At 57.2% G+C, this 57671-nt stretch carries 53 protein-coding genes and 1 other annotated feature (1 of these 54 running past the window's edge); of the genes, 12 read left to right on the top strand and 41 right to left on the bottom strand.

The annotated features are described in order from the left end of the window. Together AC6ROY_RS05115 and AC6ROY_RS05110 are read right to left on the bottom strand one after the other, a co-directional pair. Positions 1-331 carry the start of a DAK2 domain-containing protein gene (locus tag AC6ROY_RS05115; RefSeq protein ID WP_500098978.1) on the bottom strand. The gene continues 1625 nt to the left of window position 1, outside the view, so only the first 331 of its 1956 coding nucleotides appear in the window; it begins with the start codon at positions 329-331; its stop codon lies beyond the left edge, outside the window. A gap of 61 nt (positions 332-392) precedes the next feature. Beyond that, positions 393-755, bottom strand: coding sequence for an Asp23/Gls24 family envelope stress response protein (locus AC6ROY_RS05110; RefSeq protein ID WP_500098976.1), 363 nt, complete (start codon positions 753-755; stop codon positions 393-395). 210 nt (positions 756-965) lie between these two features. Here AC6ROY_RS05110 and rpmB point away from each other — a divergent pair, with 210 nt between their 5' ends. Beyond that, a complete protein-coding gene (gene rpmB, locus AC6ROY_RS05105) occupies positions 966-1154 on the top strand; it encodes a 50S ribosomal protein L28 (protein WP_054798201.1) in 189 nt (62 codons plus the stop codon). Positions 1155-1358: 204 nt separating this feature from the next. Here rpmB and spoVM read toward each other — a convergent pair whose 3' ends face one another. The 19 genes from spoVM to AC6ROY_RS05010 all read right to left on the bottom strand — a co-directional run bounded on the left by spoVM (position 1359) and on the right by AC6ROY_RS05010 (position 22934). Beyond that, positions 1359-1439, bottom strand: coding sequence for a stage V sporulation protein SpoVM (gene spoVM, locus AC6ROY_RS05100; protein WP_014652194.1), 81 nt, complete (start codon positions 1437-1439; stop codon positions 1359-1361). Between the two features lie 390 nt (positions 1440-1829). Continuing rightward, positions 1830-2090, bottom strand: a complete 261-nt coding sequence (locus tag AC6ROY_RS05095; protein WP_500098975.1) for a hypothetical protein — start codon at positions 2088-2090, stop codon at positions 1830-1832. A 6-nt stretch (positions 2091-2096) separates the two neighbouring features. After that, positions 2097-2756 carry a ribulose-phosphate 3-epimerase gene (rpe, locus tag AC6ROY_RS05090; RefSeq protein WP_500098973.1) on the bottom strand — a complete coding sequence of 220 codons (660 nt, stop codon included), beginning with the start codon at positions 2754-2756 and terminating at the stop codon, positions 2097-2099. Positions 2757-2758: 2 nt separating this feature from the next. Next, on the bottom strand, positions 2759-3730 hold the full coding sequence (gene rsgA, locus AC6ROY_RS05085; RefSeq protein WP_500099270.1) for a ribosome small subunit-dependent GTPase A: 972 nt from the start codon (positions 3728-3730) through the stop codon (positions 2759-2761). Positions 3731-3732: 2 nt separating this feature from the next. Further along, on the bottom strand, positions 3733-5958 hold the full coding sequence (gene pknB / locus AC6ROY_RS05080; RefSeq protein WP_500098972.1) for a Stk1 family PASTA domain-containing Ser/Thr kinase: 2226 nt from the start codon (positions 5956-5958) through the stop codon (positions 3733-3735). Positions 5959-5965: 7 nt separating this feature from the next. Next, positions 5966-6739 (bottom strand): Stp1/IreP family PP2C-type Ser/Thr phosphatase, encoded by a 774-nt coding sequence (locus AC6ROY_RS05075; protein WP_500098970.1) that lies wholly within the window; start codon positions 6737-6739, stop codon positions 5966-5968. A gap of 7 nt (positions 6740-6746) precedes the next feature. Then, positions 6747-7832, bottom strand: coding sequence for a dual-specificity RNA methyltransferase RlmN (gene rlmN / locus AC6ROY_RS05070; protein WP_500098969.1), 1086 nt, complete (start codon positions 7830-7832; stop codon positions 6747-6749). Between the two features lie 125 nt (positions 7833-7957). Continuing rightward, complete coding sequence (gene rsmB, locus AC6ROY_RS05065; RefSeq protein ID WP_500099268.1) at positions 7958-9544, bottom strand: 16S rRNA (cytosine(967)-C(5))-methyltransferase RsmB; 1587 nt, start codon at positions 9542-9544, stop codon at positions 7958-7960. A 56-nt stretch (positions 9545-9600) separates the two neighbouring features. Then, positions 9601-10566, bottom strand: coding sequence for a methionyl-tRNA formyltransferase (gene fmt, locus AC6ROY_RS05060; protein WP_500099267.1), 966 nt, complete (start codon positions 10564-10566; stop codon positions 9601-9603). Positions 10567-10589: 23 nt separating this feature from the next. Beyond that, entirely contained in the window at positions 10590-11078 is a 489-nt protein-coding gene (gene def, locus AC6ROY_RS05055) for a peptide deformylase (protein WP_500098968.1), read from the bottom strand. Between the two features lie 117 nt (positions 11079-11195). Continuing rightward, positions 11196-13757, bottom strand: coding sequence for a primosomal protein N' (gene priA / locus AC6ROY_RS05050; RefSeq protein ID WP_500098966.1), 2562 nt, complete (start codon positions 13755-13757; stop codon positions 11196-11198). Further along, the gene (gene coaBC, locus AC6ROY_RS05045) at positions 13754-14974 is read right to left on the bottom strand and encodes a bifunctional phosphopantothenoylcysteine decarboxylase/phosphopantothenate--cysteine ligase CoaBC (RefSeq protein ID WP_500098965.1); all 1221 of its coding nucleotides are present in this window, start codon (positions 14972-14974) and stop codon (positions 13754-13756) included. Before coaBC ends, priA begins: the two co-directional genes overlap by 4 nt. A 51-nt stretch (positions 14975-15025) precedes the next feature. After that, positions 15026-15259, bottom strand: a complete 234-nt coding sequence (gene rpoZ / locus AC6ROY_RS05040; protein ID WP_500098964.1) for a DNA-directed RNA polymerase subunit omega — start codon at positions 15257-15259, stop codon at positions 15026-15028. 1 nt (position 15260) lies between these two features. Then, the gene (gmk, locus tag AC6ROY_RS05035) at positions 15261-15899 is read right to left on the bottom strand and encodes a guanylate kinase (RefSeq protein WP_500098963.1); all 639 of its coding nucleotides are present in this window, start codon (positions 15897-15899) and stop codon (positions 15261-15263) included. Further along, complete coding sequence (gene remA, locus AC6ROY_RS05030; RefSeq protein ID WP_009672664.1) at positions 15889-16149, bottom strand: extracellular matrix/biofilm regulator RemA; 261 nt, start codon at positions 16147-16149, stop codon at positions 15889-15891. The genes gmk and remA overlap by 11 nt, the downstream gene beginning before the upstream one ends. Positions 16150-16194: 45 nt before the next feature. After that, the gene (locus AC6ROY_RS05025; protein WP_500098962.1) at positions 16195-17076 is read right to left on the bottom strand and encodes a YicC/YloC family endoribonuclease; all 882 of its coding nucleotides are present in this window, start codon (positions 17074-17076) and stop codon (positions 16195-16197) included. Between the two features lie 29 nt (positions 17077-17105). Continuing rightward, complete coding sequence (locus tag AC6ROY_RS05020) at positions 17106-19013, bottom strand: bifunctional homocysteine S-methyltransferase/methylenetetrahydrofolate reductase (RefSeq protein WP_500098960.1); 1908 nt, start codon at positions 19011-19013, stop codon at positions 17106-17108. A gap of 75 nt (positions 19014-19088) precedes the next feature. Next, positions 19089-19937 (bottom strand): diaminopimelate epimerase, encoded by an 849-nt coding sequence (gene dapF / locus AC6ROY_RS05015; protein ID WP_500098959.1) that lies wholly within the window; start codon positions 19935-19937, stop codon positions 19089-19091. A 207-nt stretch (positions 19938-20144) separates the two neighbouring features. Then, positions 20145-22934, bottom strand: coding sequence for a calcium-translocating P-type ATPase, SERCA-type (locus AC6ROY_RS05010; protein ID WP_500098957.1), 2790 nt, complete (start codon positions 22932-22934; stop codon positions 20145-20147). 159 nt (positions 22935-23093) lie between these two features. On the opposite strand from AC6ROY_RS05010, the gene AC6ROY_RS05005 reads away from it, so the two are divergent. Beyond that, a complete protein-coding gene (locus AC6ROY_RS05005; RefSeq protein WP_500098955.1) occupies positions 23094-24923 on the top strand; it encodes an Rqc2 family fibronectin-binding protein in 1830 nt (609 codons plus the stop codon). 161 nt (positions 24924-25084) lie between these two features. Here AC6ROY_RS05005 and galU read toward each other — a convergent pair whose 3' ends face one another. The 5 genes from galU to AC6ROY_RS04980 form a co-directional block, all read right to left on the bottom strand. Further along, positions 25085-25951 (bottom strand): UTP--glucose-1-phosphate uridylyltransferase GalU, encoded by an 867-nt coding sequence (gene galU / locus AC6ROY_RS05000; RefSeq protein ID WP_500098954.1) that lies wholly within the window; start codon positions 25949-25951, stop codon positions 25085-25087. After that, complete coding sequence (locus tag AC6ROY_RS04995; protein WP_500098952.1) at positions 25948-26796, bottom strand: PHP domain-containing protein; 849 nt, start codon at positions 26794-26796, stop codon at positions 25948-25950. The genes galU and AC6ROY_RS04995 overlap by 4 nt, the downstream gene beginning before the upstream one ends. Positions 26797-26835: 39 nt before the next feature. Then, positions 26836-27747, bottom strand: coding sequence for a selenium metabolism-associated LysR family transcriptional regulator (locus AC6ROY_RS04990; RefSeq protein WP_500098951.1), 912 nt, complete (start codon positions 27745-27747; stop codon positions 26836-26838). A 160-nt stretch (positions 27748-27907) separates the two neighbouring features. After that, positions 27908-28351, bottom strand: coding sequence for a hypothetical protein (locus AC6ROY_RS04985; protein ID WP_500098950.1), 444 nt, complete (start codon positions 28349-28351; stop codon positions 27908-27910). 208 nt (positions 28352-28559) lie between these two features. Continuing rightward, positions 28560-28826, bottom strand: a complete 267-nt coding sequence (locus AC6ROY_RS04980) for a YlbG family protein (protein ID WP_500098949.1) — start codon at positions 28824-28826, stop codon at positions 28560-28562. 49 nt (positions 28827-28875) lie between these two features. Between AC6ROY_RS04980 and AC6ROY_RS04975 the strand changes: the two genes are divergently transcribed. Then, positions 28876-29898 (top strand): asparaginase, encoded by a 1023-nt coding sequence (locus tag AC6ROY_RS04975; RefSeq protein WP_500098948.1) that lies wholly within the window; start codon positions 28876-28878, stop codon positions 29896-29898. A gap of 81 nt (positions 29899-29979) precedes the next feature. Here the strand turns inward: AC6ROY_RS04975 and AC6ROY_RS04970 are convergent, their stop codons facing one another. The 3 genes from AC6ROY_RS04970 to AC6ROY_RS04960 all read right to left on the bottom strand — a co-directional run bounded on the left by AC6ROY_RS04970 (position 29980) and on the right by AC6ROY_RS04960 (position 34517). Next, entirely contained in the window at positions 29980-30423 is a 444-nt protein-coding gene (locus AC6ROY_RS04970; RefSeq protein ID WP_500098947.1) for a YlbF/YmcA family competence regulator, read from the bottom strand. Positions 30424-30501: 78 nt separating this feature from the next. Then, positions 30502-32697 carry a helicase-associated domain-containing protein gene (locus tag AC6ROY_RS04965; protein WP_500098946.1) on the bottom strand — a complete coding sequence of 732 codons (2196 nt, stop codon included), beginning with the start codon at positions 32695-32697 and terminating at the stop codon, positions 30502-30504. Continuing rightward, positions 32694-34517, bottom strand: a complete 1824-nt coding sequence (locus tag AC6ROY_RS04960) for a DNA repair helicase XPB (RefSeq protein WP_500098945.1) — start codon at positions 34515-34517, stop codon at positions 32694-32696. Before AC6ROY_RS04960 ends, AC6ROY_RS04965 begins: the two co-directional genes overlap by 4 nt. 168 nt (positions 34518-34685) lie before the next feature. Here AC6ROY_RS04960 and AC6ROY_RS04955 point away from each other — a divergent pair, with 168 nt between their 5' ends. After that, positions 34686-35525: a thermonuclease family protein gene (locus AC6ROY_RS04955; protein WP_500098944.1), complete on the top strand. Its 840-nt coding sequence runs from the start codon at positions 34686-34688 to the stop codon at positions 35523-35525. A gap of 223 nt (positions 35526-35748) precedes the next feature. Here AC6ROY_RS04955 and AC6ROY_RS04950 read toward each other — a convergent pair whose 3' ends face one another. After that, positions 35749-36183: a CBS domain-containing protein gene (locus tag AC6ROY_RS04950; RefSeq protein WP_500098943.1), complete on the bottom strand. Its 435-nt coding sequence runs from the start codon at positions 36181-36183 to the stop codon at positions 35749-35751. 153 nt (positions 36184-36336) lie between these two features. Then, positions 36337-37536, bottom strand: coding sequence for a M20 metallopeptidase family protein (locus AC6ROY_RS04945; RefSeq protein ID WP_500098941.1), 1200 nt, complete (start codon positions 37534-37536; stop codon positions 36337-36339). Positions 37537-37735: 199 nt separating this feature from the next. On the opposite strand from AC6ROY_RS04945, the gene AC6ROY_RS04940 reads away from it, so the two are divergent. Together AC6ROY_RS04940 and ftsW are read left to right on the top strand one after the other, a co-directional pair. Then, complete coding sequence (locus AC6ROY_RS04940) at positions 37736-38077, top strand: YugN family protein (protein WP_500098939.1); 342 nt, start codon at positions 37736-37738, stop codon at positions 38075-38077. A 14-nt stretch (positions 38078-38091) separates the two neighbouring features. Next, the gene (gene ftsW, locus AC6ROY_RS04935) at positions 38092-39249 is read left to right on the top strand and encodes a putative lipid II flippase FtsW (protein WP_500098938.1); all 1158 of its coding nucleotides are present in this window, start codon (positions 38092-38094) and stop codon (positions 39247-39249) included. A 62-nt stretch (positions 39250-39311) separates the two neighbouring features. On the opposite strand, the gene AC6ROY_RS04930 is transcribed toward ftsW, so the two are convergent. After that, entirely contained in the window at positions 39312-39704 is a 393-nt protein-coding gene (locus AC6ROY_RS04930; RefSeq protein WP_500098937.1) for an Asp23/Gls24 family envelope stress response protein, read from the bottom strand. 155 nt (positions 39705-39859) lie between these two features. Further along, the gene (locus AC6ROY_RS04925) at positions 39860-41182 is read right to left on the bottom strand and encodes a hemolysin family protein (RefSeq protein ID WP_500098936.1); all 1323 of its coding nucleotides are present in this window, start codon (positions 41180-41182) and stop codon (positions 39860-39862) included. Positions 41183-41426: 244 nt separating this feature from the next. On the opposite strand from AC6ROY_RS04925, the gene AC6ROY_RS04920 reads away from it, so the two are divergent. Both AC6ROY_RS04920 and cax read left to right on the top strand, forming a co-directional pair. Further along, positions 41427-42206 (top strand): DUF1836 domain-containing protein, encoded by a 780-nt coding sequence (locus tag AC6ROY_RS04920; protein WP_500098935.1) that lies wholly within the window; start codon positions 41427-41429, stop codon positions 42204-42206. A gap of 91 nt (positions 42207-42297) precedes the next feature. Continuing rightward, positions 42298-43350 carry a calcium/proton exchanger gene (cax, locus tag AC6ROY_RS04915; protein WP_500098934.1) on the top strand — a complete coding sequence of 351 codons (1053 nt, stop codon included), beginning with the start codon at positions 42298-42300 and terminating at the stop codon, positions 43348-43350. 55 nt (positions 43351-43405) lie between these two features. Here cax and AC6ROY_RS04910 read toward each other — a convergent pair whose 3' ends face one another. The 4 genes from AC6ROY_RS04910 to AC6ROY_RS04895 form a co-directional block, all read right to left on the bottom strand. After that, a complete protein-coding gene (locus tag AC6ROY_RS04910) occupies positions 43406-43696 on the bottom strand; it encodes an Fpa/YlaN family protein (RefSeq protein ID WP_500098932.1) in 291 nt (96 codons plus the stop codon). A gap of 207 nt (positions 43697-43903) precedes the next feature. Continuing rightward, complete coding sequence (locus AC6ROY_RS04905; protein ID WP_500098931.1) at positions 43904-44152, bottom strand: HPr family phosphocarrier protein; 249 nt, start codon at positions 44150-44152, stop codon at positions 43904-43906. A gap of 103 nt (positions 44153-44255) precedes the next feature. Continuing rightward, positions 44256-45377 (bottom strand): aminopeptidase, encoded by a 1122-nt coding sequence (locus AC6ROY_RS04900; protein WP_500098930.1) that lies wholly within the window; start codon positions 45375-45377, stop codon positions 44256-44258. A gap of 23 nt (positions 45378-45400) precedes the next feature. Continuing rightward, complete coding sequence (locus AC6ROY_RS04895; protein WP_500098928.1) at positions 45401-46021, bottom strand: TVP38/TMEM64 family protein; 621 nt, start codon at positions 46019-46021, stop codon at positions 45401-45403. A gap of 343 nt (positions 46022-46364) precedes the next feature. Between AC6ROY_RS04895 and rpsD the strand changes: the two genes are divergently transcribed. Further along, on the top strand, positions 46365-46964 hold the full coding sequence (gene rpsD, locus AC6ROY_RS04890; protein ID WP_500099265.1) for a 30S ribosomal protein S4: 600 nt from the start codon (positions 46365-46367) through the stop codon (positions 46962-46964). 201 nt (positions 46965-47165) lie between these two features. Here rpsD and tyrS read toward each other — a convergent pair whose 3' ends face one another. Beyond that, a complete protein-coding gene (gene tyrS, locus AC6ROY_RS04885) occupies positions 47166-48422 on the bottom strand; it encodes a tyrosine--tRNA ligase (protein WP_500098927.1) in 1257 nt (418 codons plus the stop codon). 55 nt (positions 48423-48477) lie between these two features. Then, positions 48478-48752, bottom strand: a binding site (T-box leader). Positions 48753-48932: 180 nt separating this feature from the next. On the opposite strand from tyrS, the gene AC6ROY_RS04880 reads away from it, so the two are divergent. Continuing rightward, a complete protein-coding gene (locus AC6ROY_RS04880; protein WP_500098925.1) occupies positions 48933-52118 on the top strand; it encodes a transglycosylase domain-containing protein in 3186 nt (1061 codons plus the stop codon). A 108-nt stretch (positions 52119-52226) separates the two neighbouring features. Here the strand turns inward: AC6ROY_RS04880 and acsA are convergent, their stop codons facing one another. Continuing rightward, a complete protein-coding gene (acsA, locus tag AC6ROY_RS04875; RefSeq protein ID WP_500098923.1) occupies positions 52227-53951 on the bottom strand; it encodes an acetate--CoA ligase in 1725 nt (574 codons plus the stop codon). A 150-nt stretch (positions 53952-54101) separates the two neighbouring features. On the opposite strand from acsA, the gene AC6ROY_RS04870 reads away from it, so the two are divergent. Together AC6ROY_RS04870 and AC6ROY_RS04865 are read left to right on the top strand one after the other, a co-directional pair. Further along, positions 54102-54734: a GNAT family N-acetyltransferase gene (locus tag AC6ROY_RS04870; RefSeq protein WP_500098921.1), complete on the top strand. Its 633-nt coding sequence runs from the start codon at positions 54102-54104 to the stop codon at positions 54732-54734. Positions 54735-54747: 13 nt separating this feature from the next. Then, positions 54748-55947: an acetoin utilization protein AcuC gene (locus AC6ROY_RS04865; RefSeq protein ID WP_500098920.1), complete on the top strand. Its 1200-nt coding sequence runs from the start codon at positions 54748-54750 to the stop codon at positions 55945-55947. Positions 55948-56038: 91 nt separating this feature from the next. Here the strand turns inward: AC6ROY_RS04865 and AC6ROY_RS04860 are convergent, their stop codons facing one another. Further along, the gene (locus AC6ROY_RS04860; protein ID WP_500098919.1) at positions 56039-56806 is read right to left on the bottom strand and encodes an exonuclease domain-containing protein; all 768 of its coding nucleotides are present in this window, start codon (positions 56804-56806) and stop codon (positions 56039-56041) included. Between the two features lie 162 nt (positions 56807-56968). Then, the gene (locus AC6ROY_RS04855) at positions 56969-57370 is read right to left on the bottom strand and encodes an IDEAL domain-containing protein (protein ID WP_500098917.1); all 402 of its coding nucleotides are present in this window, start codon (positions 57368-57370) and stop codon (positions 56969-56971) included. Positions 57371-57671 lie beyond the last annotated feature (301 nt).

The raw sequence follows: 57671 nt of genomic DNA, 5'->3' as shown, positions 1-57671 counted from the left end.
GCGCCTTCTCCAGCTCGGAGACCGCCTTCGCGAAGCCGCGGAACAATTGGGACAAAATAACGCCCGAATTGCCCCTTGCGCCCATCAGCAGCCCTTTCGCCAACGTCTCGGCCGCTTTCCCCAGATGAGCGGACGGCTTGCGCCGCAGCTCCTCGACGCCCGAGGTGAGCGTCAAATTCATATTGGTGCCTGTATCTCCATCCGGAACCGGAAAAACGTTAAGCGCATTGACCCGGTCCACATTCGTCCTGAGCCGGAGTGCTCCTTCCTCCACCATGCGGATAAAATCCGTTCCGTCAATTTCAATGAAGCGCTTACTCAAAAAGACCATTCCCCCTCCTGCTGATCCCTAACGCGCCGGGCAAGCCGGTCGCCGTGCTGCCGTTGTAGTCTTATTGGGCAATTCGTACGCCCTGCACGAAAATGTTGACCGCCTCGACCTGAAGCCCGGCCACTTCGCGCAGCATATATTTTATTTTGGTCTGCACGTTATGTGCGACAACGGAAATTTTGGTCCCGTAGCTGACGACAATATACAAATCAATGGTCAGCGTTCCCTGATCATCGCGATGCAGCTCGACCCCGCGGGTCAAATTGTCGCGGCCCAGCAGCTCGGCAATCCCGTCCTTGAGCTGGTTGCGCGAAGCCATGCCTACCAAGCCGTAACAATCCAGCGCAGCCGATCCCGCCAGAATGGAGACAACCTCATCCGTCACATAAATTTTGCCGTACGGCGAATCCAATTCGATAGCCATCCCCAGAACTCTCCTTTACCCATAAAATGCTGGTCTGCGATCTGAAACGCCAGCCGTTGCAAGGCGCTGTGACCAGCAGCTTTGCATACATTGTACTATAAGTACTCACAGAAATAAACAAACACCAGTGTTACATTGACGGCCCATTCGCTCTATGCTATGATATTTAAGTATGTTTATGAGTGCGCATGTTGTAAGGAGGTGTAATAGATGTCCCGCAAATGTTTTATTACTGGCAAGAGCCCTAGCACCGGTAACCATGTTTCCCATGCCAACAACAAAGCAAAACGCACATGGGGAGTCAACGTCCAGAAGGTTCGTATTCTGGTGGACGGCAAGCCTAAGCGTGTTTGGGTAAGCACGAAGGCTTTGAAATCCGGTAAAGTTACCCGTGTGTAACTTTTCGCATGCAGACAAAAAGCACCTGATCCAGGTGCTTTTTTTGTTGGCCGCCGATTCCGGCAGCCGCTGGACAACCTGGGCGTACGGCCGGGCTTCATCCCGGAAGGCATTCGCATCCGGCGAACCTCCGCCGCCGCGGCCAGGCCGACCGCTGTCAGGCTTCTCGCTGCGCCCGGCGTTTCGCCGACAGCGGCCGGCTGATCAGTTTTTACTGAACGTATTTAAGACCGCCTTCACGAATCCACCCAAAAACTTCGGAAGCTTGATTGTGTAAAATTTCATTTTGCACCCTCCTCCCAAGCTTTGCTTGCAGCGTCACTCCCGCAAACGGAGCCTGCCCGGCTTTGCCGAACCAAACCGTGCCGCCGGATTACGGCTTTCGCTTGCTCTGTCTCTAGCAAGGCCGGCTGAGAAGCACGGCTCCCCCCGCAGCCGCCTTGCCGCTTATGCAGGCGCCGCCCGCACATCGTCTCCTCTGCATTATATTCCGACGCCGCCCAAAACGTGACTTGAATTGCAACTATCAACCATACAAAAAAGGCTACAAAAGCCTTTCAACTTTTGTAACCATGTTATGCCGCCTGGCGGTTGATTATGCTTTTTTGTCCCACTCCGCATCTGCTGCGCCGGCGCTCAGCAAATGCGGAGCAGCTCCGAGCAGATCGGAAGCCGCTAGCCCGTTACGCCGGGCGGCGGAGCCGTCTGCAAAAACTGAAAAATCGCATAAAAAATAGCGTACAAGAAATAAAACGCGATCGTCGTCAGCACAAAACCGATGCGCATGCCGCGCGAATCGTTGCGGATGAAAAACTGGTAGCCGATATAAACCGCCCCCAGGGAAAACGCATATTTCAGCAAATCATCCCAAATGGAAAAAATGAACAGCATACCGCCGCACAAGATGGCAAACAGCAGCACCTTCAGCACACGCATCGCGGATCAGCTTCCTTCCCCGCGAATGGCGCGAATAGCCGCGGCCCGATCCGGTTGCCCGAAAACCGCATTGCCTGCGACCAGAATCGTGGCCCCCGCTTCGATAACTTGTCTGGCTGTCTGGGCGTTTACCCCGCCGTCAACCTCGATCTCGACCCGGGATAACCCGCGCTGATCAAGCATCCGGCGCAATCCCCGAATTTTGTCCAGCATGGCCGGGATAAAGCTTTGTCCGCCGAAGCCGGGGTTCACCGTCATGACCAGCACAAGATCGACCAGCTCCAGCGGCGCATATTCAATAGCAGTCAGCGGCGTAGACGGGTTCAGCACGACGCCGGCCTTCACTCCCGCTTCGCGGATGCCGTGCAAGGTGCGGTCCAGATGCACGCAGGCTTCCGCATGCACCGAGATCAAATCGGCGCCCGCGCTGGCAAACGCCGGTATATAACGATCCGGCTGCTCGATCATCAGATGGACGTCAAGCGGCAGCTTTGTACGCGGACGAAGCGCCTCGACGATCAGCGGGCCGATAGTCATATTCGGTACAAAGTGACCGTCCATCACATCGACGTGCAGCCAGTCCGCGCCTCCCCGCTCCACGTCCGCAACCTCTTCGCCCAGCTTGGCAAAGTCTGCGGATAAAATAGATGGCGCAATGCGCAGCATAGCTAAAACCTCCTTTTTTGCTCCCGAATTTCTTCGAGAAATTGATGATAGCTGGAAAACCGCGAATCCGCGATGTCCCCTTGCACGTGCGCCTCCCGCACCTTGCAGTCAGGCTCGTGCAAATGGAGACAGCCACGGAAGCGGCATTCCGGCGAATACGCGGCAAACTCGCGGAAGCATCCGCCCAGCCCATCGGCGTCGACCTGCAGGAAATCGAGCTGGCTGAAGCCCGGCGTATCCGCTACGATGCCGCCGCCCGGCAGGCGAAGCAGCTCGACGTGGCGAGTCGTATGCTTGCCGCGTCCGAGCTTCATGCTGATTTCATTCGTTTCCAGCCGCAGTCCCGGAATCATCGCGTTCAGCAGCGACGACTTGCCCACGCCCGACTGCCCGGCGAACACGCTGATCCGTCCGGACAACCGCTCCAGCACCCGCTCCACACCGACGCCTTCCTTCGCGCTGGTCAAAATGACCGTGTAGCCGATGGATTCATACAGGCGGACGACCTCATCCAGACGCTCGGACGAGGCGGAGCCGTCCGGCTGCCCGGCCCCGGCATCCAGCCCTGTCGCCGCAGCCGGTTCAGGAACATCCGGACGATCGTCCGCCGACCACAAATCCCGCTTCGTCAAGCAAATCACAGTGTCCAGTCCCGCACTTTCCGTATGTACCAAAAATTTATCGAGCAGCGGCAAATTCAATGCGGGCTCCGTCACGGAAAAAACAAGCACCACCTGATCCACATTCGCGATGGGAGGACGAATCAGTTCGGAGGCGCGGGGCAATATTTCGGTGACCGTTCCTTCTCCGTTATCGGTCAGCTCGTAATGAACCCGGTCCCCGACAAGCGGGGAGACGCCGCGTTTTTTAAACACGCCTCTCGCCCGGCACTGAATGGACTCCAGCTCGCTCGCATGGTCAGGCAGCACGTAATAATAGCCGCTTAACGCCTTGACGATCAGTCCGCTCGTCATGATCAACTCCGGCCTCCCGTTGTCGTATTCGTTGCGCCGGCGCCGGCAGGCGCTGTCGGCGTCTTCGTGCCCGAAGACGCCGGCGTTCCGCCGTTCGCAGGCGCGTTTGCGCCGCCAGCTCCATTCGTCCCGCCGTTCGCAGGCGGGAGTGTGCCTTCGCTGGACGGCTTGACGCCTTCACCCGTAGACGCTCCGGCGCCGGTATTCGGCGTTCCGGTGCCCGGCGTCACAGGCTTCCCGCTTTTTTGCGCCAGATAGTCCTGGTACGTCACGGTAATCAGATCGGCGGTGTTATTGTCCACCTTGACCTGAATGACCGCATTTTTATCCGGCGACACAATCAGCTTCACCTGAAGCATCTCCGTATTTGTCACATTCGACAACGTCTGGTATTCATACGGCGCGTCGTAGACGGCATCCGTCAGCAAAATTTTAATCGTCGACGGCGTGCCTTCCTTGGCTGGCTTGAGCGACACGCTGACCGTCATCTGTCCTGCCTCCGGCGGCAGGCCTGTGCTGACCGTCAACGAAACTTCAGAGCCGGGAGCCACATCGTCGTTCGGCTCGAACGGAAACTGCTTGAGCACCTTGCCCTTCGACTGCTTGTAGCTGGCTTCCTGCGTCACGCCGTCCTTGGCCAATTTCAGCCCGCTGACTAAAATCATATTTTTAGCTTCGGCTTCCGTCTTGCCGATCAGGTTCGGCATTTTCACCTTTTCCCGGCCTTGCGAGACGGTCAGCTTCACCATCACCGCCGCCGGATCAACAAATTCGGTCAATGCCGCCGGCTGCTGGCTGACTACCGTATCCGGCTCCGCATCCATAAACTTCGGATCGACCACAATGTTTTTCTCCGGAATGCCAAGCTCCTTTAGCTGCGCCATCGCTTCGCTCAGCTTGAGCTTGCTCAGCTCCGGCACCTTGAGCTTGTCCGGTCCCTGGCTGACCAGCAGCTTGACCTTCGAGCCCAGGTTCACCTTCATCATCGCCGGGTTTTGGCTGATGACGGTATCCTTGGGGGAGTTTTTCTCGTCCTTCACATACTGGAATTCCGACTCCAGCCCGGCCGCCTGCAGCTCCTGCTGCGCCTGAACGAGCATTTTACTGACCACATTCGGCACGTCAACCGTCTTTACCGTAAACCGGTTTTTGACCTCGCCGACAGCAAACCACATTCCGCCAAGCAGCGCCAGCATAACCAGCACGATGATAAAGGGCTTCACCCAACGCCGCTTCCGCCGCGGCTCCACCGGCTCCGCGTCATCAGCCGCAGCGCTCTCCGCGACTCTGCTCCCGGACGACGGCCGCTCCGGCTCATATTGTCCGGGCCGCAGCGCAGGCATCACCCGCGTCCGCTCCTCATCCAGCTCGTCGTCGTCCAGGAAGCTGACCTTCGCTTCGCTCCGCCGATGAGGCAGTAGACATGTTTCGAGATCGGCCAGCATATCAACCGCAGACTTGTACCGCTCGGTCGTGCTTTTGCGCATCGCGCGCAAAATGACGTTTTCCACGCTTTGCGGAATCAGCGGGTTGACCTTGCGCGGCTCCTCCACATCCTCCTGCAAATGCTTGAGCGCGACGCTGATCGGACTTTCGCCGAGAAACGGCAGCCGGCCGGTCAGCATCTGGTACATCACGATCCCGAGGGAATACAGATCGGACTGCTCGCCCGTCGGCGTCCCCTTGGCATGCTCCGGGGAAAAATAATGCACGGAGCCGACGACCGAGCCGGTCTGTGTAATCGTGGAAGAGGTCACAGCGCGCGCTATCCCGAAATCCGTCACTTTAACCCGGCCGTTTTTTCCGATCAAAATATTATGAGGCTTAATATCACGATGGATGATCTGGTTATGATGGGCGTGGTCAAGCGCGTCGCAAATCTGGCTGGCGATATGAACCGATTCCTCGACCTGCAGCGGAGCTCTGGCCTTGATCAGATCGTTAAGGGTCGTGCCTTCGACGAATTCCATCACGATGTAGTGCACGTCTTCTTCCTGACCGACATCATAAATGCTGACGATATTCGGGTGGGACAAGGAGGCCGCAGCTTGCGCTTCACGGCGGAAGCGCTGGATGAACTCTTCATCATGCACATATTGCTGGCGAAGCACCTTGACGGCTACATGGCGATGCAGCAGCATATCCAAGCCTTTGTATACAATCGCCATGCCGCCGCCGCCGACGCGTTCGAGAACTTCGTATCTCCCTCCTAGCTGTCTGCCGATCATCCCATGCTCACCCCGCTCCCCCATCCGTTTGCGCAAGCCCCGGCTCGGCCGCGTTTTCGATTAAAACAACCGTCACATTGTCGTCTCCGCCTGCTGTGAGCGCTTCCTGCACAAGCAGACGCGCCTTGTCCTCCAGACCGCGCTCGGCCAGCAGCAGGCTCAGCATAAGCTGGCGGTCGACCAGACCGCTCAAGCCGTCGCTGCACAGCAGCAGCAGATCGCCCGGCTGCCATGAAACTTCGCGCACATCGACCTCGATGGAAGATTCGGTGCCGAGCGCCCGCGTCAGCACGTTGCGCCGCGGATGATGCTCGGCTTCCTCCCTCGTAATCTGGCCGCCCTTTACCAGCTCATTCACCAGCGAATGATCCTCCGTCAGTTGATCGAACTGTCCGCCGTGAACCAGATAAATGCGGCTGTCGCCGATGTGGCCGATGACAGCGCGCTCGCCGCTCGCCAGCACCGCTACAACCGTCGTCCCCATCCCGTGATAGCTTTCCCGCTCCGCAGCAAACTGGAAAATGCTCGCGTTCGCCGCTTCGATCGCGGCCCGCAGCCGCTCGCCGCGCTGCTCATCCGTCAATTCGGCCGGCAGCCCCTGCAGCGACTGCGGAATGGATTCCACCGTCATCCGGCTGGCCACATCGCCTGCCTGATGACCTCCCATCCCGTCAGCCACAATCGCCAGCACCCAGCCGTTTCCCTGATCCTGAACGAAGGCACTGTCCTCATTTACGCTCCGCACCAGTCCAACATCAGATACACAGGCCACATTCAGCATCTATTGGTCACCTCGCACCGGATTCCATATGTTGCGCCCGAAGCTGACCGCAGGCGGCAGCGATATCGCTGCCCTGCTCGCGGCGGATCGTGGCGTTCACTTTATTTTTCTCAAGAATGCGCTGGAACGTAAAGATGTCATTGCGCGGAGTGCGCACATAGTCGCGCTCCGAGACGAAGTTAACCGGAATCAGATTCACATGCGCCATCGGGAACGTCTTCAGCACCTGGGCCAGCTCCTCCGCATGCTCCGGACGGTCATTCACATTGCCCATCAGCGCATATTCAAACGTAATGCGGCGCCCCGTCTTGGCGACATAATAGCGGCATGCTTCAAGCAAGTCCTGGAACGGAAATCTGCGGTTGACCGGCATCAGCCTGGAGCGCAGCTCATCGTTCGGCGCATGGATCGAAATCGCCAGATTAATCTGGGTATCCTCATCGGCGAACCGGTAAATATTCGGCACAATGCCGCTTGTCGACACGGTAATATGGCGCTGGCCGATATTCAATCCCTTCGGATGAATCATCACCTTCAGAAACTTCATGACGGCGTCATAGTTTTCAAACGGCTCGCCAATCCCCATAATGACGATGCTGCTGACCCGCTCCTGCGTCGCATCCAGCAGCTGCTGCGCCTTGACCACCTGCGCGATAATTTCGCCGGAGGTCAGGTTGCGCTTCAAGCCGCCGAGCGTGGACGCGCAAAACGTACAGCCGACGCGGCAGCCGACCTGTGTCGTCACACAGATGCTATTGCCGTAGCTGTGCTTCATGATGACGGTTTCGATCGCATTTTTATCCGTCAGCTCGAACAAAAATTTGACGGTGCCGTCCTTGGACCGGTAATGCGCCACCTCGTGCAGCGTCACAAAATCGAGCTGCTCGCGCAGCTTGTCCCGCAGCGGCTTCGGCAAATTCGTCATTTCATCGAAGCTTGAAACTCTTTTCACATATAACCAATCGAAAATTTGTCCGGCGCGAAAGCCCGACTCTCCCTGTTCTTTGACCCAGGCCTGCCAATCCTCAAGCGTAAAATCATACACGTAAGGCTTGAGATTGTTAGGCATCTTGCTTGCTGGCACGTCCATCATTGATCACAACCTGTTTTATCTAAAGTTTTAATGATACGTAAAGCAGGAATGAAACGGAAGGCCTTTCGAAAGTGAGCTGCTTGACGGCTTGCTTTCGGGAAGGCCACGTTTCATTTTACCACAAGTTAAGCGATTATGCTCGTCCGGCGCAGTCTCGCGATGAAAAATCCGTCCGAGCCGTATTCGTAGGGCATGATTTGCCGCATCGCCGACGAATCGGCGGCAGAAGGCGGCGCGTCCGGCACAAATTCCGCATGCCGGACGAGGAAGGCCTGCACCGCTTCTTCATTTTCGCTGCGCTCCACGGTGCACGTGCTGTAGACGAGCACGCCGCCCGGCTTGAGCAGCGGCGCTACCGCATCCAGCAGCTCCTGCTGCAGCTTGCCGATGGCGACGATCTCGGCCTCCGTCTTGGTCCACTTCACATCCGGCTTGCGGCGGATGACACCCAGCCCGGAGCAAGGGGCGTCAAGCAAAATCCGGTCAAAGCTCTCGGGCGGATAATGCGCAGCCAACTGGCGGGCATCAGCCGTCACCGCGCGAATCGAGGTCAAGCCAAGCCGCTCCGCCTGTTCCTCGATCAGCTGACGCTTATGCTCATGAATATCACACGCGACAACTTCGCCGCGATCTCCCATCTTCTCGGCGAGATGCGCCGTCTTGCCGCCCGGCGCGGCGCAGCAATCCAGCACCCGCTCGCCCGGCTGCGGATCGACCCATTCGGCGACCAGCATGGAGCTCTCGTCCTGCACCGAATATAATCCCCGCGCAAATTCCGGCGTCAGCGCCATATTGCCCCCGCCGCGCACAATGACGCCGGACGGGGCGACTGCGGACGCTTCCGCTTCCAGACCTTGCCCGCGCAGCCGCTCCAGCAGCTGCGCGGGTCCAAGCCGCAGCCGGTTGGCGCGCAGACTCACACGCGGCGCTTCATTGTTGCTGCGGCAAATGGCCCGGGCGGCCTCCTCGCCGTACTGGGCGATCCAGCGGCGCACAAGCCATTCCGGGTGCGACTCCTCCAGCGCAATCCGGGCGGCCGGAGCCAGGTCGGCAGGCAGCGTCAGCTGAGCCGGTTGGCGGAGCACATTGCGCAGCACGCCGTTGACCATGCCGGAGATGCCGGCGTGGCCGCGTTTTTTCGCTATATTGACAGCCTCATTCACCACGGCGTGATCCGGCACGCGATCCAGATAGCTGATCTGGTACAAGCTGAGCCGCAGCAGGCTGCGCACCCACGGCTCCAGCTTGGCCAGTCCCTTGGGCACGAAGCTGCCCAGCTTGTAATCCAGCGTATTCAGCCGCTGCATCGTGCCGTACACAAGCTCGGTCGCCAGCCCGGCGTCCGGCTTGTCCAGCTTATACAGCTGCAGCGTCTGGTTCAGCAGCAAATTGCTGTAAGCGCGGTCGGTCTCGACCCGCGTCAGCACGTCCAGCGCGGCCTCGCGGGCTGTGCCGCGGACCGGCTTGCGCGCGGAAGCTCCGCTCCGACCGCTGCGCGCCGCGCTGTTGACTTTGGCTGTACGGGACGGGCCTGCGGCTGGGCCAGCCCCGCCTGCGGACGCCTGCGGGCCTTCTGCCGCAGCACGCACGGCCGCGTTATCGCCCTTGCCCGCACCTGATTTGCGATGCGACTGACCCTGCTGCTCCGACCGGCTCGCTGCGCGCGGCTCATTTGCCGCAGGCCGCCGGTTGGCTTGGCTGGCCTTGTTCATTACACTACGCCGGTTCTCCTCCGGCGACTGGCCCGGCCGATTCGAAGACTGCTCGCTCACGACGCGTCATCAGCTCCATCCCCGGTCGGCGCGCCCAGCACGTCGCCGACCGCTAGTTGGCCGCCGCGCGCAAACGTAGCGGCATCCATCGCCTTTTTCCCGGCAGGCTGCAGCTCCGTAATCCGCAGCACGCCGCTGCCGGTCGCTACCTCCACGCCGCCTGGACCGGCGCTCAGCACGGTGCCAGGCTGATGACCCGCCGCAGCGTCAGCACGGGCAGCCTCAGGCTTGGCGCAGGCCCATATTTTCAGCACGCCGCCCTGCCACAGCGTAAATGCGCCAGGCTGCGGATGCAGCGCGCGTACGAGCCGCCAGATGTGCAGCGCCGGAGCGCTCCAGTCGATCCGCTCCTGCTCGCGCGTAATGTTCGGCGCATAGACAGCCGCCTCATGCTCCTGCGGCACAGCCTGCGCCGTCCCGGCCAGCAGGCCGGGCAGCGTAGCGCGCAGCAGCTCCGCCCCTGCAGCGCTGAGCTTATCAAACATAGAACCGGTCGTATCCTCATCGCCAACCGGCACCTCGACACGACTGATCATATCGCCGGTATCCAGTCCCTCGGCCATATACATGATGGTGACGCCGGTCGCCGCATCCCCGTTCATAACGGCATAATGAATCGGCGCGCCGCCCCGGTAACGGGGCAGCAGCGACGCATGCACATTGATGCAGCCCAGTTTGGGCAGCTCCAGCACCGATTTGGGCAGCAATTGCCCATAAGCCGCCGTGACGATCAGGTCAGGCTGCAGCTCGCGCAGCGCCTCGACAGACTCCGGGCGGCGCAGCCGCTCCGGCTGCAGCACCGACAAGCCGTGCGCCAGCGCTTCGACCTTGACCGGCGTAGGCGTCAATACCCGCTTGCGGCCGACCGGACGATCAGGCTGCGTCACGACGCCGACGACCTGAACCGACTCATCGGCCAGCAGCGTCTGCAGCGCAGGAACCGCAAAGCCGGGCGTGCCCATAAACAAAACTTTTGGCTTCTCGCTCATTGTTCCTCCTGGCCCGGCTCATCCGCCGCGCGGTACATCGTCTCCGCCAGATCCGTGTACAAAATGCCGTCCAGATGATCGACCTCATGCTGGATGCAGCGGGCAAGCAGCTCGGTCCCCTCGATGATGACTTCCTCGCCGTCGCGATTCAAGCCCTTGACCTTCGCTCGGGCCGCCCTCTTCACATCACCGCGCAAGCCCGGTATGCTCAGACAGCCCTCGGCGCCGAATTGCTCGCCGTCCAGCTCGATAATTTCCGGGTTGATCAGCTCGATCAGCCCGCCGTGCTCATCGCCGCAATCCATCACGATGACCCGCTTGAGAATGCCGATTTGCGGCGCGGCCAAACCTACGCCTTCAGCGTCATACATCGTATCGACCATATCATCGAGCAGCTTGCGGATGTTCGGCGTAATTTTCGGCACCGGCTTGCTTTTCTCACGCAATACCGGGTCCGGGTCCTTCACAATCATTTTAATAGCCATCTGCTTAAACACCTCTCCAATCGTTCCGAGCTTCTATCCCATAAACTGATAATTGCCAGCCTCTAGCCTCTATACGCTTCTATATGCTTGTATGCCCATCTGACTGTCCGCATAAAACTACATCAAAATTTGCGGGTCCACGTCAATCGACACCATCAGCTTCTGCTGCTTCACCGTCTCGTCAAGCACAGTCGCCGCCTGCCTGACCAGCTCGGCTCCCCGGTTTTCACCCCGATATTTTATCATGCATTGGAAACGATATCTATCCTTGATCCGCGAGATCGGCGACGCGACGGGACCCAGCACTTCCAGCTCCTCCAGGTCGCGGGGCAGGTCGGCGGCCAATGCCTTCAGCCTCGCCGCCAGCGCCTCGCCGGAGCGGATCAACAGCTGCACCTGCTCATGCGACAGCGTCACCAGCACCAGCTGATGGAACGGCGGGTAATTGTGCAGCTTTCGCATCAGCATTTCCTTACGCATAAAGCTCATATAATCATGGCGGCTTGCATGAATAATGCTGTAATGCTCCGGCGTATACGTCTGGACGAAAACCTCGCCCGGCAGATGATGGCGTCCCGCCCGGCCCGCAACCTGCGTCAGCAGCTGGAAGGAACGCTCCGCTGCCCGGAAATCCGGCAGGTTGAGCACCGAATCGGCCGCCAGCGCACCGACAAGCGTCACGTAAGGAAAATCAAGTCCCTTCGCGACCATCTGGGTGCCGAGCAGCACGTCCGCCTGACGGTTGCGGAACAACGTCAGCCATTTCTCATGCGAGCCCTTCTCTGACGTCGTATCAACGTCCATCCGAATGATGCGGATGCCGGGAAACAGCTTGCCCAGCTCCTCCTCCACCCGCTGCGTACCCGTACCAAATTGGCGGATATGCTCGCTGCCGCAATCGGGGCACAGCTTCAGCTCTCGCTCGGCATACCCGCAATAGTGGCAGCGCAGCGATCTTGAGCTTTGGTGATACGTAAGCGAGATGTCGCAATGCGGGCACTGAGCCACGTAGCCGCATTCCCGGCATTTGACAAAGGTCGCGTAGCCGCGCCGGTTCAACAGCAGCACCATTTGCTCCTGCTTGTTCAGCCGCTCCTCAATCGCCTTGTACAGCTCGCGGCTGAACATGGAACGGTTGCCGCTTTTCAGTTCCTCCCGCATATCGACGATTCGCACCGGCGGCAGCGGACGGCCCTCTACGCGGCTTGGCATCGACAGCAGCTCGAAACGCGGCCGCTCCTCCGTCGCCAGCCGTTCCGCCTCGACGCTTGTCCGGTACATGCTTTCCAGCGACGGCGTCGCCGAGCCCAGCACGACCGAAGCGCCGTGCTCGCGGGCGCGGGCAATCGCAACGTCGCGGGCGTGATACTTCGGACTTTCCTCCTGCTTATACGTGGACTCATGCTCCTCGTCGATGATGACCAGTCCAAGGTTCGTGAAGGGGGCAAAAATCGCCGAACGTGCGCCGATCACCACCCGCACTTCCTTGCGGCTGATTTTGCGCCACTCATCATACCGCTCGCCATGCGACAACCGGCTGTGCAGCACGGCGACCTGAGGACCGAACCGCCCCTTGAAGCGCTCGACCATCTGCGGCGTCAACGAAATTTCCGGCACCAGCACAATGGCTTCGCGACCCTCCTCCAGACAGGACTGGATCGACTGCAAATAAACCTCCGTCTTGCCGCTGCCCGTCACGCCATGCAGCAAAAACACACGCCGTTCGCGCGACAGCACCGCTGACCGCAGACGGTCATACACCGCCTGCTGCTCCTCGGTTAACGGCAGCGGCGAGGTCGGCCGGAACGTACGCGAGGCGTACGGATCACGCTGCACCTCAACCTCCTCCAGCCGCAGCCAGCCGCGCTCGACCAGCCCCTTGACGGCGGAAGCGGTAATATGCAGCTCCGTCAGCAGCTCTGTCAGCTTGATCGGCTCCGGATGCTCGCGCATAAAATGCAGCACCTCGCGCTGCTTGGCTGCCCGCGCCGGCAGCGTCTCCAGCCAGCCGTCCAGCTGCGACGGATCGTCAGGCGGAAACACGGTCAGCGCCTTTTTTACCGCCAGCCGGTCCTTGACCATTTGCTGCTCCAGCAGTACGCCTTCCTCCAAAAGCTGCCTGATCCGCACCCCATCATCAGGAAAGCGGGCCAGCAGCGTCTCCAGCTCGACCGCCTCTTGCCTGCGCACCAGCGCAATAATCGCTTCGTCCTGCGGCAGCAGCAGCGGCATCATCACCGGCGCCGGGGCGTCCGAGCCCGCGCGCGCGCCTTCGGGGCGGCTGTCCGGCGACGCTGCGCCCAGGCCAGACTGCGTCCAGCCGGGAGCAAGCGTCACTTGCCGCTCGTACTTCGCCTTGAGCGCGCCGGGAATCATCGCCTGCAGCGCGATAATGTCGTGGCAGACGTAGGTACGCCCAATCCACTGCGCCAGCTTGACCAGCTCCGGTGTCAGCGGAGGCGACAGGTCAAGCACCTGCTTGATCGCTTTCAGCTTGCCCGGAGCCAGCGCGGAGTCCGCTTGCAGCCCGACGACAAACCCTTGCACTGTTCGCGGGCCAAACGGTACGCCAACCCGGCTGCCGACTGCAATCAAGCCGCGCAAATGGGCCGGAACCGCATAATCAAACGCCCGGTTAGTTGGCTTGGCCGGAACGTCAACGATCACTTGGGCGATCATGTGCGAGCAGCTTCCCCCTTTTTGAGCCGGGCGGCGATCATCGTCAGCAGCCGGGCGGCGACCTCGCGTTTGCCCATCACCGGCAACGCCTCGGCCAGCCCGTTGTGATCGTAGATGCTGACGATATTCGTATCCGTGCCGAAGCCGGCGCCTTCCTGCGAAACATCGTTGGCTACCAGCAAATCACAGCGTTTTCGGCGCAGCTTGTCCATCGCAAATTCCGCCACGTTCCGGGTTTCCGCCGCAAACCCGACGACAAACTGACGGGTTTTCCGCTCCCCGATTTGCTGCAAAATATCCGGATTTTTCACCAGTGTCAGCGTCAGCGCTTCCTCCGACTTCTTGAGCTTGTGCGCATGCTGCTCCACAGGCCGGTAATCGGCCACCGCCGCCGCCTTGATGACGACATCCTGCTCGTCAAGTCGCGACAGCACCGCCTCCAGCATATCCGTCGCCGAAGCGGCGCTTACAAACCGCACGCCGGACGGGGGCGGCACGGACGCCTTGCCGCTGACCAGCGTCACGTCCGCTCCCATCCGGGCGGCGGCCTCGGCAATCGCATATCCCATCTTGCCGGATGAATCATTTGTCAGATACCGGACCGGATCAATCCGCTCCACCGTACCTCCGGCCGTGACCAGCACCCGTTTGCCTGCCAGCAGCCTCCGCTCGGCAAAGTGCCGCTCCACCGCCTGCACAATTTCCTCAGGCTCCGCCAGCCGTCCACGGCCGACGTACCCGCAAGCGAGCTGGCCTGTGCCCGGCTCGACAAATTGGGCGCCACGGTCAGCAAGCGTCTGCATATTACGCTGTACCGCCGCATGTTCATACATATGTACATTCATCGCCGGGGCGATCAGCAGCGGAGCTTTGGCAGCGAGCAGCGTCGTACTGAGCATATCGTCGCCGAGACCGAGCGCAATTTTGCCAATCGTATTGGCCGAGGCCGGCGCAAGCACGATCAGGTCTGCGCTGTCAGCCAAATGAATGTGCTGCACAACGGACGCATCCTTTTCATCGAACGTATCGGTTGCCACCTCATGCCGGGACAAGGTTTGAAACGTAAGCGGCGCTATAAACTTTGTCGCCGAAGCCGTCATGATCACGTGGACCTTGGCGCCGGCTTGCGTCAGCTTGCTGCACACCGCAGCCGCCTTATAAGCGGCGATCCCGCCGCATACGCCGAGCACAATTTTTTTTCCATGCAAGGCTGTCATCAACGATGCCTCCTTCCCTTGTGATAAAAAAATAACAACCCGAAGGTTGTTTTACTTGAAAGCATCTTTTGGTGTTAATTTCTCTTTGTCAGGAAGCTTCTCATACGAGATGAAGTCTTCGTAAATTTCTTCCAGCGCGTGTCCGACCTGCTTGTAGGAGCGCTTGTTGCGCAGGTCGCTTCTCGCTCCGTCGCGCAGCATCCGCGCACGCTTCGAGGCAGCGACAACGAGCGAATACTTGCTGTCCACTTTACCGAGCAGACGATCAATTGAAGGATACAACATGTTAATTCACCTCAGCCATCCAATGTTGAATTTTGCTAACCATACGATCCTTGCGGCAATGCTCGGCGGTCAAAATGCTGCGAATGCGCGAGCAGGCCAGATCAACCTGATCGTTGACAATCGCGTAATCGTATTGCTCCATCATCGCGATTTCTTCTACAGCAACCGACATCCGGCTGCGGATCGTTTCTTCGGATTCTGTGCCGCGTCCGACAATCCGGCTTTCCAGCTCGGGCAGCGACGGCGGCAGCAGGAAAATAAAGACGCCGTTCGGAAATTTTTGCTTCACTTTAAGCGCGCCTTGAACTTCGATTTCCAGGATGATGTCTTTGCCGCTGTTCAGCGTGTCTTCGACAAACTTGCTTGGCGTCCCATAGAAATTTCCTACATATTCCGCCCACTCCAGCATCTGGTCCTGATCAATCAACTGCTGGAATTGTTCCCTGCTCTTGAAAAAATAATTCACACCGTCGATTTCGCCTTCCCGTGGCTTGCGGGTCGTCGCCGACACGGAATACACAATGTCGGGCGCGCATTCGCGCAGCGCCTTGCAGACGGTGCCCTTGCCTACGCCGGAAGGTCCGGATAATACGATCAGTATGCCTTTTTCCGAAGAGGAAACCCCTACTTTACTCGTCATGATCATCGTCCTTATTGGAAAGTCGGTGTGCGACCGTTTCCGGCTGGACCGCAGACAGGATCACGTGATCGCTGTCCGTAATAATCACAGCGCGGGTACGGCGACCATAGGTTGCATCAATCAGCATATGACGGTCGCGCGCTTCCTGGATAATCCGTTTGATCGGCGCCGATTCCGGGCTGACAATGGAAATAATCCGGTTCGCGGAGACGATGTTCCCGAATCCGATATTGATAAGTTTGATCGCCATAGTATACGGTTCCCCCTGGTTCTTCGCATCCGAAGTCATCCACATTTATTCGATATTCTGAATCTGCTCCCGCATCTTCTCAAGCTCGGCCTTCATATCGACCACAAGCAGCGCCATGCCGGCATGACCGGCCTTGGACCCGAGCGTATTCACTTCGCGGTTGATCTCCTGCACGAGAAAATCAAGCTTGCGCCCGACCGGCTCAGGCTGCTCCAGCAGTCGGCCGAGCTGGCCGAAGTGGCTGTTCAGCCGGGTCAGCTCCTCGTCCACGTTAGCCCGGTCGGCCATCAGCGCAACTTCCAGCGCCAGCCGCGCCTCATCCGGCTCAGGCTGCTCCAGCATTTCCTGAATCCGGCCCTTCAGCCGGACCGCGTACTCCTGCACGATCTGCGGCGCCAGCTGCCGCGCCTGCTCTTGCAGCCGCTCCAGCTGCCGCAGACGGCTGCTCACGTCCTCGCACAGCGCGATGCCTTCCCGCTCGCGCATCGCCGTCAGGCTCGCAGCCGCCTCATCGGCGCAAGCGGCCAGTTCGGCCTCCAGCGCCTTGTCGTCGGCGTCAGGCAGCTCCCTGAACGTGACGATACCCGGCAGCGCCAGCAAATCGCGCAGCGTCAGCTCGTCCGGCAGCGCCAGCCTGGCGCGGAGCGCATCCGCCGCCTGCCGGTAGCTGTCGGCCAGCGCCCAATCGACCTCCGGCGCAGCGGCTTCGCCGCGATCCCGTTCCACGGTAACGAACGCGTCCACCCGGCCGCGCTTCACCTGCTGGAGCACAGCCTGCTTCACGGTATGCTCGTATCGAGCGAACTCGCGCGGCAGCCGAACCGCAACCTCGCAGTAGCGGTGATTGACCGATTTCAGCTCAATCTGCAGCCGGAATCCGGCGAACGTACGCTCCGCTTGCCCGAAGCCGGTCATACTCGTTCCCATGACTCTCACATCCGTTAGTCTATTTTAATTCATTTTGCAAGAGGGGACAAGTAGTAATCAGCACGTCCAGATTTCTCCCACACGTAACGGGTCAGCTCCACCGTCATCTCATACGCCATAAACGGCGTCATCAGATAAATGCCGTTGAAATGCTCCAGCGCCACGTCAAGCAGCTCACGGGCAATTTGCACGCCCATCGCGCGCCCTTCCTCGCCCTTCAGCCCGCTCATCCGGCGGCGCACCTCATCCGACAGCAGCACCCCCGGAACCTCATTATGCAGAAACTCCGCGTTGCCGCCGCTGGCGAGCGGCGCGATGCCGATGAAAATCGGAACGTCCAGATGCTTCGTGGACCGTCTGATTTCTTCGATCAGCTTGGCGTCGTACACAGGCTGCGTCATAATGTAGTCGGCTCCGGCTTCAATCTTGCGCTCCAGCCGCTGAACCGCCTTGTCCAAATGCTTGACGTTCGGATTAAACGCCGCCCCGACGACGAAGCTGGCCCGTTTTTTCAGCGGGTTGCCGGAAAAGGCGACGCCTTCATTCAACTGCTTGATCATCCGGATCATCTCGAAGGAGGTCATGTCGTACACCGAGCTGGCCCCCGGCAAATCGCCGAATTTGGCCGGATCGCCCGTCACGGCAAGCACATGATCAATATCCAGCGCATGCAGCCCCATCATATGAGACTGGGTGCCGATCAGGTTGCGGTCGCGGCAGGCGATATGGATGAGCGGACGAATGCCCGCCTGCTCCTGCACAAGCGAGCCAAGCGCTAGATTGCTCATCCGGGTCACGGCCAGCGAGCTGTCGGCCATCGTCAGCGCATCGGCGCCGACCGCCTTGAGCGCAGCCGCTCCGGCCATAAACTTGGTAATATCCAGATCACGCGGCGGATCAAGCTCCACGATCACCGTCACCCGCTCCTTCACCAGCTCCACAAGGCTGGGCGGCCGCGCGCCGCCGCCGTGGGAAGCCCCGGCTACAGACGTCAGCTGAGCCGCTGCGCCGCCGACCGCTGCCGGCTGGGCAGCCGCGCCCGGCGCTGTGTCGCTTACCGGCTGCGGCACGTAGCCATTCAAGGAAGCGGCAATCGCCGCGATATGCTCAGGCGTCGTGCCGCAGCAGCCGCCGACGATCCGCGCTCCGTGATCAATGAAGCGACGAGCCGTTTCGCCGAAATATTCCGGCGTCGCCGCAAACGTGTACCGACCGTCAACGTAGTCGGCAAGACCCGCGTTCGGGAATACGGACAACGCCGTTCCCTCCGGCAATCCGCTTACATATTCCAGCGATCGGCGCAAGCCGTTCGGACCGCTCCGGCAGTTAAAGCCGACAACATCCGCGCCGGCTGCCAGCAGCCGGTCGAAGGCTTCCTTCAACGGCACGCCGTCTGTTGTCGCCGCGCCCCCTTCGGTCGCAAACTGGCAGATGACCGGGAGGTCGGAAATTTTGCGAATCAGCTTCAGCACAAGCAGCATTTCTTCGAAGTCGTAAAACGTCTCCAGCAGCAGCCCGTCAACCTTCGCGTCAATCAGCACGGCGATTTGCTGGCCGAGGTCCTCCTTGACCTTGGAGGTACGCACGTTTTTGCGCTTGCCGGCGCGGATCGAACCGACAGCCCCGACCACATAAGCGTCATCGCCGACCGCCTCGCGCGCCAGCTCCACGCCGGCACGGTTGATCGCCTCCACCTCGCCCTCCAGACCGAACTTCGACAGCCGCTCGCGGTTGGCCGAAAACGTATTCGTCTCAATCAGTCGGGCTCCCGCCTCATAATACCGCCGATGAACGTCCCGAATCACGTCCGGCTTCAGCAGGTTTAATTCCTCATAGGAAATCCCGACGGGAAATCCCATCTGATACAAATATGTGCCCATCGCGCCGTCCCCGACCAGCACCCCACGGCGCAGCGCTTCCCTCAAGTCCGGTTTCACACGAGGCTCCCCTTCCCATACTAGCTTTATTTATAAGGAATATACGGTCAGTCCGACTCCGCGGCAACGCGCCAGCTACACCGGCTGCGGCAAAACGCCTGTAAACACCGTCTGCGCAGGTCCTGTCATATACACGCGGTTTGTCGCCTCATCCCACTCGATCCGCAGCTCTCCGCCCGCCAGGGACACGATGCCTTGACGGTCCATACGGCCGGTCAGCACCCCCGCCACCAGCGTCGCGCAGGCTCCGGTTCCGCAAGCAAGCGTAGGTCCGGCGCCGCGCTCCCAAACGCGCATGTCGGCATAGTCACGGCTGCGCACCGTTGCAAATTCGACATTTGTGCGGCGCGGAAACAACGGATGCGTCTCCAGCGGCGGTCCCCAGGTCGCAAGCTCCCAGGACAACGCGTCCTCCACAAAGATGACGCAATGCGGATTGCCCATGGACACCGCAGTAAAGCTGAACACCCGCCCGTCCGTCTCAATCGGCTGCTCGACAATCGTCGCGGCATCCAGCGTCGTCGGCACGGACAAGCCGTTCAGCACAGGCTCGCCCATATCGACGCGAACGCTGATCACTCGGCCTTGCTCCAGCTCCAGCTGTACCGGCTGAACACCGGCGCCGATCGTTTCGATCGTCAGCTTGCTGTCCGCAGCGGCAACGAGTCCGTTTTCATACAAATAAGCGGCCGCACAGCGAATCGCATTGCCGCATTGCTCAGCCTCCGAACCGTCAGCGTTAATAATTCGCATCCTATAATCAGCTTGGCTGGAGGGCAGCAGAAAAACCATCCCGTCAGCGCCAATCCCGAAATGTCGGTCGCACAGGCGAATCGCCTGCTCCGACGCATCGGACGGCAAGCTGTCAAAGCCAGCCAGCACAATGAAGTCATTGCCCAAACCTTGCATTTTCGTAAAATTCATTGCGAAAACTCCTATTTTTGCGGTTTATCCCCTACTATAGCGCAAAAGCTCAGGAATGCATAGCGATTCCGCAAAATTTTATACCATCTCTGCGGAAAATGCAAACAGCCGGAATCAGCGCCGGACGGCGTCGATTCCGGTTGTCGGGCTGCCGGATTTCATTCAGATGTACGGTCGAGTTCGAGCTTCCTCCAGGCCTGCTGCCTGTCAGCGGATCACAGGCTTCATCGGTTTCATCGGCTTGGGACCGCCTGGACGAGGCGTCTGCTTCCGGCCCGATGTGGACAGAATGCTGCCAAGCCCCATCAGAAACGTCGGAATGCCTGCAAACACAAGCACAAGTCCCCAGTCGGCCAGTCCCAGCGGCACCGTCTTGAACACGGGCTGGAGCGCATCCACGTACAGCACCGGGAACATCAGCAGCAGCGACGAGGCGACGGCCATGACCAGCCATCGATTTTGCAGCGGGTTGCGGTGGAAAATCGAACGCGAGCTGCGGCAGTCAAACACGTGGATTAACTGCGCCATGACAAGGGTGACGAAGGCAACCGTCTGGGCCTTCATCAGCCCCATCGCGTCATCCCCTGCGGACGTCAGCGCGATGTAGAAGGCAGCCAGCGTGCAGACGCCGATCAATAGGCCGCGGCTGACAATTTTCCAGCCGAGCCGGCGGGCAAAAATATTTTCCTGGGCGGAGCGCGGCTTCTGGGTCATCAGTTCCTTCTCCGCCTGATCGACGCCAAGCGCCATTGCTGGCAAGCCATCGGTCACGAGGTTGACCCATAAAATCTGGATCGGCACAAGCGGCAGCGGCAGACCGGCCATCATCGCCAGGAACATCGTCATAATTTCCCCGACATTGGAGGCGAGCAAATAGCGGATAAACTTGCGGATATTTTCATAGATGCCCCGCCCCTCCTCAATCGCCGCTACAATGGTCGCAAAGTTATCATCGGACAAAATAAGCGCCGACGCCTCCTTGGACACGTCTGTGCCGCTGATCCCCATCGCAATTCCGATATCCGCCGCCTTGATCGCCGGGGCGTCGTTTACCCCGTCGCCGGTCATCGCGACCGTATGCCCTTTGCGCTGCAGCGACTTGACGATCCGCAGCTTGTGCTCCGGCGATACCCGCGCATACACGTACACCCCGTCGACCTGGCGGTCCAGCTCCTCGTCGCTCATCGCCGCAAGCTGCTGGCCGTTCAGCGCCTTGCCCTCCTGCGGCAGTATGCCGAGCTGACGGGCGATGGATTCGGCGGTGGTCTGGTGGTCGCCGGTAATCATCACGGTTTTGATTCCGGCGCGGCGGCACTTCGCAATCGCATCGCGCACCTCGCGGCGCGGCGGATCAATCATGCCGGTCAACCCGACAAACACAAGCTGGCACTCGATGCCTGCCTCGTCGAGCTGCCGCTCCGATGTCTTCAGCTCGCGGTAAGCAAGTCCAAGCACCCGCAGCGCCTGATGCGCCATCCCTTCGGCGGCAGCGCTGACCTTTTGCTTCAGCGTGGCCGTGAACGGAATAACCCGGTTATCCCATAACACATAAGCGCACTGCTGGATCAGCAGGTCCGGCGCTCCCTTCGTGCAGACCATCCGTCCGCCTTGATGCTCCACGACGACCGACATCCGCTTGCGATCGGAGTCAAACGGCAGCTCCAGCGTCCGGCGGTACAGGCCCTCCAGCGAGCTTTGCGTCAGGCCCGCCTTGGCTCCTAGCACAATCAGCGCGCCCTCCGTCGGATCCCCCTTGATCGTCCAGACAGCCGGACCCTCCGGCTCCTTGCGCTTGGTCTCCGGCCTCGTTTCATGCAAGGTGGCGTTATTGCACAGCACGGATACTTGCAGCAGTCGGCGCAGCATCTGATTGTTGCGCAAATCCACCGGCTTGCCGTGCTGGATAATCGCCCCTTGGGGCTCGTAGCCGTCCCCGGTCACCTCCAGCTGCTCGCCCCCGACCCACAGATGGGTCACGGCCATCTTATTTTGCGTCAGCGTCCCCGTTTTATCGGAGCAAATGACAGACGCGCAGCCGAGCGTCTCGACCGAGGGCAGCTTGCGGACAATCGCCTTGCGCTGAATCATCCGCTGCACGCCCAGCGCAAGCGCGATCGTGACAATAGCCGGCAAGCCTTCCGGAATCGCGGCCACCGCCAGACTGACCCCGGCCAGAAACATGCCGTACGGCTCCTGCCCGTGCAAAATGCCCGCAGCCACGACGAGCACCGTCAGCGCCAGCGCGACGATGATCAAAATTTTGCCAAGCTGCTCCAGCCTCCGCTGCAGCGGCGTTTCGATCGCATCCGTATGCTGGATGAGATCGGCGATTTTGCCCATCTCCGTCTGCATGCCGGTGCGCACCACGACCCCTTTGCCGGAGCCGCGGGTAATCATCGTACCCATGAAGCCGAGGTTGCGCTGATCGCCGAGCGGAATGTCATCCTGATCGAGCGCCGCAGTGTGCTTGGATACAGGCACCGACTCGCCGGTCAAGGCAGACTCCTCGGCATACAGCCCGGATGCTTCGACGAAACGGATATCGGCCGGGACGCGGTCGCCGCTTTCCAGCATAATCAGATCACCCGGCACGAGCAGCCGCGCCGGAATGGCCTCCAGCTTGCCCTCGCGCAGCACATTGGCGTTCGGAGCCGACAGCTCCTTGAGCGCGCGCAGCGAGCGTTCGGCGCGAAACTCCTGCAGGAAGCCCAAAATCCCGTTCATAATAATAATGGCGATGATCGTGATCGCATCCAGATATTCGCCCAGCAAGCCGGAGACGAGGGTCGCCCCTACGAGCACCAGCACCATGAAGTCTTTGAACTGGTTCAGAAACAGCGTGACCGGCGAGATGCTCTGGCCTTCGGCCAGCTCATTGCGCCCGTGCGCGGACAGCCGCTTGTCCGCCTCCTCCCGGCTCAAGCCTTGCGAGGGCTCAGTTCCCGACGATTGCAGGATCTCTTCCGATGTCCATTGATACCATGGCTTCTGACTCATCTGCTCTTTCCCTCCCATAAGGTTGTCTAGGGTAAATGTATGCAGACAAGCCGAAACTTAGCACGGTTTCCGGCCGGCTTGAACAAAGCGCTTAAAGTTTTCGCAAAAGTATGGCATGATAGGGAATGATGTTTAAACAGATTGGAGTTGACTCACCTTATGTCCTTCGACGGCCTCGTCACCCACGGCCTCGTGCAGGAGCTGCAAGGCTGGCTCCCCGGCCGTATCAATAAAATTCAAATGCCCTCGGGCAACGACATCGTGCTGCAAATCCGCGCCGCCGGCCGGAATCTGCGTCTGCTCCTGTCGGCCAGCCCTACATACCCCCGCGCCCATCTGACGGAAGGAAGCTTCGTTAACCCGCTGGACGCCCCGATGTTCTGCATGCTGCTTCGCAAGCATTGCGAGGGCGGCATCATCGAATCGATCGAGCAGCCGGGCATGGAGCGGGTCATCCGGCTGAATATCAGACAGCGCGACGAGCTTGGCGATCTGAGTCTGAAAACGATCGTCATCGAAATTATGGGCCGCCACAGCAACCTGATCTTGCTCGATCCGGCCTCCAATACGATCATCGACGGCATCCATCATGTAACGCCGTCGATCAGCAGCTATCGGGTTGTCATGCCCGGCGTCCCGTATGTGAATCCGCCGGAGCAGCACAAGACGAATCCGCTTGATGTCACGGATGAGCTCGTATTCGCGGAGCTGCTGCGCGAAACCGTTAACGCGATGGCGGAAACGGAAGCCGCCCAGACTGAGCTGGCGGCCAGCCCGCTCCCTACGGCCAAGCAATGGGAGCAGGCGCTCGTGCAGCGCTTCAGCGGCGTCAGCCCCTTGGTGGCGCGCGAGCTGGTGTACCGCGCGCTCGGCGGCGGCGCAGCCGATACGGCCGCCGAACCCAAAGGTACGGGGGCGGTAATCCACCGGCTATGGCCTGTATTCCAGGAGCTGACCGGAAAGCTGCGCGCCAATAGCCCGGACCCGGTTATTACGACAGCCCCGTCCTCCGGCAAAAGCTACTTTTCCATCACCGAGCTGACCCATCTTCAAGGCGACAGCCGCCGGTTCGACTCGATCAGCAGCTGCCTGGAGGCGTACTACAGCGACAAGGCCGAACGCGATACGGTAAAACAGCGGGTTAGCGACCTGATCCGGCTGCTGACGAACGAACGCAGCAAAAATGTCAAGAAGCTGGAAAAGCTGGCCGATACGCTTGAGGAAGCGCAGCTGGCTGACCGCTTCCGCATGCTCGGCGAGCTGCTGACCGCGTCCTTGCATCAAATCCGCAAGGGCGAAAGCCGGATCGAAGTGATCAATTATTATGATGAAGAGCAGCGGCTGCTCGAAATCGAGCTTGATCCGCTGCTGTCGCCGTCCGACAATGCCCAGCGGTATTTCCGGAAATATAACAAAGCCAAAAACAGCCTCGCCGTCGTTCATGAACAGATGCGCCAGGCGGAAGCCGAAATCGTCTATGTGGACGGCTTGCTGCAGCAGCTCGCCATGGCGGGGATGCAGGATATCGAGGAAATTCGCGAGGAGCTGGTCGGACAAGGATACCTGCGCGACCGGGGCAAAAAGCTCAAGCGCAAAAAAGCCAATGCAAAGCCAATGCTCGCCTGCTACACCTCCAGTGAAGGCATCCCGATTTATGTCGGCAAAAACAACACGCAAAACGAATACGTCACCAACCGGCTCGCCCACTCCGGCGACACCTGGCTCCATACCAAGGATATTCCGGGTTCACACGTCGTCATCCGCAGCGCGCAATTCGGCGATGCGACGCTGCTGGAGGCCGCACAGCTTGCCGCCTACTACAGCCAGGCGAAGGAATCAAGCCAGGTGCCGGTTGATTACACACTCATCCGGCATGTTCGCAAGCCGAGCGGCGCAAAGCCAGGCTTTGTCATCTACGATCACCAGAAAACGTTGTTTGTTACGCCGGAGGCCGAGCAGCTGAAGCAGCTGCCGATGGTTGTCAAGTAGGGCGGTAGGACGGCCAGCAAGCACAGCCGCTACGGCAAATAACCTTCAGCCTCCACCGCAATCCGGTCGAAGCCGAAGGTTATTTGTATGCAGGCGAGCCCGCGTTGCCATGTCAGCCAAGCATCGTGACTGCCAAGGCTGCGCGGCACGCAGCAGCGCTACTACAGCCCAAGCCTGCGGCGCAAATAAGCCTCCAGCGGACCTTTCAGCTCTTCACGCTCCAGCGCCATTTCGATGGTCGCTTCAATATACCCCAGCTTGTCCCCCACATCGTAGCGGCGGCCGGTAATCGGATGCATGACCATCCGCTGTCTGGCATTCAGCACCCGCAGAGCATCGGTCAGCTGAATTTCGCCTCCGCGCCCCGGCTCGCTATGCTCCAAAATATCGAAGATGTCCGGCGTCAGCACGTACCGACCGATGATGGCCTGGTTGGACGGCGCGGCTTCGCGGTCCGGCTTCTCCACCAAATCGTCGATCCAGGCGAACGCAGACGGCTCCTTGACCGGGGATAAAATCCCGTACTTGCTGACATCCTCCCACGGTACCTCCTGCGTGCCGATGACCGAAGTAGCGGTCTGGTTAAACAGGTCAATCATTTGCCCCAGGCAAGGCGGCTCAGACTGAATGATGTCGTCGCCCAGCAGCACGGCAAACGGCTCATCTCCGATGAATTTGCGTGCGCACAGCACCGCATGGCCGAGTCCAAGCGGCTGCTTCTGACGAATATAGTGGACGTCCGTCAAATTGGAGATCGTCTGCACCAGCTCCAGCAGCTCGTGATTGCCCTTCTCCTCCAGTGCCGCCTCCAGCTCGACCGATTTGTCGAAATGATCCTCGATCGCCCGTTTATTGCGTCCGGTCACGATAATAATATCCTCGATGCCGGATGAAATCGCTTCCTCCACAATATATTGAATCGCCGGCTTATCGACAATAGGCAGCATTTCCTTCGGCTGCGCTTTCGTGGCCGGCAGAAAGCGTGTTCCGAGCCCGGCGGCGGGAATAATCGCTTTACGTACGCTCATGTTCGTTCTCCTTTTCGTTCAGCAAGTTGATGAATCATGTCAATGGCAATGCGCCGTGCGCCAATCGGGGCGTGAAAGACGACACCTTCGCGCTCTCCGTGGTAATCGGAGCCCGCAGTCGGCAGCAGGTCGTACCGACGAGCCAGCTCGGCATAAGCCGCCTCCTGCTCCGGCGTATGGTCCGCATGATAAACCTCCAGCCCGGCAAGCCCTTGCGCCGCTAAAGCCGGGATCAGCTCGTCGCAGCCGTATAACCCTGGATGCGCCAGCACCGGAGCTCCGCCCGCCTCGCGAATCCAGCGGAGCGCCTCAGCCGGCGCAATTCGCGGCGGGTTGGCGTAGGCAGCTGCGCCCCGGCCCAAATACCGCTCGAACGCCTCCGCCATCGAACCGACATATCCTTTGCGCACAAGCGCATCGGCAATATGCGGCCGCCCGATGGAATCGCCGTCGCGCTTGAGCGTACGGACTGAAGCAAGCACCTCGTCCATCGTCAGCGTCAGGCCAAGCTCATTCAAGCGCTCAAGGATCATCGCGTTGCGCCGGTCACGGGTGCTGCGCAGCTGCTCCAGCCGCTCCAGCAGCACCGCGTCCTGCCAGTTGATCCAGTAGCCAAGCACATGAATGTCCACCCCGGCGTGAACCGTGCTGATTTCGATGCCGGGCACAACGGTCACGCCGTACGTGACGCCAGCCGCCAGCGCCTCCTCCAGTCCGCCGACCGTGTCATGATCCGTAATCGCAACTGCGGCCAAGCCGGCTGCGGCAGCCAGCCTTACATTAGTCGTTGGCGTCCCGGTGCCGTCCGAGGCCAACGTATGGGTATGCAGATCAGCATACAACAATAAACTCTCCTCCTGACGCGCCTTTACCGGCGATATCGTTTACAGCCATTGGCTCAAGTCTCGCTCCCGCAAAAAGGTCAAGAAGGTAACCGCCGAAATCGGCAGCAGCGTCGAGCCCAAATAAATCGCATGGAAGCTGCGGGAAAAGCTGACGCCTTCGACCTCCTTCACCTCCAGCACGCCAAGCGCGGCCTCATGCTTCAACGATGATTGCGACAGCACGGATACGCCGAGTCCGGCTTCCACCGCCGATTTGACCGCGCCTGTGCTGCCCAGCTCCATCACAATTTTCAGCGAGGACACATCGCAGCCTGCACGCGCCAGCTCCTCCTCCATCACCGTCCGCGTGCCTGAGCCCTGCTCCCGCAGCACAAACGGAACCTCGCGCAGCGCGTCCACCGGCACCTTGTCGAAGCGGCCGAGCGGATGCCCCTTGGGCAAAATCAGCTTCAGCTCGTCGCTGAGCACCGCTTCCGTATGCAAATCAGGATGGTTGACCTCCGCTTCAACGAGTCCGAACGTCAGCTGGTGATTCAGCACCTCTTCCAAAATTTGCTTGGTGTTCATCACCTTCATACTGACGGAAATATGCGGATATTCCTGGCCGAACGGGCCAAGCAGCCGCGGCAAAATATATTCGCCGACTGTCAAACTCGCGCCAAGCTGCAGCCGCCCCTCCAGCATGTGAGTGAACTTGGACATGCCGATGTCCGTTTCCTTGATCAGGTCGATGCTGCGCCGTGCAAACGGCAGCAGCGCATGGCCAGCCTCCGTCAGCTCCACCCGCTTCGTCGAGCGGATGAACAGCTTGGTGCCAAAGTAATCCTCCAGCGATTGAATCTGCATCGTTACAGCGGGCTGTGTCATATGCAAGGCGCTTGCTGCGTGCGAGAAGCTTCCTTTCTCCGCAACCGTGTAAAAAATATGTAGCTGATGAAAATTAAGCGCCATAATAACCTCCGCGAAAGCTTATTCCTTCAAATTATATATGATGTTGACTGAAAAAGACAAAGACGACCTGTCTGACGAAAGCTTCAGACCGGACGCCTTTGCAGAATTCAGCACAATTTGAGGATACCATCAGCGGTTCAGCTGCGGCTTGGCGTGCTTGCTACCGCCGCTTCCGGCTGCTTTTAATCAAGGTCATTCGCCGCGAGTGGCGCAGCCAGGAATAATAGGAACGGAGGTCGCGCAGCTCCATCGTTTCGGACATCCGGCCCAGGAAGGTGACTACAATCATTTTGCAAACAGGCAGACCCTGCTGCTGGCCGCGTATACCGTCCGCTTCTGAAAACTCGGCTACCATAACCAGATCGTCATCAATCAGAAATACGTCTTGTTCATTTTTATAATAGGTGCGAATCGAACGCGACTTCAGCTTGTCCCATAAAAACTCGGTAATATCAGGAAAGCCCGTTTTCTCGGATTCGACACGATCTGCCCAGCGGCTGCGAGCATGGTGAGTAATGATAATATCCGTAATTACCCTGCCCCCAAGCACCAAAGGTTCAGTACCGTGACGTTTAACCGCTTCCCTGGATCTGACATCAGCCACAACCAAACCCCTCCTCCTACGAAAATAGTCCACGAAGCCTATGTACTTCCCATGTATGTGTATGATTTTATTGTAGCCGATTAGCCATTAGAATCAACTTAAAAAAACTTTATAATTGACCAACGCCAATAGACCTCGCTGGAAGCTGCGAGGCCGGATTGGCGTCATGGGCCGCTGGTTGCGCCGCCGATAAGTTGCATTCGGGGGGCTACAGCGTGTAGAATCTTGTTTTGTCCGGCATATTACTATTATATTCAGTCGGGATTTCGTGACGGTGGGATCGCTCCACCCGTTTGACAAACGGCAGCCGCTGCAGCTGCTTGACCGTTTCATCCAGACGGCTGGCATAGATGTACATCGCGGCATAATGAAGCTTTTTGGAGATAAAGTGTACGTTGCCGTACTTCTCCAGATGTTTCGCTGCCGCCTTCGCATCGGAAATCCACACGATAATACCGGCTCGCTCGGTGAACATGGCAACACCTTCTTTCTGTAGCGATAAGTGAAAGGACTGATTGTATTCTATGTCAAATCCGTCTTCCGAATCTCTTGTGGCCGTCACGCGGGGCCCCTTGACGGAAAGCATCCATCGCGGCCACATCGTAGCTGTCGACAGCGCCGGCCGGGTCATCGCCCATACAGGCGATGCAAATTTTTATACGTATGCGCGCTCCACAGCCAAGCTGCTTCAAGCCATTCCGCTGCTGGAGCTCGGCGGCGCCGAGCGGTTCGCGCTGACCGAAGCGGAAATCACACTGCTGTGCGCTTCGCATAACGGCGAGCCTGAACATACAGCAACAGCCGCCGCGATTTTGGCGAAGGCCGGACTCGATGTAAGCGCTCTAGCTTGCGGAACTCAAGAGCCGTTGTTCAAGCCGCAGGCTGACTGGCTCAAGTCGCAGCAGCTGCCCGCCACCTCGGTTCACAACAACTGCTCCGGCAAGCATGCAGGCATGCTTGCTCTGGCCCGACTGATGGATGTATCTACTCAACAGTATACTCGCCCCGAACATCCTGTCCAGCAAAAAATGCTGCAGACGATCAGCGACATGTGCGGCATATCGGTTGCCGACATCCGCCTCGGCGTGGATGGCTGCGGCGTACCGGTGTTTGCCATGCCGCTGTCTGCGCTGGCCTTTGGCTACGCCCGGCTTGGCCAGCCGGCCGGACTGTCCCCGGCGCGGGCGGACGCCTGCCGCCGCATCGTACGCGCCATTGGCCGCGAGCCCTTTTTCGTAGCCGGTACGGACCGCTTCGACACAAGGCTGGCCCAGGCCACAGGCGGACGGATCATCGGCAAGATGGGAGCCGAAGGCGTTTTTGCGCTGACCGTGCCCGATGCGGGCATCGGCCTGGCGCTCAAGCTGGAGGACGGCGCCGAGCGCGCCTTGTATCCGGCAGCCGCAGAAGCGCTGCGGCAGCTGGGTCTGCTGACCGAACAAGAAGCGCGGCAGCTGGAGCCGTTTCACCGCCCGGACGTCGTCAACCGCCGCGGCGAAACGGTCGGCCGGCTGGAGCCGGTGTTCCGTTTAACGACACTTGCCTGAAATCTTCGAAAAAAGAGGCTCCCGGGAGCCTCTTTTACATGTAAAACAATGGCTGACAACCGCCCGCTCGCTGCGCCAGCCTTAGCCGCACTTGCCGCTGCAGCTGCCGCCGGAGCAGCCGCCTGTGCTCGCAAGCGGATCATTGGACGGCACCTTGATCGTCTCCGACACGGCCCGAGCGATCGTCTCCGACACGGCATACAGCAGCTGATCCAGCTTCTGTTCCGCTTCCTTGAAGCGGCGCACCGGCTCCAGCTCATCCAGCTTCGCTTCGATGACACGGACCTGATCGAGCGCTTCATGGTAGTTCGGGTGATAGTGGCCGAACCGTTCGCATTCCTCGAACCGTTCTTTGCTTTTCAAAAACTGCTTCACCAGCTGCTGCGCTTCAGCATTCGTGTCCTTCAGCTGCTTCCAATATAAGTAATCCGCTGTCTCTGCGGAGGTTTTAATGAGATCGGCCAAATCGTAAGCGCCCATGAGCATAGCCGACATATCCAGCGTGCGCGATTCCATCACTGCCATCCCAACAGCACCTGCCCCTCGGTTTGGAATATAAACTTGCTCTATCAGTATACCATACCCGTCAAGCGCCGTGTCCGGTTAATATTTATCATTCACTCCCGGTAAAATCAGCTTCATTTCGTCCCATTCCTCCGCAAACAAACGGATTTCGGGCAAAAGCTCCCGCCCTTCCGCAGCGCCGTTCGCCATCCCTTTGCCCCCGCCCTTCATCGGTAACCGATGGCTATCCGGCAGCGCCTCCGTTCCCGAAACTGACCAGCTGCCTCGCAGCTCTTGCAGCCTGCGGGGCACAATCCGATAGTCTGCGCCCTCCCTCCGGACTTGAAGCAGCGAGCGCAGCTCAATCGCCTTCTCGACGATTTCCCGGCGCGTTGACGGATGGTAGCTGCGGTAATCGCGCAGCCACGAGGCCGGAATATCGCGCAAATCCGGATACAGCGCTAGCGGCTCCGGCAATACGGCATCGAGCTGAAAGTAACGTGCCGCGTGACGTGCGTATACAAGTCCCGCCTCCCCGCCGGAACGTTCCGGTGAAGAAGGCTGTGCTCGCAGCGGTCTGGACTCGGCTTGAAGCTCAGCCGGACCTGCCAGCGAAAACGACGGATAGCGGCGCGCGGCAGCCGTCTCTCCGGGGGCCAGCTGAACGCCCGCGATAAACCCCGCCTTCTCCAGCGCGGCGGCAAGCGGCTTCACAGCGGCAACCTGCACGAGATAGTCGCGGCCGCCCAGCCGCTCGCCGAGCAGCCGGGCGATTGTCGGCAGCCGAGCCAACGCGTCTGCCGTCTCCTCGTCCGCGCAGCGCAGCAGCGTCACGCTGGCGATCGTCGTCAATCCGAACGGCTTGGCCCATTGCTCAAGCGTCAGCCGGACCGGCTCCGGCAACCCGTATGCGGCGTGTTGGTCCAGAAATGCAACAACGTTCTCCACAGACCGCCCGTTGTCCAGCGCCTGCCGCAAGCCCGCCTTCGTCAGCTTGCCAACCGTCATCACGTCGCGAACCGGCTCCTCGATCAGGCAGCCCAGCTCCCACTGCAGCTGCAGCGGCACATCCGGAGGAATCAGCAGCTCGAAATCGGGTTGGATGATCAACAGCCCGTTTTCCGTCTGCTCCGCAGTTGTCAGCTCGGCAGCCGCCTTGGAGGCAACGCCCCCGGATAGAGCAGGCCGCTGCCTCCAGCGGTAGCTGTAGTCAACAAACGCTGGCGCGGACAGCCCTGCGCCCCCAGCCAGACGGCCGCCCGTCGACGGCTGATCCGGCTCATCCAGCCGCTCCAGCCAGCCTAGCCCGGCCAGCGGCTCCAGCCATTGCGTCTGCAGCAGCCGCGCGTGCTGCTCCAACGCCTGCGGGTCTCCCGCAGCGGACAGCAGCCCTGCGCCCTTCAGCCGCCATACAAGCTCCGAAGCCTGCAGCGGCGCTGCCGCAGGCCAAACCTCCGTCAGCAGCGCGCCATGCTGCAGCCATGCCTCGACCGGCCACGCAACCTCCTTCCACCAGCGGTAGACGTGCAGATTTTGCTCCGGGCGCGGCAGCTGCAAAAAGCGCCCCAGCACCTCGTGGCTCAGCGTGAATTGCTCTTCCTCGCGCTCCAGCAGCCCCAGCCGCAGCGCCAGATCCAGCACAAGCGCCAGCTTGAGCGGGTAAGCATCGGCCCCGGCATAGGTCAGGCTCAAGCCGCTGAACCGATCGTTCGGCCAGCCGACGCGCCCTGCTAGCTGCTGTACGGTCCGTTTAGGCAATGTGCCTGCCTTGGTCAGCTTGAGCGGCTGCTTGGCCGCATAGACAAGCGTATCAAACAGTGGCAACACAGGATCAAGCCCGAGCTGCGCCGCAGCGAAGAAAGCGTCCGCGTCCTCCTGCTCCGGCTTCGGGGAAGTCGCCAGCCCGCCGCACACGATCTGCTGCCAATTGGCCAGGCCATCCGCAGGCAGCATGTACAGCAGCTCCCCCCATGCTTTGCGGAAAGCAAACACAAGTCCTTTTCGCCGCAGACCGACAAGTCCTGCCTGAATTTCCGCTCCGGACAAGCGGCTGTCCGCCGCACGCTCCAGCCGCTTGTCATCAAACGGCGTACTGCCGATGCGGCATACAATCGCCTCCAGCACAGCCCGCTCGGTCGCGGATAAACGACGATATACCGCGTCCAGCACATCCCTGTCCTGCCACAGCTGCTCAAGCGTTCGCCCTTCCTTCAGCCAGGACGCATAGAGCGGCTCGCCTTCCAGTCGGGAGCGCAGCTCCTGCGGCAGACGGGCCGCCAGCTGTACATAGTTCATGGGCGGCCCGCCTCCTTCCGTTCCCGGTCTGGACGAAGCGCAGCAGCAGAAACGTCGGCAGTAGGAGCGTCAGCAGCAAGAGCGTCAAAAGCCCGCGCGCTGCTGTCCGCCCCGCCTCCGGCCTGCAAGGCAGCTTCCGACGAGTCGGACGGGTCCACAATCCGGTACGTATACCCCTGCTCGATCAGAAACAGCTGACGATTCAGCGCGAACTCCTGCTCCTTCGTATCCGAGCAGACCAGCGAATAAAAGTACGCCCGGTTGCCGCCGGATTTCGGACGCAAAATGCGGCCCAGTCGCTGCGCCTCCTCCTGCCGGGAGCCGAAGCTTCCTGACAGCTGAATGGCGACCGTCGCGTCAGGCAAATCAACAGCGAAATTGGCGACCTTCGATACAATCAAGACGTGCAGCTCCCCACTGCGAAACGCCTGGTACAGCGACTCGCGCTGCTGCTGTCCCATCGCGCCGCTGATCATCGGCGCGCCCGTTCGTGCCGCCAGCTCCTTGAGCTGGTCCAAATAATGGCCGATCAGCAAAACTTGCTCGCCCTCATGCTTGCGTAGCAGCGCCTCCGCTGCTGAAAGCTTTGCCGGATTATCGCTGGCAATCCGGGTTCGCTCCCGTTCCGAGGCATTCCGGTACTGATCCATCTGCTCGGCCGAAAGCGAAATTCGCAGCTCCACACACTCTACGGAAGCGATCCAGCCTTGCGCTTCGAGCGTCTTCCAGGGCATCTCATACCGTTTGGGGCCAACCAAGGAAAACACATCCTGCTCGCGCCCGTCCTCACGGACAAGCGTGGCGGTCAGCCCGAGACGGCGCGTTGCCTGAATGTCAGCCGTCATCCTGAACACCGGAGCGGGCAGCAGATGCACCTCATCGTAGACGATCAGCCCCCAATCGCGCTTTTGAAACAAATCCATATGAAGAAACGGGCCGTCCTTCGATTTGCGGTACGTTAACATCTGATACGTTGCAATGGTCACCGGACGCACATCCTTGACAGAGCCGGTATATTCGCCGACCATCGCCTCGTCCAGCTCCGTCTTGCTTATAATTTCCCGTTTCCACTGCTGAACCGACGTACTGTTTGTGGTCAAAATCAAGGTTGCGCAGGAAAGCTTGCCCATCGCCGCGATGCCGATCACCGTTTTACCTGCGCCGCATGGCAGCACGAGCACGCCGCTGCCGCCGTGCAGCGTCCCCTCCCGGTAAAACGAATCAACTGCCTGACGCTGGTACTCGCGCAGCTCAAAGCCCTTGTTCCCCGGGCCAAGCCCGGAGCGCAGCCGGATCGGCAGCTGCTCGCCTTGACTGTAGCCGGCCAAATCCTCGACAGGAAAGCCAAGCTTGATCAGCTCCTGCTTGAGCAAGCCGCGATATTGCGGCGAAAACCGCAGCGTTCGGGCATCCGTCTGCACAAGTCCATACGAGCGGAGCGACTTGAAGGACACCATCTCCTTGATCAACGCCAAATCGTCGGAAATAAGCAGCAGATCATCCCCGGTGCGCTCCAGCCGGACAAGTCCATATCTTGCAATGAAATGAACGATATCCTGCTTTACGGAGACAGGGACGCCAAACTTGGCGTGCCGCTCCAGAAAGCCGACCACCTCCTCGGCTGTCAAGCCTGACGCCGCCGCATTCCATAACGAAAGAGCGGACATCCGGTACGTATGCAGCCGGTCCGGCGACTTAACCAGCTCGGCGAATTTGGCCACCATCGCACGTACCTCCTCAAAGCCGGGATGGCGTGTCTCGACCAGCAGGCAAAAATCATGCTGCACAATAAGCGGTCTGTCCTGACGAGCTCCAGCCATCATTGATCCCTCCAAACTTTAACAGTTACTGTTAGTATGAGGGAACAGGCGGCGAATTAAACGTCCACTGGCGAAGACAGCTTGAAAAACGATCCATTGTATGGAAAAATGTGAGGATGCGCTAACGCTGAAGCAACCAAAAGGAAGGCAGCCCGAAGGAGGAGCATCATGAGGAAAATCAAAGGATGGCGCGCTGGACGAATCGCAGGCCTGCTATTGCTGCTGCTCGCCGCAGGCTGCGGAGCTATCCGGACCGGAGCGCCGGCTGCGGATGACCGGTTTTTGCAAGCGATCTACGAGCAGTACCCGCAACTGAAGGAGAAGCCGCCTCAGATCACCGCTGTGAAGCGGGTCGTTGACGGCGATACCTTCGAGACTTCCGAATCCGAGAAGGTTAGACTGATCGGAGTCAACACGCCGGAAAGCATCGGCAAGGTGGAGCGCTTCGGCAAGGAGGCCAGCGAATTTTCCAAGCAGGAGCTGACAGGAAAAACCGTCTACCTGTTCGCCGACACCGGAAATACAGACCGTTACGGACGGCTGCTGCGGTACGTCTTTGTAGAAGGACAGCGGGCGATGTATAATGATAAGCTTGTGCTGGAGGGCTATGCCAATCCGATGACCGTGCCTCCGAACGTCATGTTTGCCAAGCATTTTGTCCAATCGGAGCGGGATGCCCGCGCAGCGAAAAAAGGGCTGTGGGCAGCGGACTCCGCAGACGGAGCCAAGGCAGCCGGCCGCGACGCCAAGCCAGCAGCTGCAGCTTCTTCTAGCGCTCCGGCTAAAGCCTCGAAGACGGATGCCGCAGCTCCCTCCGACGCTCCGGCTAAAACCGCCAAGCCGGACGCTGCTTGCCGCGATCCGCGCATCAAGGGCAATGTGAGCGCGGGCAGGGACAACATTTACCACATGCCCGGCGGCCGCTATTATGAGCAGACCAAGGCCGAGCAGCTGTTTTGCACCGAAGCCGAGGCCGAAGCGGCGGGCTTCCGCAAGGCGAAGGAATAAAGGGCCTTCGCTCCAGCCTTCTACATTTCTACATTCTGAATAAGCGAACGCCAAAAAAGCTTCCGCCCGCTGAATGAAAACAGCGAGTCCGGAAGCTTTTTCTTGTATGCACATATGCACAAGCTCGGGCGCAGCGAGTTCAAATGCCAGTCAATGTGAACCGGTCAATGCGAACGGCATTCGCTCAATATTGCCGCAAAACCTCGCGTCCAGTCGGTCCGACTTAGGTAACCGGCTGCTTCGACTCCGAGATGCGGCTGAGCGCTTCCCCGGCCTCATCCTCGAACGTGGTGCGCACCGCCAAATCGCCGATTGAAACGATGCCGATCAGCTCGCCGTTTTCTACGACCGGCAATCTGCGGATTTGCTCCTTCGCCATTAGCTTGGCCGCTTCATCAGGAGTCGCCTCCGGCGAAATGGATACCGTTTTGTCACTCATCACTTCTTTAATCGCCGTAGAACCTTCCTTTTTAGCGGCAAAGCCGCGAATGACCAGATCACGGTCCGTCAGCACCCCGATCAGCTTTTTCCCGTCCACGACAGGAATAAATCCCGTATCCTCCTGCTTCATCTTGACCGCAGCCTCATATACATTGTCCTGCAAAGTCACCGTTGCGCAATCCGTCGTCATAATTTGCCGTAGCGTCTTCGCTGCCATAAGCGTCAATCCCTCCTGGGCTGAAAAGTTCAAAGGCCCGGCCGCGCTCAGCGCGCAAACCCGGCCCTCGCCTTTTCTATCATGACCCGCCGGCTTGTATCCCATGCGTTGGCTCGCTGTCACTTAACGGGAATATGCCGCAGCCCGGTCTGTTTATCCCGTTGCGGCTTGCTCCCCGCTGCCGTGCTCGAAATAATCAAGCGTCATGTTCACGAACAGCTTGGCCGCATGCAGCATGGAAGCTTCATCAATATCAAACCTTGGATGATGGTGCGGATAGCAAATTCCCCGCTCCGCATTCCCCGCTCCGACGAACATAAAGCAGCCGGGCTTCTGCTCCAAATAATACGCGTAATCTTCTCCCGCCATAATCGGCCCGCATTGCAGCGTGTTTTCACTGCCGAATGTTTGCGGCGCGGCGCGGAAAAAACGCTCGGCTTCAGCCGCATGATTCACGACGGTCGGATAACCCGTCTTGTACTCCAGCTCATAATCGGCGTCATGCATCAGACAGGTTTGCTCCACAATCTTTTCCAGCCGCTGGCGTACCTTCACTCGCAGCTCTTTATTGAAGGTACGCACCGTACCTTTTAATGTGGCGGTTTCGGCAATAATGTTAAAGGTCGTGCCGCTGTGAAACGAACCGACGGATACGACACACGGCTCGGTCGGGTCAGCCGAGCGGCTTACGATCGACTGCAGGTTGACAACAAGCTGGGAAGCAACAAGCAGGCTGTCAATAGCTTCATGCGGCAGCCCGCCATGGCCGCCCTTGCCCCGAATGTCAATCATAAATTCATCGGCAGCCGCCATCATCGGCCCAGGCCGACAGGCCGCCGTCCCTACTGCAAATGGCGTCCATAGATGAATGCCGTAGACAACGTCCACCTGCTCCAGTACGCCTTCCTCGATCAGGCCAAGTGCGCCGCCGGGTGTCAGCTCCTCCGCAGGCTGGAAAATAAAAACGACCTGGCCCCGCAGCTGCTCGCGATACTCACTGAGCGTCCGGGCTACAGCCAGCAGCGTTGACGTATGCGCATCATGACCACAGGCGTGCATGACGCCCGGAACCGTTGAAGCATACTCGCAAGCCTTCTCATCCTGAATCGGCAGCGCGTCAAGATCAGCCCGCAGCGCGACGGTCGGTCCTGCCTCCCGTCCCTGCAAGCGCGCCACCACGCCGTGGCCCCGGCCGGCCTGCTCGCGAACCTCCAGCCCCCAGCCGCGCAGCTTGTCAGCTACAAATGCGGCCGTGCCTGATTCTTGGTACGACAGCTCCGGATGGCGGTGCAAATGTCTTCTCCAAGCCACCATATCCGGATAAGCGGCTTCCAAAGCTTCATAAATAGTCATGCCAGTGCCTCCGATCCTGTAGCTGTTGGATGTATTAACGTATATTGTATCAAAAGGCCGGGATCGTTTCATCCTGTGTGTCACAAATTTTCAAACTTTCCTTTTCAGGCGGTTTTACACCGCTTGCATTAGGCTTGCACAAGTAAGGGAAACATACTATCATGGGTAAAGTGATGTACATAGATTAGGAGGGCTTGCTGTGATTATTGAAAACAGTGGATTAAAGGGCTTAAAAAGCGATCTCGCCCATTTGGATGAAAGCATGGAGCAGCTTGGCTTCGTACGCTGGCAGTGGGAATATTACCGTGCGACCTACGATCTGAAGATCGAAGATAAAGGGAACGAATACTTCCTCCGCATCAACACGCGGGTGGAAAGCGGCAAGCTGGAATCGCCTTACGCCATCCTTTACGTGGAAGAAACCTATATTGGAAGAGCAACATTCCCTCATGGACTTGATTACAACTCACCGGTTCCGGACAATGTGATGAAGACAGTTGCGGGCAAGCTGGCTGAGCTGAAATCGAAGCTGACCCATTAGGGCGGACGCTGACGATGAACGCCCCGCGACGAGGAACGCCTGATTTTCTGCTGCTTTTCCTGACGTTTTTACTCGTTTGCTTCGGTCTGGCGTTTGTATTCAGCGCAAGCGTGGCCGAGAAGGAGCCTTGGTCGCTCGTCATCAGCCAGGGCAGCAAGGTTTTGCTTGGAACGGTCATCATGCTGTTTTGCATGAATGTCGATTTTCGCAAATTTCAGAAATGGGTCGCCCCGTTTCTGACCTTTTCCGTCGTGCTGCTGCTTCTTGTTCTGATCATCGGCACCGAAATCAACAACGCCAAAAGCTGGCTGTACATCGGCTCCGGCTCCTTCGGTATTCAGCCCACCGAGTTCGCCAAGCTGGCGATTGTGATGTATCTGGCCGCGCTGATCAGCAAAAAAGGCGATAAAATCCAGGAATTCAAACGCGGGCTTGCCCCGCCGCTGCTCGTGGTCGGCTTTGTATGTCTGCTGATTATGCAGCAGCCCGATCTTGGCTCCACGATGATTCTGGTGATGAGCGCCGCGCTTGTGATTATCGTCGGCGGCGCCAGCTTCCGGCATATCGCCACCTTGAGCTTCGGAGGCTTGATGGCTCTCTGTGTGGCCGCCGTCGTTTATTTACTGAAAACGAAGGGCGAAAGCTACCGCATCGGGCGCTTCACAACGTACCTGAATCCGTTTGAAGACAAGCAGGGCGACGGCTACCAGATCGTGCAATCGCTTTATGCCTTCGGACACGGCGGCTTGACCGGAGCCGGCTTCGGGCAAAGCATTCAGAAGCTGCATTACCTTCCGCTCGCTTACAACGACTTCATCTTCGCCGTCATCGGCGAGGAGCTGGGATTCATCGGAACGACCTTGTTCCTGATCGTGTATCTGCTGTTCCTGCTGCGCGGTCTGATCGTAGCGCTGCGCTGCCGGGACCTGTTCGGTATGCTGATGGGCGTCGGCATCGTAGGAATGATCGGCATCCAGGCCTTTATCAACATCGGCGGGGTAACCAATACGATCCCGATGACCGGGGTGACACTGCCGTTGATCAGCTATGGAGGCACCTCGATGATGATGACGCTGATGAGTCTCGGCATTCTGCTCAGCATCTCCAGGGAGCAGAACGTCCCCGTCAAGGAACCGCCGCAACGCGTGCACGGCAGGAAGAGAGCCTTCTAGGCTCTCTTTTTTTGCACAAAAAAAGCAGAGGGCCCAAGCGCAGCCTTCTGCTTCATCATCCTTTATTTCACGCGATGCTGCGGGTCCTCGACCACGGGCGCAGCCTCTTCCTCACGGAAAGCAACGCCTTCCACCTTGATGTTGACTTCTACAACCGTCAAGCCGGTCATATTTTCCACAGCTTCCCGCACATTTTCCTGAAGATCGCGACACACTTCCTGGATTTTACTGCCGTAATTTACAATGACGCGCAGATCAATCGCAGCCTCAACCTGACCAACCTCGACGGATACGCCACGCTGTACATTTTTCCCACTCAGACGCTTCGCCAAGCCTTCCGAAATCCCTCCCGACATCGCAGCAATCCCCGGCGTTTCCAAGGCGGCGAGGCCTGCTATTGTCGAAACGACATCGTCTGAAATGCGGATAAGTCCTGTTTGAATTTCTTCGCTCATAAGGATCACTCCCTCAAGGATTATATGTCTATTGTAATGAGTTCCTCGATGGAAAGCAAATCCAACGAATGCCCGATTGACAGCGTTCGACAGTATCGCCATTCAGCCGAGGGAAGCTCCCGATTCCGGAGCCTCCCGACTGCTGTCTTCATCCATTAATGCGGCTCGGCAATCGCTTCATCCGCTTCTACCGGCTTGGTCCGGGTGACGCGTACCCGCCGAATCCGGTGACTATCCCGCTCCAGCACCTCGAAGGTTAAATATTCATACGTGAACACCATGCCGACCTCCAGCTCCGGGCTCTGCATGTACAGCCAGCCCCCGATCGTATCGACATCCTCGTTGTTCAGATGGGAGCCGAACAAGTCGTTTACTTCGTCGAGCAGCACCTTGCCTTCAAAGACATAACGGTCCTCGCCAAGCTTCTCGATCGCCTTGACTTCGTCGGTGTCGAATTCATCCCGGATTTCTCCGACGATTTCCTCCAAAATATCCTCGATCGTAATCAGACCTGCCGTGCCTCCGTATTCGTCGATCAGAATGGCGATGTGGACCTGCTGCTGCTGCATTTTCTTCAACAGCGCTTTGACCGGAATCGAATCCGGCACCGTCAACACCGGCTGTACAAGCGACTGGAGATCAAATGTTGTGCCCCGTCCTTCATATTTCAAGAAAAACTGCTTCGTATTAATCATCCCGACAATTTTATCCTTGCTATCCGACACGACAGGAAATCGGGTATATTGCTCGCGGCGGATAATCGCCACATTTTCCTCCAGCGTCAGGTTCGTGTACAAGCAAGCCATATCGGTACGCGGCACCATAATTTCACGCGCCAACAGCTCGTCGAAGGCGAAAATCCGGCTTACATAACCGTATTCGGATTTATTGATTTTACCGCTTTGATAGCTTTCCGACAAAATGATTTGAATTTCTTCTTCCGTATGCGCATCCTCATGCTCCTTGGCGGATCTCATGCCAAACGCACGAAGCAGCGAGTTGGCCGAACCGTTCAACAGCCAAATAAACGGGTACATGAGTTTATAAAAGAACATGATCGGACGCGCTACGAGCAAACTGACCATCTCGGCCTTCTGAATCGCCAAGGACTTTGGCGCCAGCTCACCGAGCACGACGTGCAGATAGGTGATCGACACAAATGCGATGACAAAGGAAATGATGCTGCTTAGTTCGCCGCCGAAGCCCAGAGAGTCAAATAACGGATGAAGAATCTTCTCTACCGTAGGCTCTCCAAGCGCACCCAGTCCGAGCGCCGTGATCGTAATACCGAGCTGGCAGGCCGACAAATATCCGTCCAGGTTGCGGGTGACGAGTTGGACAGCGAGCGCATTTTTGCGGCCCTCCATCACAAGCTGATCCACGCGGCTCGGACGAAGCCGAATAATAGCGAACTCCGTAGCTACGAAAAATGCCGTCAGAACAATCAGTATTGCGACTAACAATAAGTTTACGATCATGTTTACCTTCCTTTTCTTTTTTGAACTATTCTTTTAACAAGTTCATATGAGCTTATTGTATGATCTTATCATCGGAATCACAAGCCGTTTTTCAGCTCATCTACGGCGATATTCGTTCATTTTAGGTCATCTGGAGAACCCTCGATCCGGCGGACGTTTATTTTTTCCCTTTGACAACCGTTTTTCTAAATCATAAGATGAGTTCAGATGAACTAAAGCTTACAGAAACAGAGGGACGTTATTTATGGAAACATTTACACTTACCCGCAAGGAGATGTCAGCGCTGCTCGTCTCGCTGCAAGGCAGCTCCGCCAAAAAGCCGATTGCGATTCTTCAGGAAGCATGGTCCAAGGTCCATCAGCAGGAGCTGCGCCAAGGGGCCAGCTTATCCGCTTTTCTGTCCACCCGGCTGCCCTCGGTATTCGAGAAGCTGCTGAAAACGGATCATATCGAAGGGCTGTCCCTGCAAGAGGTCGTGGCGCTCGGCAATCAGATTGAATACACCAACTTCTCCATCACCTCGCTGCAAAATTGGGTCAAACGAGATTTCAAGGAATTTCTCGGCGCTCCGCAGGCCGGTAAAAAATATTCGCTGCAGCAGGCCGCCCTGCTGTTTATCATTGAAGACCTGAAAAATAATCTTGATTTCGAGTCGATTCGCAGTCTGTTTCACATCATGTTCCTCAAGCCTGAGGCTGAGCCGACCGGATTGATCCGCCCGCTTGACCTGTACGTCGGCTACACGCATCTGTTCGAGGAGCTGGATCAAAATAATGATCAGCTCCTTGATGTTCAGGGGCATGAGGGCGGCACGCGCAATCATGACGTGCTGATGGAAAATATGCTGCGCCTGCGCGCCGATCAATATGTGCGCCAGCTGGGCGGATTAAGCGCGGAGCAAGCCGAAGCCGTGCGGAATGTGATCTTTATCGCAATGGTTTCCATTCAGACCGCGTACTTTCATTCACTGGCCCGCCAGTACCTGAATGCGACCTTGTTTCTGCAGGATTTGGGCGATCGGTAAACGCCGAAATTGAGCATTGCTATAATTTCACTCCGGGATTAGAATAGATTCTGTTTATAAGAGGGATACTTTTCCACATGGGGTGATTGGTTTGAAACGCCACGGGTTTACGATCGGGCTTGTCGGCAGCTTTGCGCTGAGCGGCATCGCCCACTATGCGGGAGCTGCTTTATTCAGCTCGACGATCCAGTTTTTAATATCGGCGGTTGCGATTATTTTTGTCGCCGGTTTTTTGGGAAAAGCGACGGAAAGCGTGGCTCATTATGCGGGGGAGCGGATCGGGGGCTTTTTAAATGCGACCTTCGGAAATGCGGCGGAGCTGATCATCTCGATTTTTCTGATCAAGGATGGGCTGTTTGACGTCGTCAAAGCCAGCATTACCGGCGCCATCATCGGCAACATGCTGCTGGTGCTTGGTCTAAGCGTGCTGCTGGGCGGGCTGAAATACCGGGAGCAAACCTTCAACGTCAAGCTGGCCGGACATAACGGCTCGCTGATGCTGCTTGCGGTTATCGCTCTGTTTGTACCCGCTGCCTTCACACGCAGTCTGACCTCGCATGAAACGATCAATCTGAGCATCGTGGTATCCATTATTTTGATCATTGCTTATTTGCTGTGGCTGTTTTTCTCCATGGTCACGCATAAGGACGATCTGACCGATCCGGTTGTGGAGCATGGGGAGGCCGCCTGGTCCAAGGGCAAGTCCGTGCTGTACCTCATCCTTGCTACCGTGATGGTCGGCTTCGGCAGTGAATGGCTCGTAGGCACGCTTGATGAGTTCAGCCACCAGTTTGGGCTGTCAGAGCTGTTTGTCGGGGCGTTCCTGATCGCCATCGTGGGCAATGCGGCCGAGCACAGCGCCGCCATTATCATGGCCCGCAAAAACAAAATCGGCGCCGCGATTGAAATCGCCATCGGCAGCTCGCTGCAGGTCGCGCTGTTTGTGGCTCCGCTCCTGGTGCTGCTGTCGATGCTGTTCGGCAAAACGATGGATCTCGTGTTTACGACCTATGAGCTGATTGCCATTGGGGTAGCCGCGTTTATTGCCAAATCGATTTCGCAGGACGGGGCCACCACCTGGTATGAAGGCGTCCTGCTGCTTGTCGTCTACCTGGTGCTCGGCATCGCGTTTTATCTGGTATAAGGTTAAGCGGCTCAACAGCCGAATTGCAAAACAAAGGGTAACCTTCGCTCGAAGGTTACCCTTTGTTTTGCAATTCCATCGCTTCATATAGCGTAGCCAGATTGCGCTCCAGCTTCACCAGAATCTGCTTGCCGGTCGATTCTGTAATTAGCTCCGCCCGGGTGGCAAAATCAATCTCACGGGACAATCCGTAAATTTGCGTATCTAAGACCTCTTCATACAGAGGACATTTGCGTGTGGTCAAGTTCTCCATCTGTACTTCAATCAGCCTCTCGATTTTGTCCGCATCCTCCTGGAGCAGATGCAGAGCCTTCTGCGATAAGCTGAGCAGCACATCCGATGACATGGCGCTCCCCCCTGTAATTCCTGTAAGCATGATCCCCGGACTGCGCGGATGACATTCCGAATTGTCCCGAAACCCTACGAATCTAAAAATACTTATTAACTTTATATTAGTCTATATTGCGTCATTACACAAGTCCAAACAAGTCCAGCCGCCAACAAAAAAGGCATTTCCGCAATTGCGAAAATGCCGATCCCGCCAAAAAGGCGATTAATCCTGGATGCTGTTGATGCTCAAATTGTGCTTGGCAAATACTTCCGCCATCGACTTCTTCGCTTCTTCGGCGTCCGGACCGTGCACATGCAGATCATATTGGCTCGAAGTAAGCAGCGTTGTGAACAAGCCGAGAATACTTTTCACGTCGATGAACTTATTGTCATACTGAAGTACGATGGAAGATCTGAATTTGTTTGCGGTTTGCGAGATCTCCACAATAGCAGCGTTGTTTGCGTTCGGCATCTCTAAATCCCTCCAGGCGTTAGTCAAGCAAATAAAAATAAATCGCTTTCTTTATGATCATACAATGGCAGATGCGATCACGCAACTAGATTTTTGGAAAATGTTATTTCAGGTTTTCCGGGTTCAGCCCCTCCAGCTCAGGAATGACAAATCGTCCGTCCTTACGGATCAAGCGGTCGTCGAAATAAATTTCCCCGCCGCCATACTCGGGCCGCTGAATCAGCACCAGATCCCAGTGAACCGAGGAGCGATTGCCGTTGTCCGCCTGCTCGTAGGCTTGCCCCGGTGTAAAGTGCAGACTCCCGTCAATTTTCTCGTCAAACAGCGTATCCTTCATCGGCGTGGAAATGTACGGATTGAAGCCCAGACTGAACTCGCCGATATAACGCGCGCCCTCGTCAGAATCAAGAATATCGTTGAGCCGCTGGCTGTCGCTGGCGGTAGCCTCTACAATTTTCCCCTTTTCGAAACGGAACGTAATCTGCTCGAAGGTCACATCCGAATTGATGGACGGCGTGTTGTAAGCAATGATGCCGTTCACCGAATCGCGCACCGGGGCGGTGTACAGCTCGCCGTCGGGAATATTGCGGCGTCCGCAGCATTTGACCGAACCGATGTCTTTAATCGAAAAGGAAAGATCGGTAGCGCCAGGGCCGACAATTCGCACCTTGTCCGTCCGGTTCATCAGCTGCTGCAGCGGGTCCATGGCGTCCGACATCGCCGCGTAATCCACATTGCATACATCAAAGTAAAAATCCTCGAAGCGCTTCGTGCTCATCCCGGCCAGCTGAGCCATGGACGCGTTCGGATAACGGAGCACGACCCATTTCGTACGCTTCACACGTTCCTCCAGATGCACCGGCTTCGCGTACAGCTGCTTGTACAGCTTCATCTGCGCGGCTGGCACATCCGACAGCTCACTGACATTGTCCGAAGCGCGAACCGCGACGTAAGCATCCATCGCTTTCATCCGCTCCAGATCGCGCTGGCCCCAGTCGGCAAGCTGCTCCTCCGTCATGCCTGTCAGCAAGGCCGCCTGAATTTGCAGATCAATCAGCTCGACAAACGGATGCCCGCCGCGCGCATGCACCTCTTCGACGATTGCTGTCGCCAGCTCCGTATCACGAATGCCGGCCATTTCAATCAAGACCTTCTCGCCTGGCTGCACATCCAGCGAATACTGGACGATATTGCGAGCCAGCGTATGTAAACGCGGATCTCTCATAACCATTGTCTCTCCTTGCTTCGTTATCGTTTGAAGGGATTAGGCTTGCGCAGGGAATCGGTCGTTGCCGTACGGGTCCATCTGTTGCGCAAGTACGCACCCAACGCAAACATCAGGCAAAGAACGGCTCCCAGCACGAGCAGACGCCCCTTATGGTGGCTAAAATAGAGCAGATCATGCCCGACCATCGACTCCAGCCAAATCATCGGCGCGTTGCCGATCACCGTCCCGATTATAAAATGCCTTGTTCGCACACGCATGCAGGCAGCCCCGATATTGATCACCGACGACGGCAGCACCGGGATCACCCGGCTGGCTGCGACACACCACAGCCCGTAGCGCTCCAGCAGAGCGTTAACCCGGCCCAAAAAGCTGTAGCCTGCCAGCTTGCGTTCGATCCAGGAGCGCCCGAGATTGCGGGCCGCGATATAAGCGATAACCGCACCCAGGCACGCGCACACATAATTGACGGCCAAGCCGCCCCAGAAGCCGAATAACAACACATTGATTCCGGCGACAACGACAAACGGAACAAACGGCATCAGCGCATGCAGCAGCACCAGCGTCGCCCCCGCCGCCAGCCCCCACCAACCGAATGAACGGAGTACCTCCGACACATGCTCCGAATTCCAATGGCCCACCATTTGGCCTCCCTCCACATGCTTTATTATTGTATCAAAAAACGACGCCATGCACGAATCCGCCTGGACAAACAAAAATTGCGGCTTAATTGCCGTTCCTCCCTTGACATGACCTGCCTGCTTCTTATAGAATTAGAAGTCGAGATAAGTGTGACGGATTGTTCTTACATTCCGACTGCTTATGGTGGAGGATCGTGTCACCCTCTATAGATTTTGTTGCCGACAGGACCGCGGCTGGGTACTTCCTGTCGTTGGCGGCTGCCACAAGCTGCCTGAACGAAATCGGGCCCATCTTCACCCGTTCAGCTTTCCAACACTACTACACTATTTGAAGGAGCCACCATACATGTCCCGTTATACTGGTCCTAAATTTAAATTGAGCCGCCGCCTCGGCATTTCCCTGAGCGGAACTGGCAAAGAATTGAAACGCGCCTTCCCTCCGGGTCAACACGGTCCTGGACAACGTAAAAAAATGTCCGGCTACGGCGTACAATTGCAAGAAAAACAAAAGCTGCGCCACATGTACGGCTTGAACGAAAAGCAATTCCGCAACCTGTTCGACAAAGCTTCCAAGCTGCAAGGGATCGCGGGCGAAAACTTCATGTTCCTGCTTGAAAGCCGTCTGGACAACCTCGTATACCGTCTTGGCCTGTCCAACTCCCGCGCTGGCGCGCGTCAATTGGTTGCTCATGGTCACATTACGGTTAACGGCAAAAAAGTTGACATCCCTTCGTACATTGTTTCGACTGGCGATGTAATCGGTCTGCGTGAAAGAAGCCGCGGTTTGTCTGCGGTTAAAGAAGCGCTGGCTAACCGCAACTACTTGCCTGCTTACCTGGAGTTCAACGATGCCGCTGTTGAAGGTAAATACATCCGTTTGCCTGAGCGCTCCGAGCTGGCTCAAGAAATTGACGAAAAACAAATCGTCGAGTTCTATAGCCGCTAATAATTGTTTGAATTTCCAAGCCGTTCCTTCGGGAACGGCTTTTTTGCGCAGCTGCCCGCCTCGCGGCCCCGGTAAGCCCCGACGCAAAAAAGCATCCGCTCCCCCACGGGCTGTAATCAGCCTATGCAGAGAAACAGATGCTATGCTTGCCAATCCGGCTGACTTAGCTGACTGGCTTCAGAGCAGAAATTACCGGCACGCCTAGCCCAGCTTGATGCGGGCAAACTTGCGCTTGCCGACCTGGACGATATCTCCGTCGGCCGGCGTCAGCTCGACATTCGGATCATCGACCTTGGATTCATTAATTTTCACCGCGCCCTGCTGCAGGCTGCGACGAGCCTCGCTGCCGGAAGCTTGCAGCCCCAGCGCGACGAGCAGCTTGGCTGCGCGAATCATCCCGTTCTCCAGCGCTTCCGCCGGCAGCGTGACGTCCTCAATTTCGTCTGGCAGCGCACGCTGCTGGAAAACCGTCACAAAATGCTGCTGCGCCTCGTCTGCCGCCTGCTGGCCGTGGTACATCCGGACAAATGTATGCGCCAGCCGCATCTTCGCGTCACGCGGATGCACGCTGCCTTGCTCCAGTCCTTGGCGAAGCTCGTTCAGCTCCTCGATGGACAAGTCCGTGGCCAATTCGTAATATTTGCCCATCAGCTCGTCCGGCACTGACATAGCCTTGCCGTAAATTTCATTGGGCGCTTCATCAATGCCGATGTAGTTGCCCAAGCTTTTGCTCATTTTGTTGACGCCGTCGAGACCTTCCAGCAGCGGGTTCGTAATGGCAACCTGCGTATCCACCCCATACTCCTTTTGCAGTGTGCGGCCCATCAGCAGGTTAAACTTCTGGTCGGTTCCACCCAGCTCAATATCGCTCTTTAACGCAACCGAATCATACCCTTGCATCAGCGGGTAGAAAAACTCATGAATATGGATGGGCTGGCCTGAGCTGTACCGCTTGGAGAAATCGTCGCGCTCCAGCACCCGGGCGACCGTCAGCTTCGCCGACAGCTCGACCACATCGGCAAAATTCATCTTGCTAAGCCATTCGGAATTGTAGTACAGATTGGTTTTACTTTTGTCCAAAATTTTATAGATTTGCTTCTGGTAAGTCTCGGCGTTGCGCTTGACATCTGCCTCCGTCAGCTGCTTGCGTGTCTCCGACTTGCCTGTCGGGTCGCCAATGCGCCCGGTGAAATCGCCGATGAGCAGCTGTACCTGATGGCCCAGCTCCTGAAACTGACGAAGCTTGTGCAGCACAACCGTATGCCCCACATGAATATCCGGAGCGGACGGGTCAAGACCCAGCTTGACATGCAGCGGCTTGCCTGTTACGACCGAATGGATCAGCTTGCGCTTCAAGTCATCCTCCGGCACGATTTCAACGACACCGCGACGGATGATCTCCAGTTGACGATTTACTTCCTGCTGCTGCTCCTGCGTTAACTCTTCCCATTTGGCCATCTTGCTTCGTCCTCCCTTAATCTGCTTGCGCAAATACAAAAAAGCCCGCTCATCCACAAGGGACGAGAAGGCTACTGCTCGCGGTACCACCCTAATTAAAGCCGTACGTTGTCCCATCTGGTTCCTGCTTCGGTCAACGCCACGCACTTTCACTTTCGCGATGATAACGGACATCACTCCGTCGAAAGCTACTGTCGGCGCTTGCAGGCCGAGTTCCCTTCCGCTGCTCCGGACTGTAATTCACGCAAAGCTGCGTACCGGTTTTCACCTGCCACCGGCTCTCTGAAAACGCATATCTTTGCCCTACTGACTGTCCATCCAAGCATTTGACTACTGTTGGTTGCATTTATTTAAGCACACAAGCTTGTCGATTGTCAAACAATCTTGCAGAGAGCTAGGTCAAACGTCATGAATCGGTCATGAAAGCGTGTGCCTGGTTCGATGCTCGTTTTGACGGATTGTGTTATAATGGGATGGAATGTTTTTCATTACCGGGAGGTACTTGTATACATGACGGAAGAGAAGAAACCGAAATCATCCAAAAAAGTGCTTCGCGCGATCGTCATCTATACGCTGCAGACCGTAAAATGGTTATTCATTATCGGCATCATCGGCGGATTTCTGGCGGGGGGCGCGGCCTTCGGCTACGTATCGGCGCTGGTAAAGGACGATCCGGTTCGCGACCAGGATACGATGCTGCAGCAGATGAACGACGATGCGTTGACCGGCTTTGTGTACTTTCGCGACGACACGGTGATCGGGCAGCTCCGCACCGAGGAGGATCGCAGACTGGCTGGTCTGAACGATATCCCGCAGGTCGTTCTGGATGCCGTCTTCGCGATCGAGGACAATAACTTTTACAACCATATGGGCATTGACATCAAAGGAACAGCAAGAGCGGTCGTGCAGAAGCTGCTCAACCAGGATGTGCAAACCGGGGGCAGCACGATTACCCAGCAGCTCGCCCGGCGTGTCTTTCTGTCGCTGGACAAAGCCGATAGCCGGAAGGCGAAGGAAATTTTCCTGTCGATGCGGCTGGAGCGGATGATGTCCAAGGAACAAATTTTGCTCGCCTACCTGAATAAAATTCCGTACGGCAACGGGTCATCCGGCTATAATGTATACGGGATCAAGGCGGCAGCCAAAGGCATTTTTAACATCGAAGATTTGTCCAAGCTCAATCTCGCCCAGGCCGCTTATTTGGCGGGAATTCCGCAAATGCCGAGCAACTTCTCCGCCTTCAGCAGCAGCGGCATTTTCGACGGAGCAGCCTTCAAGCGGGCTGTGCAGCGTCAGCAGCTTGTGCTGCGGCGTATGCTGGAGGAGAACAAAATTACCCAGCAGCAATATGATGAAGCGCTCGCGTTTGATCTGCAGGGCTCGCTGGCCGAACGGGTGAAGAAGGCGTACTCGACCTATCCGTTTCTGATGATTGAGGTTGAGAAGGAAGCGGCCCGGGCGCTGCTCAAGGCTGAGCAGCCCGACCTGAGTGCGGAGAAGTCGCCGGAAAACTATAATGAAGCGCTCAAAGCGGTTCAGTCGAGGCTGAGCCGGGGCGGCTATCACGTGTACACCACTTTCGACAAGGACATCTACGAGTCGATGCGGGACATCGCGCAAAACCCGAAAAACTTTACGCCGGACGACAAGGTGAAAGGCATTGAGCAAGTTGGCGCAGTGATGATTGAAAATAAAAGCGGCGCAGTTCTCAGCATGCTGGAGGGCCGTGACTTTTTCAAGGAACAGCTAAACCATGCCACACAGGCGTTCCGTCAGCCAGGCTCCACAATGAAGCCGATCGCTGCGTTTTTGCCGGCGCTGGAGAAAGGGGCTATTCAGCCCGCAACCGTCATCGACGATGTTCCTGTCTTATTAAAGGACGGCACCAAAGCCGGTTACCACATTCCCGAAAACTGGGATGACGGCTATCATGGACTGATTACAGCCCGCACGGCCCTGAATCAGTCGTACAATATCCCGGCCATCAAGCTGTTTACCGAAACGGTCGGCATCAAGGCCGCTTGGGAATTTGCCAAAAAAATCGGCATCAAATCGGTGGGCGAATCGGACTATGTCGCGCAGACCGGCGTCATCGGGGGACTCAAATACGGCGTCACCGTCAAGGAGCTGACCAACGCGTACGCGACAATCGGCAATCAGGGCGTATTTAACGACGCGTATATGATCCGCAAAATTACCGATTCCAATGGCAACATCATTTTCGAGCACCAGAGCAAGCCAACGACCGGGTTTTCTCCGGAAACGGCGTTTCTGATGACCGATATGATGCGCACCGTCATCACTTCAGGAACGGCAACCGACCTGAAAACGAAATACAAGCATTTCAACAAAGCAGCGATCGTCGGGAAAACAGGGTCCACCCAGGATGACGCGGACGCCTGGTTCATGGGCTATACGCCCGATGTGACGCTTGGCGTCTGGGTTGGCTACGAGCTGCCGATTCATAAGCTGACCAAAAAAAGCGGCGGCACAAACCGGGCCAAGGATGTGTGGGCCATGTCGTTAAACGCAGCGATCGAGAAGCATCCGGAATTATTTCCGACCAAGGAGTTTAATCGTCCGCCCAACATCGTAGAGATGACCGTTTCAAGCTTGTCGGGCAAACTCCCTAGCGATGCGATCAAGGCGGCAGGCAAGCTGAACAAGGATATATTCAACAAAAAATTTGTACCGACGGAAGAAGACAATGTGCTGACGCGTTTGCCGATTATTTCGTTTAATGGACTGAACTATATCGCGCAAGCCAGTACACCGGCCGAATTTGTTACTGAAAAAACCGTCGTCAAACGCGAAAAGCCGCTGGGCGATTTGTTAAAGCAAATTGCTGCTGTGATGGATCGCATCCCGGCGGACCGAAAACGGAGTCTGGACTTCTACAAGCCGAAAGATTTCGATGAGGACGCTCCGTCAGAAACAGATCCGCGTACCGATGACGGCAAGCCGCCTGTCCCGCCGACAACGGTCGTGGCTACCCATACCGGCAACACGAGCATCATTACGTTCCAGGCGAGCGCAAGCGAAGACACCGTCGGTTACAGGCTGTACCGTTCCACCAACAAAGGCGGCTACGAGCGGGTAAACGGCAAGGTGCTGCTGGCTGGGCAAGAAACCAAATTTACCGACCAGGTCGGTGCAGGCTTGTACGGCTATTACGTGACAGCCGTTGATGTAGGCGGTCGTGAATCTTCGCCTAGCAAGGGCGCTTATACAGACGGCACGACCACGGATTTGTTGTTTATGAGTCCGGATGGCAGCGGCCAACTGGACCCGGCAGGCGTCGGGCCTCATCCGAACAGTCAGGGAACCGGCAACGGCGAACAGCCGAAGCCCGGTGACGCGACTGTGGTGACGGACAAGCAGCCTGATCCGGCAGCAGCGAAAGAGGAATGGAAAAAGGTCCCTACCGCTCCATCCGCGCCAACGATTCAATCGACCGGCGGCGGCATCGAGCTGAGCTGGAAGGCCAGTGCGGACAAGGAGAAAGTGAAATCCTATACGATTTATTTCAGTGAAGAGGAAGACGGCGCATTCGCCAAGCTCGGCACGGTGTCCCAGGCTACAAAGTTCCGGTATTACGCCGTTTCCACAACGGGCTATTACCGGATTACGGCAACAAACGAGTATGGAGAATCGCCGGTGTCTGCGATGAAGAAGTTCACGAAGCCGAATAACTAGCTGGCCCCCGTTTCTGTCCTGAAGGGGGTCCGAACGAAACAAATCCCCGGCCTCGCGGCAATCGCGAAGTCGGGGATTTGTTCTAGCCTACGAACCGGCTGGAGCCGGTTAATCTTCGATCGTGGACAAATCGCCGGTTGGCAAATTCAGCTCCCACGCCTTCAATACACGCCGCATAATTTTACCGCTGCGAGTTTTCGGCAGCTTGTCTTTAAATTCAATCTCACGCGGCGCCGCGTGTGCAGACAAGCCGTCCTTGACGAACTTGGCAATTTCCGTCTTCAGCTCATCGGTTGCCGTGTAGCCTTCACGCAAAGCGATAAACGCCTTAATAATTTCGCCGCGCATCGCATCCGGCTTGCCGATTACACCTGCTTCGGCAACAGCCGGATGCTCCACCAGCTTGCTCTCCACCTCAAACGGTCCTACCCGTTCGCCGGCGGTGTTAATGACGTCGTCGATCCGACCCTGGAACCAGAAGTAGCCGTCCGCATCCATATAGGCGGAATCACCGGAAATATACCAGCCGGGAATGCGTAAATATTCCTGAAACTTAGGCTCGTTTTTCCAAATTTTGCGCATCATCGAAGGCCACGGCGTCTTGATCGCCAAATTGCCCATCCGCAGCGGCGGCAGCACATTGCCTGCATCATCAATAATAGCAGCTTCAATTCCCGGCAGCGGCTTGCCCATCGATCCGGGGCGGATCGCCATACATGGGTAGTTGCAGATAAGCTGCGCGCCGGTTTCCGTCATCCACCATGTATCATGAATACGCTGGTTGTACACCTTCAGTCCCCAGCGGACGACCTCCGGATTCAGCGGCTCGCCTACGCTCAGCACATGACGCAGCGAGGAAAGATCAAACGGCTTCACCGCTTCATCGCCGGCCCCCATCAGCATCCGGAAAGCGGTCGGCGCGCTGTACCAGACGGACACCTTGTACCGTTCAATCGTCTTGTACCAGTCCTGCGGACTGAAGCGACCGCCGCGGACCACATTGGTCGCGCCATTCAGCCACGGGGCGAAAATACCGTATGAGGTCCCCGTCACCCAGCCTGGGTCAGCCGTACACCAGTACACATCCTGCTCCTGCAGATCAAGCACAACACGTCCCGTATAAAAATGCTGAATCATCGCATTATGGGCGTGCACAACGCCTTTCGGTTTGCCGGTGGAGCCTGAGGTGTAATGAATCAGCAGTCCGTCCTCGCGGTCCATCCATTCGAGCTCAAGCTCCTCCGAAGCAGCCGCCATTTCCTGATGAAAATCAATCTGCTTGTCGGCAAGCTTGAGATCCTGACCGACCAAAATGACATGCTTGAGGTGCGGCAGCTGGTCAACAGGCACCCGCGAAAGCTGGGATGGCGTCGTTATAATGGCCACCGCTTCACTATCCTCCAGCCGGTCGCGCACAGCCGTCTCCATAAACGCCTCAAATAACGGACCGACAATCGCCCCGACCTTTAACGACCCAAGTAAAGCGACATACAGCTCAGGCGTACGCGGCATAAAAATAAAAATGCGTTCTCCCTTGCCTACGCCAAGCTTGCGCAATACGTTGCCAAAGCGGTTGGATTGCCGCTTCAAGTCCTCGTACGTGTACTGTTCATCCCTGCGATCGTCGCTGTAATACAAGGCGACTTTATGTTTTCGTTCGGAATCGGCATGACGGTCAATCGCTTCATGGGCCATATTCACCTTGCCTGTTTCAGACCAGCTGAACGTTTTCTCAATCGCTTCCCAGCTAAAATCGGCACGCGCTTCTTCATAATCCTTCATGTTCGAAGTCGTTGTTACAGGTGCAATACTTTCTACACTTGCTTGATCCATGCCACTTACCTCCCGAATATCCATCTAATTGCCATTTTTATAAAACGCTTTCATAAAATACATGACATATTATAACACAACGCTTTCTATCCGACTATTTATTTGTTATGCTGAATGATGTGAAAGTGCTGTAGGGAGAGGATGCCCGAGATGGAACATACGAAACGTTACCATGCCTTTACCATCCCGTATCAACAGAGTGAACTCATTGTAGAAGGACCCGTACCGCCCGAGCAACTGCGAACCTATGAGATGCACCCGGATTTGGACGCGTTTCGACGGCCCAAGGAGCAATTTCTTGCGCTGATTGAAATCGCTGAGCTGCCGGAGGGGCGGATTATCGCGGCAAGGCACGGCAACCAGATTGTCGGTTACGTTACTTTCCACTACCCGGACGAGCTGGAGCGCTGGTCCGAAGGCCAGATGGAGGATCTGATTGAGCTGGGAGCCATTGAGGTGGCTGATGATTATCGCGGCGTCGGACTTGGCAAGCATCTGATCCGCACCGCTTTTCTGGACGATCAGCTTGAAAATGTCATTACGTTTACAACGGAATATTACTGGCATTGGGATCTGGAGAAAAGCGGCTTGAATGTTTGGCAGTACCGTGACATGATGGAAAAGCTGATGAAATGCGTCGATATGGTTTGGTTTGCGACCGATGATCAGGAAATTTGCTCACACCCGGCCAATTGCCTGATGGTGCGGATCGGCAAGCAGGTGCCGTTGTCTTCTGTAGAGCAATTCGACCGGGTTCGTTTCCGGCAGCGGTTTATGTATTGATGGAGGCGCCCGAATGAAAACGAATGCTGTATTTATTTACGATGAACAAGAAACCGCTTACCGGTTTCATGACAGCCACCCTTTTGACCAAAAAAGGCTGCTGGCCGCCGTGGATTTGTTGAGAAAAGCCGGCGCCCTGCAGGATAGCGAAATCGTGGCCCCTCCGCTTGCGACGGAAGATCAGCTGCTGCTTGTACATAGCCGGGAATATGTGGAGTGCGTCAAGGGGCTCAGCCTTGAATCCCCCGAACCCGAATGGCTCGATAAAGCCGGTAAATACGGCCTTGATACGGATGATACGCCGTTTTTTCCCAACATGCATGCCATTACGCTTGGCTTGGTTGGCGGCTCCGTACATGCGGTTGATCTCGTGATGCGTGGAGAAACCTGCCATGCGCTGCATCTGGGCGGGGGGCTGCATCATGCGCTGCCGAGCAAGGGCGCAGGCTTCTGTGTGTACAATGACGCGGCTGTCGCGATCGCACACGCCAAGGCGACCTATGGAGCGCGAGTGTTATATATTGACACGGATGTGCATCACGGCGACGGCGTCCAGTGGAGCTTTTACGCCGATCCGGATGTTTGTGCCTTTTCCATTCATGAAACGGGAAAATATTTGTTTCCTGGCACAGGTGCAGCTCATGAACGCGGAGATGGCCCTGGCTTCGGCACAACGGTAAATATTCCGATGGAGCCGTTTACGGAAGACGAATCATGGCTCGAGTGCTTCCAAGACGTGCTGCTGCGCACCATTGAACAGTTCAAGCCGGATCTGATCGTCTCGCAGCACGGATGTGATGCGCACGCCTTCGATCCATTGTCTCATATGAGCTGCAGCATGAATATTTACCGTGACATGCCGCGGTTCATCCATGAGCTGGCCCATCACTATTGCGCCGGACGCTGGGTCGCGCTTGGCGGCGGCGGCTACGATATTTGGCGGGTCGTTCCGCGCGCCTGGGGACTCGTCTGGCTCGAGATGAGCGGGCAGCCATTGGCAGCAGCAGGCGCCGACAGCCTCATTGCCTGTACCGGCGCAGCCGAGAGCTGTTTGCCGGCTGCCTGGCTGGATGCTTGGCAGCCGCACTCTGAGGAGCCGCTTCCCTTAACCTGGCTGGACCCCGTACATACCTGGGAGCCTCAGCCCCGCCGCGCGGAAATCATGTCCAAAAATCGTCAGACCAAAGAGCTTTCCATGCTTTATCTGGGCTAAAATCAGCTCAAGCTGGTACCTGGTGACGGAAAGAGCTGCGACTGCAGACTTGCGCTTATGCTCAGGCAGGTCTGCAACCACGTGCCCTTGCCTAGATGTCAATCCCAAGCGCACGCAGCCGCGCTCTTGTCCGTCTTCCATATACCTGTTGAAATTGCCGCTGAAATAACTTCCTCACGTGATGGACCTCTTCGTCCGTCAGCTTCATAATCGCAATATAGCGCTGAGTATCTGCATCATGATAAAACATGTCCCAGCTCAAAAGCTGATTGCTGCGGGCTGCTTGCTGCAGATCCATCGTCAGCTTCTTTTTAATGCCGCTTGTACTTAGCTTCACGGAATCCGCCTTGTAGCAGGCCGCTAGATGCAGCTGGTCCTGCCGCAAAAGCAGCAGTCGTTGCGCTTGCAGCGCGTCATCCAATGCGGAATGCTGCTTGCCTAGAAACTCAAGCTGATGCTCGGACAATGCCTGCTGCAGGCCGCTGTTATATAAAGTGGACAAGTCCAGCAGTTCTGCCCACCAGTCTGTCGCAACCTCGTTACACTTGCAGTCAACCAGCAGCTGAAAAAAATCTGTTTTTCCCCAAGCCACTAGAGTACATGACTCTCCGCAAAAGCGGATAAATTTGGCCATCACGTCAGTAAAAGACTCGCTTTCAAGTAATACCTGCGCCTCAATCCCGCAAAACTCCAACGCAAACGGTTGAATTGGAAATTGTGGACATATATAACTTTGGAACGTATCCATCACTTGGCCGTCGGCTGACAGCTTAACCGCTCCAATTTCGATAATTTCCATCGGATATATTTCATAATGTCTACGTCCGTTAAACTCCAGATCAAGGACAACCATTGACATCTTTATTCCTCCTTGCATCGTCCTTTTCCAGTATGCACAAAAAAGCTTATTTAGCCAAGCAGCAGTTGTACAATAAACAGCAAAAAAGTTGAACGGTTACGTTCAACTTTTGAAGGAAGCCATTTCAGGCAATGGTGACCTGTCGTGTAACAAAGTTCAAGTTCAGCTTAAACGGTTTTTATGAATACGCAAGCGGCTTTGATCGGGATCATAGGCTGTGCCGTTCTCATTTGCTGCACCAGGTTGAGCGGCTTTGGCAGCTGCCAATTGATGCTCCAGCTCCTCAAACCAGGCTTTATCATGAGCCATTAAAGCCAAATCTATCAGGCCAAGCAATTCCTCACGTGTAGACGGCGCGCGTTCGGGCAGCTTTTTCAGCTTATTGCGCCCTACTTCAATAGTAGCCTGAACGATTTCTTCATGATCACTTTGCGTCACTTTTACTTTAACACGACCCTTGTCTTCGATCGACTCTACATAACCGATAAACTTTTCATCTGAGGAAGAGACTCCGCTAATCCAGTCTCCCTCATCAATAATGGCATACAGGTTGGATGGGATCATGTCCCTTCACCTCTCTCAGCGTTTAATAGGATGCGATTGCTTACTGTTATTATATTTGTTACAGATATAAAAGTCAATAACTTTCTTTTTTATAGTTAATATAAAAATTAAAACTAGGTGCCTGCCCCCTTTTTTGTGATCACCCAGTGGGCTGCGGCCAAGCAATCATAAGCTTGTCCGCAATTGAAACAGCAAAAAACCTACCTTGATTAAGGTAGGTTTTACTTAGCTTGGCGACGTTCTACTCTCCCAGGACCCTGCGGTCCAAGTACCATCGACGCTGGAAGGCTTAACGGTCGTG

This window comes from Paenibacillus sp. sg306046, assembly GCF_059821225.1.
This window is presented reverse-complemented; position numbering and strand designations above follow the sequence as displayed.

Coding starts and splice junctions, on each gene's coding strand:
- AC6ROY_RS04905 (WP_500098931.1), bottom strand. CDS start 44,152: ATGCCGAACGCAAACAACGCTGCTATTGTGGAGATCTCGCAAACCGCA.
- AC6ROY_RS04965 (WP_500098946.1), bottom strand. CDS start 32,697: ATGAACTATGTACAGCTGGCGGCCCGTCTGCCGCAGGAGCTGCGCTCC.
- tyrS (WP_500098927.1), bottom strand. CDS start 48,422: ATGGCCAAATGGGAAGAGTTAACGCAGGAGCAGCAGCAGGAAGTAAAT.
- acsA (WP_500098923.1), bottom strand. CDS start 53,951: ATGGATCAAGCAAGTGTAGAAAGTATTGCACCTGTAACAACGACTTCG.
- coaBC (WP_500098965.1), bottom strand. CDS start 14,974: ATGACAGCCTTGCATGGAAAAAAAATTGTGCTCGGCGTATGCGGCGGG.
- AC6ROY_RS04980 (WP_500098949.1), bottom strand. CDS start 28,826: ATGTTCACCGAGCGAGCCGGTATTATCGTGTGGATTTCCGATGCGAAG.
- AC6ROY_RS04930 (WP_500098937.1), bottom strand. CDS start 39,704: ATGAGCGAAGAAATTCAAACAGGACTTATCCGCATTTCAGACGATGTC.
- AC6ROY_RS04895 (WP_500098928.1), bottom strand. CDS start 46,021: ATGGTGGGCCATTGGAATTCGGAGCATGTGTCGGAGGTACTCCGTTCA.
- AC6ROY_RS04950 (WP_500098943.1), bottom strand. CDS start 36,183: ATGGCAGCGAAGACGCTACGGCAAATTATGACGACGGATTGCGCAACG.
- rpsD (WP_500099265.1), top strand. CDS start 46,365: ATGTCCCGTTATACTGGTCCTAAATTTAAATTGAGCCGCCGCCTCGGC.
- AC6ROY_RS05095 (WP_500098975.1), bottom strand. CDS start 2,090: ATGCGTGTGCTGAAGGTGCTGCTGTTTGCCATCTTGTGCGGCGGTATG.
- def (WP_500098968.1), bottom strand. CDS start 11,078: ATGGCTATTAAAATGATTGTGAAGGACCCGGACCCGGTATTGCGTGAG.
- AC6ROY_RS05025 (WP_500098962.1), bottom strand. CDS start 17,076: ATGGGAACGAGTATGACCGGCTTCGGGCAAGCGGAGCGTACGTTCGCC.
- galU (WP_500098954.1), bottom strand. CDS start 25,951: ATGAGCGTACGTAAAGCGATTATTCCCGCCGCCGGGCTCGGAACACGC.
- remA (WP_009672664.1), bottom strand. CDS start 16,149: ATGGCGATCAAACTTATCAATATCGGATTCGGGAACATCGTCTCCGCG.
- AC6ROY_RS04880 (WP_500098925.1), top strand. CDS start 48,933: ATGACGGAAGAGAAGAAACCGAAATCATCCAAAAAAGTGCTTCGCGCG.
- AC6ROY_RS05075 (WP_500098970.1), bottom strand. CDS start 6,739: ATGCTGAATGTGGCCTGTGTATCTGATGTTGGACTGGTGCGGAGCGTA.
- fmt (WP_500099267.1), bottom strand. CDS start 10,566: ATGGGCACGCCCGGCTTTGCGGTTCCTGCGCTGCAGACGCTGCTGGCC.
- ftsW (WP_500098938.1), top strand. CDS start 38,092: ATGAACGCCCCGCGACGAGGAACGCCTGATTTTCTGCTGCTTTTCCTG.
- AC6ROY_RS04860 (WP_500098919.1), bottom strand. CDS start 56,806: ATGTCAATGGTTGTCCTTGATCTGGAGTTTAACGGACGTAGACATTAT.
- rsgA (WP_500099270.1), bottom strand. CDS start 3,730: ATGACGAGCGGACTGATCGTCAAGGCGTTAAGCGGCTATTATTACGTG.
- rlmN (WP_500098969.1), bottom strand. CDS start 7,832: ATGATGGACGTGCCAGCAAGCAAGATGCCTAACAATCTCAAGCCTTAC.
- dapF (WP_500098959.1), bottom strand. CDS start 19,937: ATGAATTTTACGAAAATGCAAGGTTTGGGCAATGACTTCATTGTGCTG.
- AC6ROY_RS04865 (WP_500098920.1), top strand. CDS start 54,748: ATGAAAACGAATGCTGTATTTATTTACGATGAACAAGAAACCGCTTAC.
- AC6ROY_RS04975 (WP_500098948.1), top strand. CDS start 28,876: ATGTCAAATCCGTCTTCCGAATCTCTTGTGGCCGTCACGCGGGGCCCC.
- AC6ROY_RS05005 (WP_500098955.1), top strand. CDS start 23,094: ATGTCCTTCGACGGCCTCGTCACCCACGGCCTCGTGCAGGAGCTGCAA.
- AC6ROY_RS04990 (WP_500098951.1), bottom strand. CDS start 27,747: ATGGCGCTTAATTTTCATCAGCTACATATTTTTTACACGGTTGCGGAG.
- pknB (WP_500098972.1), bottom strand. CDS start 5,958: ATGATCGGCAGACAGCTAGGAGGGAGATACGAAGTTCTCGAACGCGTC.
- rpe (WP_500098973.1), bottom strand. CDS start 2,756: ATGCTGCGCATTGCGCCATCTATTTTATCCGCAGACTTTGCCAAGCTG.
- AC6ROY_RS04925 (WP_500098936.1), bottom strand. CDS start 41,182: ATGATCGTAAACTTATTGTTAGTCGCAATACTGATTGTTCTGACGGCA.
- AC6ROY_RS04960 (WP_500098945.1), bottom strand. CDS start 34,517: ATGGCTGGAGCTCGTCAGGACAGACCGCTTATTGTGCAGCATGATTTT.
- priA (WP_500098966.1), bottom strand. CDS start 13,757: ATGATCGCCCAAGTGATCGTTGACGTTCCGGCCAAGCCAACTAACCGG.
- AC6ROY_RS04920 (WP_500098935.1), top strand. CDS start 41,427: ATGGAAACATTTACACTTACCCGCAAGGAGATGTCAGCGCTGCTCGTC.
- rpoZ (WP_500098964.1), bottom strand. CDS start 15,259: ATGTTGTATCCTTCAATTGATCGTCTGCTCGGTAAAGTGGACAGCAAG.
- spoVM (WP_014652194.1), bottom strand. CDS start 1,439: ATGAAATTTTACACAATCAAGCTTCCGAAGTTTTTGGGTGGATTCGTG.
- rpmB (WP_054798201.1), top strand. CDS start 966: ATGTCCCGCAAATGTTTTATTACTGGCAAGAGCCCTAGCACCGGTAAC.
- rsmB (WP_500099268.1), bottom strand. CDS start 9,544: ATGAACAAGGCCAGCCAAGCCAACCGGCGGCCTGCGGCAAATGAGCCG.
- AC6ROY_RS04855 (WP_500098917.1), bottom strand. CDS start 57,370: ATGATCCCATCCAACCTGTATGCCATTATTGATGAGGGAGACTGGATT.
- AC6ROY_RS04870 (WP_500098921.1), top strand. CDS start 54,102: ATGGAACATACGAAACGTTACCATGCCTTTACCATCCCGTATCAACAG.
- gmk (WP_500098963.1), bottom strand. CDS start 15,899: ATGACGAGTAAAGTAGGGGTTTCCTCTTCGGAAAAAGGCATACTGATC.
- AC6ROY_RS04910 (WP_500098932.1), bottom strand. CDS start 43,696: ATGTCATCGGATGTGCTGCTCAGCTTATCGCAGAAGGCTCTGCATCTG.
- AC6ROY_RS04900 (WP_500098930.1), bottom strand. CDS start 45,377: ATGAGAGATCCGCGTTTACATACGCTGGCTCGCAATATCGTCCAGTAT.
- AC6ROY_RS04970 (WP_500098947.1), bottom strand. CDS start 30,423: ATGGCAGTGATGGAATCGCGCACGCTGGATATGTCGGCTATGCTCATG.
- AC6ROY_RS04945 (WP_500098941.1), bottom strand. CDS start 37,536: ATGACTATTTATGAAGCTTTGGAAGCCGCTTATCCGGATATGGTGGCT.
- AC6ROY_RS04955 (WP_500098944.1), top strand. CDS start 34,686: ATGAGGAAAATCAAAGGATGGCGCGCTGGACGAATCGCAGGCCTGCTA.
- AC6ROY_RS05010 (WP_500098957.1), bottom strand. CDS start 22,934: ATGAGTCAGAAGCCATGGTATCAATGGACATCGGAAGAGATCCTGCAA.
- AC6ROY_RS05110 (WP_500098976.1), bottom strand. CDS start 755: ATGGCTATCGAATTGGATTCGCCGTACGGCAAAATTTATGTGACGGAT.